The following is a 57,671-nucleotide window of genomic DNA, read 5'->3' on the forward strand; positions in this document are numbered from 1 at the left end:
CTCAAACGCCGGCGCGGGCCTCCGCCCGCTCGGCCTTGCGAACGCCTCGGCGTTCGGGTGCACAAAATCATAATCCAGTTTGCTTCCCTTCGCCTGCCTTTTGCCGGCCTGGTGACTTTTGCAAAGTGATCAGACCCGATCCCATCCCGAACTCGGCCGTCAAACGCTTTCGCGCCAATGGTACTTTGTCTCAAGACACGGGAGAGTAGGTCGTTGCCAGGCCTGCAAAAGGCACGCGTAAGGTTCCCTTTCCACACATCACATCCAATGCGGTGCAATCTAAATTCCTTGCCCGCATCACTCCATGCCGCGGGGTGGAGCAGCCCGGTAGCTCGTCAGGCTCATAACCTGAAGGTCACAGGTTCAAATCCTGTCCCCGCAACCAAATCCGATCACGTCAAGCCCGCCCGTAAAACCGGACGGGCTTTTGTCGTTTCCGTTGAATTGAAAATAGCTTAGAGATATTCTAAGATAGACACTTTCATCTTGTCATCGAAAGTATCTTTCGGCTGGGCCTTTATTCCTTGGCAATAGAGAGGGTTCCGTTAGCGCCCCGGGCAAGTATGTCAATTGCTCAGGGTATTCTCTGGACGGGGTAGAAGTCCGAAAGAACAAATTTATTCTATCTTATGGATATGATTTATATTCGAATGAGTTAAAGGGATTCTGCTATATTCCTGTGGTGATGAACTTGGATTCCAGGAGGGAATCAGGTTCCAAAAACTAGATAATAGAATCCGTTTCAGTCAGGACCATCGCATGGCGACGTTTTCTGCCAACGATATCGAACAGCTTTGCAACAGTCGAGGTTTGCGCCTGACACGTCCGCGGCGTGTGATCATGCAGGTACTGGCAGAATCGGTGGATCATCCGGACGTCGTTGAATTGCATCGACGCGTTGCTCTCGTGGATCCCGGCATCGCCATCGCCACGGTCTATCGAACCGTCAATCTCCTGGAAGATAAAGGTATTCTCGACCGACATGTGTTCGCCGATGGCCGTGCGCGCTATGAGCCAGCGGACCAAATGCATCACGATCATCTGATCGATATCGAGACTGGAAAGGTGACGGAATTCCATTCCGATGAGATTGAACAATTGCAGCAGGCGATTGCCGATGCACACGGTTATGAGATCGTGAGTCATCGCCTGGAGATTTACGTCCGTCCCAAGAATACCGACGGCAAAAACCCTAAATCCAAGCGCGTTTCCTGATATGGGCTTGCCCTGATCGAAGGATATCGGCGGTATGCGGGATGGAGATGGCGATATCCGCCACCATTAGCGCCGGACGATCACTGACGCGATCCTCCAATATAGGGCGGCGGTGCCTTTCGGCTTCTCCTTTGTTTTCCGGTTGCTACCCATTGAAGCGGCTCATGGGGGGCGAGTCTGTGCGAACGCCTAAGCGATCCTGCTACACGCCGGTAAGTTCTACCCGAGATGTCGGAAGGAAACCTTCAGGCCGGCTGAGGCGAAGAAGTGGCTCAACGGGAAGAAAGACGTTCGTATGAGGAACGCGATGGAGCCGGGAAACTGACCACGCAAGAGGTCCGAAAGATTTTTATCAATTTAAACCGAGAGAAATGCCGGTTTCCGAAGGTGTCCATTTCAGAGAGGGGATGAGCGGCGCAACTGGACGACGGTGATTATGCTCATGATCGAGCATGACGCGTGAATCCTCATTCACATGATGAGTATTCCATCCGACTCATTTTGTTTGCTGATTTCCACGCGCGTGCCGTCATGCACGCGGAGACCTTTAATGTGGTGTTTCTATATCTGCACACTTTCCACAACCTTCGCGTGAAGGGGCCTTTCGGTGAGACCGGCAAACGGAAGAGGTTTCGTACGGGAAAGGCAAACGGCTCGAATCCTTGTCGAAGCATCAAGGAAGAACGGCACCGGAGCGGGTGGATTTGCCCGTTCAGGAGAAAGCGGGTTCCTGCTTCTTAAGGGTGGCGGCGGATGTCGTTTCCGTGAGTGCATCGTCGCAGCGCGAGGCGTCCCGCTCAAGCCGGATGACGACTTCGACGGCGCTGATTTTGTAGCCGGGGGGCGGTTCGGGAAGCGCCTTGAAGGCAATATCTTCCGCCGGAATGTCAATGACACGATTGTCGTCGCCAATGTAGAAATGATGATGGTCAGCCTCGTTCGTGTCGAAGAAGCTGCGGGCGCCATCGAGGTTGACGCAGCGTAGAAGGCCTGCGGCGACGAATTGATTGAGCGTATTGTACACCGTGGCCAGAGAATGCGGCACGCCAGCGGCAAGTGCCTCATTGTGCAATTCATCGGCGGTGACATGGCGGTGACCGCCGGTGAGGAGTAATTTGCCGAGCTCGATGCGCTGGCGTGTTGGACGGAGGCCAGACTTTTTGAGCATGCGGCAAATCTGGTCGCGCAAGGCGTCGTCATGGTGCGTTTCGGAGCAGAGCCTCTGCCGCGTGCTGTCGGGAATGAAAAGCATGGGGGCTTCCGTAAAGAGAATGAGAGGGATGGGCTGGTACGAGACCTGCTATTTGCAATTAAAACGCTCTTGCAAGTGTAAGAGTGCGAAACACTGCGCTGCTTGTCAATAGATATTGCGACTTAATTGCATTTTGTTCCGTTGGATCTGCTGATCTTGTGCTGCGAAGAGGCAACTATTGCCGCTAGCAAAGGTCGCGCTTCAGGAAACGGGATCGGTCTCGTCCGGTTTGATCAATCGAGCGGGAGCCGGGGTTTGGCTACGGAAGGGATTGATCTTTGTGGCGCTGATGCTACCGTGATTCTATAGCTGGGCGGGAATTTCATCGTGCCGGATTCTTGTGAAAACCACGCCGCCAACGAGCCGGACTTTGTCAGAAGCTTTCTCAATCTCTGGGTTGTGCTGTTTCTGATCTGGCTCTGCATCGCATCCTCGCTCGCCGCCGATACTGTCGTCGTTGGCGCAATCGCCTGCCTCGTCATGGCTTACCTATTCGCAGGACGTGGCGGACTTTGGGGGCGCATCCCTTGGTCCTCGCGGCGCCTCGGTCATTTTCTTGCTTATTCCGGTGTTTTTCTCGTCGAAATGGTGCGGGCCAATCTCGCCATGCTGCGCATTGTCTATGCGCCGCAGATTGCGATCAGGCCGGGCATCGTCCGCATCGAAACCCGGCTCCAGTCGCCGCTGGGGCGTCTGGCGCTTGGCAATTCCATCGCGCTCACACCCGGTTCGCTGGTCCTCGACATCGAGGGAAACGCGCTGTTCCTTCACTGGCTCGACGTCAAGACCGAGGATCCCGATGCGGCGGCGAAGATGCTCGCGGGGCCCTTCGAACGCCATCTGGAGGTGGTCTTTGGCTGATGTCATCATGCGGGTCGCCGCAGTACTGATTTTTTCGGGGCTGTTTGCGGGCCTCATCCGGCTCGTTCTCGGCAGGACACTCATCGACCGGATCGCCGCCATCGACATGCTGACCGTCATGTCGATTTCGCTCATCACTCTTTATGCCCATTTATCCGGCCGCTTCACTTATCTCGATGTCGCGCTCGTCTATGGGGTGCTCAGTTTTCTCGGTGTGCTGGCGACCGCCCGCTATTTCGAAAACGGCCTGTAGATCGGATTCCGTTCTATGCTCGATCTTCTCATCCTTTTGATCTGTACCGGCATTCTGGCGAGTGGCGTGCTTGCTGTCTGCCTGAAGGATCTCATGGCGGCGATGATCAGCGCGGGCCTGACAAGCCTGTTCGCGGCTGTTTCCTATGTCTTGCTCGCCGCGCCCGATGTGGCCATGGCGGAGGCGGCCATCGGCTCCGGGCTTGCCACTTTCATTTTCTTATATGCCATACGCCGGACCAGTGGCGGAGTCTCGACAATGGAGACGGGTGAGGAATGACGGATATAATCGGCAGTCTTTTGGTGCTTGCCGGCGCAATTTTCCTGTTTTCGGCAGGGCTCGGACTTATCCGTATGCCGGATGCCTATACACGTATTCAGGCCGGCACCAAGGCATCGACTCTCGGCAATCTTCTGGTGCTCGCTGGCCTCGCCGTCTACCATCCCGGCTGGACGTTCAAGCTCCTGCTCATCGGCTATTTCGTGCTGCTCAGCAATCCGATTTCCTCGCATGCCTTGTCGCGCGCCGCGCATGCCCTGCGCACGCCTTTTGTCACCTCCACGACGGTGGATGCGCTGGCCGAGGAAGAGGAAAAACACGGCAAGCGGATCCCGTCATGATCCGGCGAGGATTCATCATATTGGCGCTGGTCCTTTTCGGGCTGGTGTTTGCGCGGTTGATCGGTGCCTATCAGGAACAATCGGTACTGCGCCCGCTCGCTGAACATTACGTGACGCAGGGACCGAGAGAACTCGGTGCGGCCAATGTGATTACCGGTATTCTGATCACCTATCGCGGCTTTGATACATTGGGCGAGGTCGCGGTTCTGTTCATGGTGGCTGCGGGCCTTGGCCTTCTGCTGCGGCGCGACGGCGATGGACCGTCCGTGTCGGCGAATACGCCGCTGCGGCCGGCGAGCGAATTGGTCGTGACCGGGACGGAAGTTCTTCTGCCGTTGATCTTCGTCTTCGGGGCCTATGTCATCATGCACGGGCATCTTTCCGCGGGAGGTGGTTTTCAGGGCGGCGCCATAGTCGCATCGGCCGTGCTGTTGCTTCTCGTGACGCAGCCCCTGACGCGTTTGCGCCTCGATCTTCTCAGCATCACTGAATCTTTTGCCGGTGTCCTTTTCGTATGCATCGGCCTTCTCGGCCTCATCCTTGCGGGCGGCTTTCTCGACAGCCGCTTCCTGCCGCAAGGCCAGCTGGGCGCTTTCTTCAGCGCTGGCGCCATACCAATCATTTCGATTCTGCTCGGCATCAAGGTTGGCGCCGAGCTCAGCGTCATTATCGATCGCTTCCGCCGCTGAAACCTTCGCCGCTTCCTAAAAATATGCGGTCCCGGGCAATGGGAGAGAGTTCCATGGGTTTTCCGCCGGTGTCCCATCTCGTTCTCGCGACGGGATGCTCCCTTGTCCTGATCGGCTTCTATGGCATGCTGACGCATCGCAACATTTTGCGCATCATCATCGGCTTCTCGCTGATTGATACTGGCATTCACATGATTCTGGTGGCGACCGGCTATATCACCGGCGGCACCGCGCCGATCATCGATGAGGCCCTCAGCCTCGATGCGGCGGCCACGCGCTCGGTGGATCCGATCCCCTCGGCCCTCGTCGTGACGGCCATCGTCATCGGTCTCTCGGTGACGGCGATCATGCTGGCCTATGCCATTCGCCTTTATGAGACGAAACAAACCCTGTCGCTGGATGCGTTTACGGAATCAAAATGGTAGCGAGCCTTCTCCATCCGCTGACGATCTTCATCCTGGGTCTTGGCGGCGGTTTCGTGCTTCCGCTGGTCTACCGGCTCGGCAAGACATGGCTGAAGGCGACATTTTTCCTTGCGCTTTCCGGCATGGCCCTCGTCTCCGCCCTGGGGTTGGTGCGGCTCCTGCTTGGGGGCGATGCGATCGACATTCTGACCGCGGGCAGTTTGCCGCCGGTCTCGATCAGCCTGCGTTTCGGGCTGTGGGAAGGGTTTTTCACGGCAAGCGTCAATTGCGTCGCTTTGCTGGGAGCCTTGCGGCTGTGGCCAAGGCTCTCTGGCCGCTATGCAGCCATGCTGCTTTATCTGATTTTCGTCATGGGCATCAACGGGATGGTCATGACGCGGGATTTGTTCAATCTCTTCGTTTTTCTGGAAATCGTTTCGATTGGCACTTACGGGCTGCTCAGTCTTGAAGAAACGCCTGCCGCTCTTGCCGCCGCCTTCAAATATATCATGGCGACGGTGCTCGCCTCGACCTTCTTCCTGCTTGCGACCGGGCTTCTCTATTATGCCACCGGCACCTTGAACATTGATGGTCTCCTCGCGCAGCGGGAAGCGATCGGCGGGCCGATCGGAGCCATGGCTCTTCTGTTGCTGCTCGGCGCGCTTCTCGTCGAATTGAAGCCCTTCCCGGCCAATGGCTGGGGGCTTGATGTCTATGAGACGGCGACGGATGGCGTCGCGGCTTTGGTATCGGTCGGCGTTTCCGCCGGCGTCTTCTTCGCGCTTTTCAAGCTGGAGCCCCTGTTCGCCGGGCAGAGAAATCTCATCGCCTGGTCTTGCGGGCTCACTTTCGTCGCCGCAAATCTTATCGGCTTGCGCCAGAGGCTTGTACAGCGTCTGCTCGGCTATTCCTCGATCGGCCAGATGGCACTCATGGTTCTGGCGCTCGTCCTGCTGCGTCGGCAAGAGGCAGATGGTGTGGAGAGCGGCGGGGCTGATGTTGCGTTTGCACTCGTCATCGGTGGGCTGTTTCTCAACCATCTTCTCGCCAAGGCCGGCCTGTTCTGGCTCGCGGGCGCTATCGGCGCCCGGGAATGGACCTCCTGGCCGAGCCTTGCCGGACGGCCCTTGCTGCTTCTGGCTTTCGCCATCCTGCTCGTCGCCATTGCCGGCCTGCCACCCTTTCCGGGTTTCTGGGGCAAGTGGGAGCTTGTGAACGCGCTTGCGGGCAGCGGCGATTATGGATGGATCGTACTCATCCTGTTCGGATCCTTGTGTGAGGCCGTCTATCTGTTCCGCTGGTTTGGCGCCTGTCTTCAGGCGCCGCGCCCCGCGGCGGTTCCGGCCTTTTTCTCCGGCGAACTGCCGGTCCTCGTCGCTGCGCTGCTTCTGGTCATTGCAGGTCTTGCTGCGGCCGGGCTCGCTGGCATCAGCTCATTCTGGCTGTTTCTGCCGCTTGCCGCCGGTGCGGCGCTTGCCGTGATCGACCCCATCTTGCCGGGCCAGGTCAAATGCGCGCTGATGCTCGCTCTTGTCCTGGCCGGGGGGCTCTTTCTGTCGCAGGGGCTCGATGGCATGCGGGGACTCTTCGCCGCGCTGCTTCTCTCCGGCGGTCTCGTTATCGCCTCGGCCGGATTCTACCGCACCGATGCGCGGCCCTTTCATCACGCTTTGCTAGCAGTTTTGCTTTTGGCGCTGCCGGCTTTGCTGCGGGCGGAGACCGGTCTCGACTTTTTCGTAACCTTCGAGATCATCACACTCGCCTCCTATTTTCTGATTGCCCGCAGCCCTGCGGCGGCCCCGCACCTTTTGCCTTTTCTCCTGTTTTCGCTGGCCGCTGCCTTCTTTCTGCTGACCGGTTTTGCGGCGCATCGCGCCGCGAGTGGCACTGATGCGCTAACTGCGCTCGGCAGCGCCGGAGCTGACGGCGCCCTGACTTTCGTGCTGCTGGCTTCCGGATTTCTGATCAAGGCGGGCGCGCTCGGTGTTCATGTCTGGCTGCCCGGCGCCTATGCGGAGGCGGAAGATGATGTCTCGGCGCTCCTCTCGGCGGTCATCAGCAAGGTGCCGATCATCGGCCTGCTGACCGGCGCCTATCTCGCGATCCGTTCGCAAAATGCCTTCGGGCTCGCCCATGGCATGGGCTGGATAGGCCTCCTCACGGTGATCGGCGGTGCCGCCATGGCTTTGCGTGAGGATGACGTCAAACGCATGCTCGCCTATTCGAGCATGAGTCAGCTCGGCTATATCGTCATCGCCATCGCCCTGATGAGCCATATTGGCTGGGTCACGGCCCTCTATCTCGTGGCCAATCACCTGATGGTCAAAGGCATTCTGTTCCTTGCCGTGGCTGGTGTGACGCTCCGGGCCGGATCGCGGCAATTCGCCGATCTCGGTGGGCTGATGCGCTCCATGCCCTTCACCTTCGTCGCGGTTTTGATCGCCGTCATCGCCATGTCCGGCCTACCGCCTCTCATGGGATTCGGCGGGAAATGGTTGCTCGTCCAGGGCATGGCGGACCAGGAGTGGTATGCGCTGGCGGTCTTGAGTCTCGTCGCGACCGGCCTTGGTTTCCTCTATATGATCCGTCTGGTCCATGGCCTGTTTCTGAAACCGCAGCCGCCAAACCGCGCCGAATTGTCCTCCGCTGGCTCCTTGCGGGAGGCTCCAATCGCTCTGCTCCTGCCGCAATATGCGCTCGCCGCCGCGATCCTGCTGCTGTCTTTCTATCCGAGCCTGGTGATGGAGCCGATAGCGGCGGCGATCGATCCGGCCTTTTCCGCAGGCCTCGTCTGGCGCGGCATGAGCTTGCAGGAAATCTACGGCTATTGGAATCCGCGGCCCTTGATGATTGTGATCGTCGCGGCCGTCATGAGCGCGATCGCCTTGCTGGCGATGCTCTATTGGTTCCGGCGCAAGGATGCACGCTTCCTGCGGAGCACGGGCGGGAAGGAGAGCGATGCGCTTTCGCGTTTCTTTGCCTTTTACGAGCCGATGCTCGGAGTTCTGGTGCGCCCGATGGCGAGCCGTTTCTGGAACAATGTGGCGCGGGGTGTGGAGGCGCTCGGTTGTCTCCGTCGAGTCTATGACGGAGACGGACAGACCTATGCTCTATATGTCCTTTATTATTTTCTCGCTCTTTATTTTCTGGGGAGTGCCATACCGATCTAATTCCAAGTCTCATTAAGCATGAGTCATCGCAACTTGGAATAAGGCAGGCGAAGACAACAACCAGACCAGATGGGCAATCGCAAAGAGCACGGCGTCTGAGTGGACAGCCGGAGGATCATCTCCATCAAAGTTTGAAAAGGATCGGCAGGGAAGCGTCCTTGGGCAGATCCGCGTAAATGCCGAAAGGCCTGTCCGCTCCTCCGTTGCTTTCCGCTGTTGCCTCGGCACGGCAAAAGAAAAGGGCCTGACGGATTATGAAACCGTCAGGCCCTTTGCACAGAATGATTGGGGAAACAATCAGAAGAAGAAGGTCGTACCGAGGACGAAAGCATCGCTGGTGTTGCTGCCGCCGAGCGCGTTGCGCGAGATCGTGTGGATGAATTCACCCTGGATATTGACCCAGTCGGTCAGCTTGTAGCGACCGAAGCCGATCCAGGACGAGTTCGAATGCACGAGCGTACCGGCGCCATAGCCTGGCTGGTAATCGATCCAGTTGGCGTCGAGATAGCTCGCGCCATAGCTGCCGCCGACAGTAAACCGGCCGTCGAATGTATAGGCGGCCTGGGCATAGAAACCGGAGGAAATTCTTTTGTTGCCGTCCATGCTGACGCCGTCGAAATAAAGCGCCGTCGTGCCGAGGCCCGATCCATAATAGCCATAGCCGAGGATGCTAAGCGCGCCGATGTCGAATTTCATACCGCCGTCGACCGCATTCGACCGGACATTGGTTCCGGCGGCCATATAAATCGCATCGCCCGTTTCCACCCGGTGCTGTTGCGTCAGGCCATCGAGCCAGGCCGTCAGCTTGAAGTCCGGGGTCAGCTGACCGACATATTTGATGCGACCCTGGAAGCCCGGCTGATCATGCGCCGTCATGGTTCCGGAGAGGCCGGTATTGTTGAATTGCTGGTAGGGCGAGAAAGCACCGATCGAGAAGGTGAAGCCGTTGATCTCCGGCGAAATATAGGTGATCTGCGGAATCCAGTCGGCATAAACGTAACCGACGCCGATACGGCCAAGGGTCGTATTGTGCGGCGAGGCGGTTGCCAAAAGCGAACCCGAGCCGAGCAGGGTTTGGTCGAACAGAATGGCGTCGGCGCCGAACAGGCCGAGGTCGCGGCCGATCTTCACCGTACCGAAATCAGGTGTTCCGATCGTGCCGAAAACCTGACGCAAATCGATGCCGGGCGTACCAAGACCGGCGGCGGTGCCGCCATTATTGGCGTTGAGAAGCCCAACATTGGCATTGGAGCCGCTGGTATAAAGACCCAAGGTGAAACCGAGATCCATGCCCATCTGGTTGGTCGCGAGACTTACGACCAGGGCGCTCGGCAAAAGGCCGGCCTGAATGGAACTTGCGTTGTTGACGTGGCTGCCGGATGCGGCGCCGGCCAAGCCGCCGGCAATGACGGCATCGCCGCGTGTCTTGAACCCGTTGGTGGCGAAGAAGCTCAAATCACCCGAAAGTTTGACATCGACCTGGCCGATACGAACGCCGATACCCTTGTCGAGCCGGGTGACATAGCGATCGTCGGGGACCACGACGACGCCTTCCTTGGTGACAATCTTGCGTCCAGGGACGACGTATTTCTCTTCCCTTTTTTGGACTTCCGCCGCGTGCCGCGCCTTCAGCTTGTGAAATTCACCCTTCGTCAGGATGCCTTTCGAGCGCAATTGATCGAGCAGTTCATCGGTCACATCCGCGAACGCGGGAGCGGTGCCCGACAGGATGGTCGCGACCAATGCGCCGAGGACGGCGGAACTTTTGCGTCGACGATGCGGTGAAGCAGAAACACGAAACATTTGTTAGACCCCTCCCAGACCCGATTGGACCAAGGCCGGGAGTGTCACCGCCGGGCACATCTGGCGCCAATCGAGTTTATCGCCAGTATAGTCGGAAAGTTCTCATGTCTTGTCGAGGCATAAGAGGAAACTCATTTTAGAAATGATCAATACGTGGTAAAATTAACACATCCCTTACCCAATATTGTTGGAACTATTGATTTTTGGTAATAGCTAACGTGTCAGTATCATTTCCCATGCCAATTCTGGCTTCCCAACGCAACGAGCCGGAGCGTGATTTCACGCTCCGGCTCGCCGGCGACTGCATGTTTCGATGAATGGATTGTGACGGATCGATCGCAAACGCTCAGAATTTCAGAACACCAGAGCCGCGCCCATTGATGGCAAGGATTCTCCCTGTGTTCACGGCCCGTTGACCTTCGTTCTGGTCGGCGCGTGGCGAGGTTATGGGTCTTCTGCCGAATGGCAGGGGGTCGAGGACGCCAACGCCGGCGCGAGGCCAGGCTGCCTGCTCTGTCCGCTCGCGCAGCGTCTCGGCACCGATGAGCCCGAAGAAGCGAGCGATATGCGATGTGGAGGAAATGCCGGCATCGAGAAGGAACGACCCGCTGACTTCGCGATTGTTTTCTCCACGGACATCGAGTGGCACGCCATGCGCCATGCCCGCGAGTTCGTAATCTTCCACCATCACCGCGCCGGATGGCGAATGCCAGCCCCGATAGGCGTAGCCGTCGATATGGCCATGCCGCGGCATCTCATCGTCGAGACCGTGAAGATTCTGCCATTGCTTCAGCGTTTCCGCCGCATTGGAGAATTTGACCGTTCGGTCCGACGTGCCGTGCCATATTGAAATCCTGGGCCACGGTCCATCATGGCTGGATGCGTTCCGGACGAGATCGCCCCAGCTTTGAGCCTCGCGCGAACTGCCTTCGAACATGGCGCGCAGAGCCTCATGCATATTGGTCGCCGCGCCATAGGGAAGGCCGGCAATGACGGCTCCGGCGGAAAAGACCTCAGGATAGGCGGCCAGCATGACATTGGTCATGGCGCCGCCCGCCGATAGCCCGTTGATGAAAATACGGGAACGGTCGATGTCATGCGCAAGCACGAGCCATTCGATCATCTGGCGGATCGACAGCGGTTCGCCCATGTTGCGCTGCATGTCCCCGGGATTGAACCAGCTGAAACAGCCTTTGGAATTATTCGCGCGCCGTTGCTCCGGGTAGAGAACGATGAAGCCCTGTTCATCGGCGAGACGCGACCAGCCGGTGCCGTGATCATAATCTGCGGCGGTTTGCGAACAGCCGTGCAGGACGACGACCAAGGCCGGTGCGCGAGGCAGGTCTTCGGGCACATGAACGAACATGCGCAGATTGCCGGGGTTGCTGCCGAAATCCTCGATTTCACGCAGTGGTCCGTAAGGCGAGCTTTCAAGCTCGCGATGCGCGTCGAGGCTCCAGAGGTTTTCCCACTGGCGATGAAAATGTGACAAATCGAAAATGGTTTTTCCTAAGCCAACCATTCGTCTGTCTCCTTAACTGGGGCGACACGGCGGGAGCCATGAGCCGAAACCTTCCAAACTGGAACAAGCGCGACATGCGCGGACCGCGAGGCCCCCGCTCGTCACAAGTTGAAAATCCTCCCGATTGGATGCGCGCAGCGGCGCGGTCCATGATCCAGCAAACCTTGAAGTCCCCGGTTACAGGATGGGGACGAGCCTCAAGCCGATCGATTCGAATTTCCGCAACATTCGCGCGGGCTGGATGGACGCTAGATGAACCCTCTGAAGGGGCCAATGTCTCTCGCGCGGTCAGTGTACGCCTTTCCGCGAGGAGGGACGGCAGATCGGAGGGTGTTTATAGCGCAAATCTCTGTCACGCTACATTCATATTTTTCGCAATGCGGTAACAAAATAGAGATCGGCACATTTGCATTCCTGCCCTTGGAAAGCAAACAAACAGGTTCCTTCTCATACAAGGTGTAACATTGTTTCTGGTTTTTTGGCAATATTCGTTCCGTTAGCCCTTAAGACAGGGCTGTTTTATTCATCTCTTATTCATTCAATAAATTGATCTTAACTAAGAATTAAAGCTTTTACTGTATCATCAATCTTCGAAATTATTTTCGGAATAGCTGCTGGAAGATCTGATGGTATCGCGTTGACCGCCCTCGTCAAGCCGTGGGAATTGGTCATCATCCTCAATCTCCCGGGCTTTTTGTGCAATGCACAGACATTGCCACAGCGCGGTCGTTCCTGCGGTCTAACGTTCCTGCGGTCCAAGTGGCGCGTGGCCGTCAGGATCGGTCCGCGGCGCTTCCTTCCACACTCTCTCTTGACGTGCTCCGGCAAGCTCCGGCAAATCCCTGTGTCCGTGGGTGCTGATCCGAACAGACCGGCAGCATCGGCGCTCTATCGGTTCTCAATTGCAGGAACTCCCATGGCCGCCGCCATTTCGCCGTTTGCTCCGAAGTCCTATCCCGACCTTCCACCCGTCGAGGGGGTGCGTTTCGCGACCGGGGCCGCCGGCATCCGTTACAAGGAGCGCACCGATGTCCTGCTTGCCCTGTTCGACAAGGGGACGCAGGTGGCCGGGGTGTTCACGCGTTCCAAATGTCCTTCCGCACCTGTCGATTGGTGCAAGGCGCGGCTGAAATCGGGTAAGGCGCGGGCCTTGGTGGTCAATTCCGGCAATGCCAATGCCTTTACCGGCAAGCTTGGTGTCCAGGCCGTCAAACTGACCGCCGCGCTCGCGGCCGAGGCGGCAGGCGCACCGCAATCGGAAATCTTCCTCGCCTCGACAGGGGTGATCGGCGAGCCGCTCGACGCCACGAAATTCGAGGGCATTCTCGGAAGGTTGAGGGACGAGGCCACGCCGGATGGCGCCTTTGCCGCGGCGCAGGCGATCATGACAACCGACACTTACCCGAAAGTCGCCACGGCCGAGACGGAGATCGGCGGCGTGCCGGTGACGATCACCGGGATCGCGAAAGGCGCCGGCATGATTGCGCCGGATATGGCGACGATGCTTTCCTTCGTCTTCACGGATGCGCCAATAGATGCGCCGGTTCTGCAATCCCTGTTATCGCGCGGCGTGCAGGCTTCCTTCAATGCCATCACCGTCGACAGCGACACCTCGACATCGGACACATTGCTCCTGTTCGCCACCGGCGCTGCGGAAAAGCGCGGCGCGCCGCGCATCAAGGCCGCCGGTGATCGCAAGCTGGCGGCGTTCCGGACCGCGCTTGACGCGCTGCTGCTCGACCTCGCGCATCAGGTGGTGAAGGATGGTGAAGGGGCGCGCAAATTCGTCGAGATTCGGGTCGAGGGTGCGCAGAACAAGCGGGCTGCCGAAAGAATTGCCCGCTCGATCGCGGATTCGCCGCTGGTCAAGACGGCGATTGCCGGCGAGGACGCCAATTGGGGGCGGATCGTCATGGCAGTCGGAAAGGCGGGCGAAAAGGCAGATCGTGACAAACTCGCGATCTGGTTCGGCGATATTCGGGTTGCCCACAAGGGGATGCGGGATCCGTCCTATGACGAGGCGGCGGTCTCGCGCCTGATGCAGGAGAAGGAAATCCTCGTCAAGGTGGATATCGGGCTCGGCAAAGGCAGCGCGCGCCTTTGGACTTGCGACCTCACCAAGGCCTATGTTGAAATCAATGGCGATTACCGCTCATGAGTGCACGTCTCCTCCTCGTCGTGGCGGTCGCGCTCGTCGATCCGGATATGCGGGTGCTGATTGCGCAAAGGCCTGCGGGAAAAGCCCTGGCCGGATTGTGGGAATTTCCCGGCGGCAAGGTCGAGCCGGGGGAAAGGCCCGAGGCGGCGCTGATCCGTGAATTGCGGGAGGAATTGGGAATCGAGGTGGCCGAGCCCTGTCTCGCCCCTCTTTCCTTTGCAAGTCATGCTTACGAAGATTTTCACCTTTTGATGCCGCTTTACATTTGCCGGCGCTGGCAGGGTTTCGTCAGTTCCAGGGAAGGGCAGGCCCTGAAATGGGTCGCGCCGGCAGCATTGCGCGACTATCCCATGCCGCCGGCCGACAAGCCTTTGATCAGCGCCTTGCTCGATCTCCTGGCGGAGTAAGGTGTATTGTCGCCCAAAGGAGGGCGCCGAGCGACCCCGCTCCCGCGGCGACGACAATCCGCGAAACGCCAGACAACGAACTTCATTGAACACCACAGGCATTGATCCTCGACGTCTTATAGGAGAATCGCGGCTTGGATCCTTTTCCGCCGTTTCGTGAGCTTCTCCAAAAAGGTCTGGCTCCTTGAAAACGTGCGGATTTTCCAAGCTCCTGCGGGGTCTCTCGTCATTATCGAGCCGTGGGAAAGCCGGGCCTCCACTGTGTCTTGAGGGCGAGAAGACGGCGCAAAATATTCCTGTATTTCCGCCGATGCGGAAGCGGCAAGCCTGCCGCAGATGGCCGATAATCCAAAATACGTCTCAGGATCGTCGCGAAGCACAAGAACTCAGTCATGCGACCGCGTTTGATATAGGCGCAAATCGCCCGGTCCGCTTCCTGGCTGAGGATGCTGTCGAATACGGAAGACGCGAGAAAGGCGAAAGTCAAAAGCGTGCCATCGTCAATCCTCAAGCCCTTACATCCAGAGCCGCAATAAACGAGTGCTTCCATAAGCGTCTCTGTTTACCTGCGGAAAGAGGCATCGGATGTCGTATAAAGGTTCGTTTGCGCTCTGGTGAAACTCCTTCATTGATTTGACGGAAGCACTGATCCGTACCGGGCTCCAAATTTGCTGTATGTCTCCTTCTATGCACCTGCGTCGGGTTGCCACGAAATCAGACTGGTTTCCCCTCGACCTGAAATGATCAGCCCGGGACAAGTTTGGCTCTGTAGAACCACTTCTCGAATTGTTCGAGGAGAGAGATCTGATGAGCGCCGTGACTGTACTCGATCTGATTTCACAACAGGCCCGCTGGTTGACGCTACGGCAGGCGACGGTTGCTCAGAATATCGCGCAAGCGAATACACCCGGCTTCAAATCCATTGATCTTCTGCCGTTCGAGCAAGTCTACAACGAGGCGGGTCTCAGGATGACGGCCACGTCGCCGAAACATCTGGAAGCGGATCGTAATGAAGCAGATTTGAATACCGCCCATTCGGAGTCTGGCTGGGAGACGACTTACTCCGGCAATTCCGTCAGCCTTGAACAGGAGATGATGAAGGCGGGTGAGATACATCGTGCTTATGCTTTGAATACAAATATAGCACGTGCCTTTCAACAGATGCTTCTGGCCAGCGTAAAGGGATAAAAATGATTGATCCTCTTGATGCATCCATGAAGATTGCTGGCTCGGGCCTTGAGTCACAATCGACCCGTTTGCGTATCATATCGGAAAATATGGCCAATGCGGAATCAACCGGTACCAAGGCCGGCGCCGATCCCTATCAGCGTAAGACGGTGACATTCGCGAGTGAGATGGATCGTGCATCAGGTCTCAATCTCGTGCAGGTCAAAAGCGTCGGCCGTGATCGTGCGCCCTTTGTGCGCGAGCATGATCCCGGCAATATCGCGGCCGACGAGAACGGTTTCGTTAAACGACCCAATGTGAATGTTCTCATTGAAATGGCGGATATGCGCGAAGCAAACCGCACTTATGAGGCTAATTTGCAGGTCTTGAAACAAGCACGCGATCTTTCAACCATGACCATTGATCTTTTGAGGAGCTGATCATGTTGCCCGCTCTTTCCCTTGTTGGCCCTATTCTTGACGGTATTTCGTCTTTTGCTGCTTCATCGCCGTCAGGGACTGAAGCAATCACCAAGACCGCCCGAATTACGAACGGCGGCACGCTGACCAAGAGCATAACGGAGCCAGAGACTGATTTCGGAGCGGTTCTGTCGCAAATCGCCAATCAGACTGTCGATTCCCTCAAGACGGCAGAAGCCGCATCAATCTCTGGAATCCAGGGGAAGGCCTCGGTGCAGCAGGTCGTTGAAAGCGTAATGGATGCACAGCAATCATTGCAAACCGCCATGGCGGTCCGAGACAAGATTGTCTCGGCTTACCAAAGCATCAGTCAGATGGCCATTTAGAACAGAATGGTCCAGTGTCATCCTAGTTGGTCGCACCACTGAAGTAAATCATTGGTTGTGATGGTCGCATAATAGTCTTCCATCACAGGTTTCTTTGTCCGGTAGGCGTGCTTGCTCTGTATGCTTAGTTCTGGACCAAGATGATAAGTCTCGAAAGCAATTTGCCGATAACGATCTCGGTTTCATAAGTGACCTCGTTCGGGACATACCGGATCTGAGCAGGTTACGTTTCAGGACGGATTCCATGAAAGCCTTATCGATCGCTGCCACAGGTATGGCGGCTCAGGATTTGAATGTCCAGGTTATTGCCAATAATATTGCCAATATGAATACGACCGCGTTCAAACGTGCACGTGCCGAATTTACCGATCTCCTTTATCAGGCGGAACGTCTTCAGGGTGTGGCCAATCGTGGACAGACGAATATGATTCCGGAAGGCGTACAATTGGGCTTAGGCGTCCGTACGGCGGCCATCCGAAATCTCCATGTGCAAGGCACACTCAGTAATACAGGCAATAAACTTGATCTGGCGCTGAATGGACGTGGCTGGTTTCAGGTTACGAGTCCGGAAGGGGAGACGCTCTACACGCGCGCGGGCGCCTTCAGTACCAATTCGACGGGACAATTGGTTACGACCGATGGTTATCTCATCAATCCGAACCTGACCATTCCCACGGATGCCACCGATATTTCCATCAATCAATCCGGTGTCGTTTCGGTAACCCGAAGCGGACAGACAACGGCTCAGCAGATCGGTCAGATGACATTGACGACCTTCGCGAATGAGGCCGGATTGACGCCGCTTGGCAGCAATCTCTACCGTCAGACGGAGGCCTCTGGAACCCCCGTTACCGGCACGCCCGGGGATCCGGGTTTTGCTACGATCAATCAGGGATATCTTGAGACGTCGAATGTCGATCCGGTCAAGGAAATAACGGATCTGATCTCAGCGCAGCGCGCTTATGAAATGAACTCGAAAGTCATCCAGGCAGCGGATGAAATGGCGACGACCATCTCGAAGAACATGGGGTAGGCATATGCTGCATAGACGAGGTGTTTCGCCGCTGACACTCATTTCCTCCGCGTGGTTTGTGTTAGGTGGTGCGATATTATCCTCCTCCATCGGGGTGGCTGAAGGTCTCGTTCTTCCAGTTCCGACGGTAACAATTTATCCGGGCGATAAAATATTGGATAATTGGATCGGCGAGCGTGAATTTCCCGTTCACTCGACCTATGTGCGAGGGGATGTCGTTACCGATCGGGCGGTTCTAGTCGGTAAGACGTCTCGCCGTACGCTCCTTCCCGGGAAACCGATTCCTCCCGAAGTCCTCAGCCAACCGAAAGTCGTTGTGCACGGCGCAAAGGTTCGTATCATCTTCGCCGAAAACGGCTTGATGATCACAGCCTTCGGTTCGGCCCTTCAGTCGGGAAGTATCGGCGACAGTGTATCTGTCCGGAATCTGGACAGCGGCTTGATTGTTTCAGGTATCATACAAACTGACGGCACGATCCGGGTGAGCGGCAGCTAATGACCAAAATCCTTGTCTTCGTTCTCCTGTTTCTTTCGATCGTAAATATGCCGATATCCGACGTGCTGGCGAGTGTCAGAATCAAGGATATCGCCTCCTTGCAAGGCGTCCGGGATAATCAGATCATGGGTTATGGCCTTGTCGTCGGATTGCAGGGGACCGGCGATACGATGCGGAATTCGGTCTTCACCGAGCAATCGGTTCAGTCGATGTTGGATCGATTAGGGGTTAATGTGCGTGGTATCAATTTACGGACGCGTAACGTTGCGGCCGTATTGGTCACAGCAGATCTGCCTCCTTTCGTTCAGCCGGGTTCTCGTATCGACGTCACTGTCTCTTCGCTTGGTGATGCCTCTTCGCTTCTTGGAGGAACTTTGATCCTGACATCTCTGGTCGGAGTCGATGGACAAACCTATGCCATAGCTCAGGGGCAGGTCGCGGTAACGGGGTTTTCGGAGGCAGGGCCAGCGGCAAGTGTCGTCCAAAATGTGCCGACCGCCGGGCGTATCGCCAATGGTGCGCTGATAGAACGTGAAGTTCCAGGGCAGTTGCGTTCAATCGGGCCTCTGGTTCTGCAGTTACGTAACCCGGACTTCGGGACAGCGGTCCGTATAACGGATGCCATCAATGCTTTTGGCAGGCATCAATATGGACGTGAACTGGCGCATGAAATCGATCAAAGATCGGTTGGTCTGAACAAGCCGGGAAATATCAGTGTAGCGCGGTTTATAGCACAAATCGGCGATCTTTCGATAGAGCCGGATACGCCAGCGCGTGTCGTGATCGACTCCCGAAGTGGAACAGTCGTCATCGGACAGGACGTGCAGATATCCACCGTAGCTGTGACCCAAGGGAATCTAACGGTTAGAATTTCGAATACACCAATCATCTCCCAACCGGCACCATTTTCGCGCGGACAAACGGTTGTTGCTCCGGTAACAGAAATCGAAGCCAATCAGGGGGGAGGACCGATATCAATCGTTCGCGGATCCAATCTTCGTAGCCTTGTGGCAGGGCTCAACCAGATCGGTGTCAAACCGGATGGAATTATCTCTATTCTACAAGCGATCAAATCAGCTGGCGCTTTACAGGCAGACCTCATCGTCCAATAAACAAGAAATCCTCTTTACATCCATCGAAATGGATCATTCTGTCCTCCATATTGACGTGGCCTGAGGCGCTGCACCATTTTGGTGAATGTCTGTCGATCCATTTGAATTAGTCGACTCGCAAGCTGCATTAATAAAACGGCATTTTTCTATGAAAAATGTAAATATGCGAGTGTTGAGGTGGATCTTCCCATGTTTAGGGCATCGGAGATGGAGTCGTTTAGAGCGTTTTGGATATATCCAGAAACGCTCCACTCAGAAAATTCGGGGCATTTTCAGGCAAATGAAATCGTGGAGCGATCCAATATAAAGACAAAATGCTCTAATGGTCTTCATCGTTGTCTGAAAGCGCTGCGAGGAACATCGAACGATGAATTATCTCTTAAAACATTGAGAATCGGCTTGGATTGTCGTTGTTCTTCGAGCGGCGATCTTTCCAGAATACAAATCAAAAGAAAAGCGGTAATAATTGCGCGCCTTATCGTGCAGAAATCGGTGTGATCAAAGAATTTCCAAGTCGAAAGCAGTCATCCTGTGGTTGTAGGCGTCTGGCTTCTATGAATTATGCTTATCAGAACTTGGCAAAATTCGCTTCGGTATGAAATCGCCTCAGAACGTGGGACGAGATTTTCTGCTCGTTTATTCATTCTCTCCATGACGCAAGGCAGGCGCAAGCTTTCGCTGGCATTATCGATGTCGAAGCTGGGATGGACAGAACAATGAACGCGTCTGATTTTCGCATATGCCTGTTTGTTACTCTGATTGCAGGGATAGGGGTCAATGGGACCATCAGCGGCGCTAATGGTCAGGAGGATCACAAACCCGCTCCCAAGCCAAAGCAGGAAGATAATCAAACGGTTTCGGGAAAGACGCAGAAAGTACCAATCTCCGATATACAGAAATTTTGTTTGAATAATATCGGTATTTTGAAAGACGCTCGGTTGCGCTGGCAGACAGCAAAATTGAGTGAACTCGAGAAGCGTTTGCGAAAGCAGATTGAGGAATTGGACGCGAAACGCGTGGAATATAGTCAGTGGCTAGCTCGACGTGACGAGGTGATGAAAGCCATTCAGGAAAACGTCGTGGCAATTTATGCGCAAATGCGTCCAGAGACCGCAGCGCAGCAATTGGCGGCAATGGAAGACAATATGGCCGCGATAATTCTCGGGAAATTGACGTCGCGTAAAGCTAGCGCCATTCTGAATGAGATGGAAGCCGGACGCGCCGCGAAATTAACAAATACGATTGTTGGTCCGCTTCCTGCTACAATTGGAGGGAAATCATAAAATGCCTCCAAATAATGACAAAGCTTGGCGGATTGTACCTTGTGGCCAGGCGCTTGATGTTGACGAAAGTCCCTCCAATAAAGCTAGGTGTCTTTGGCCGGGAATATTTCCTCATATGATCCGGACGGATAACGAAGAGACTGTCCGTGCGGTAAAGACGGGAGATAAGCGATCCTCTTGTTTATATTTAACAAGGACACGTCATCTGTCATCTCTTCCGGCCTTGGTGGTGGCCAGCTTGTTGGTAACGGGATGCGCGGGAGATATTCGAGAGTTGGGCCGCGAACCCGCGATGAGTGACCTTGGGACAGGTCTCGCCGCTCGAGTACAGCCTTCAGCTACTGCTGTCTTTCAGAATGCGAGTATGACGCGGCCTCAATCGATTTGGAATGGCAGTCGATCGGATATTTTCAGCGATCCTCGCGCAAACAGAATTGGTGATGTCGTGACTGTTACGATCTTCATCAATGATCGTGCGACATTCGGGAATAATACCGACCGGTCGCTTGAAGCGAAGATTGATACGGGCTTTAATTACAAGCTTGGTCTCAGCAACAAAACTGTTCAGTTCAAGCCGACGATAACGGCCGACATTCTGTCGTCGACGCAAGGGCAGGGTGCTATCGACCGCTCGGAAAAGGTCCGGCTTTCCGTCGCGGCTGTCGTCACGGATGTGATGCCAAACGGCAATCTTATTATTTCCGGTTCTCAAGAAGTGCGAGTCAATTTCGAAATGAGACTTTTGAATGTCGCGGGGATCGTGAGGCCGCAGGATATCGCCAAAGATAATACAGTATCTTATGACAAAATCGCCGAAGCGCGTATTTCTTATGGTGGTCGTGGACGCATAATGGAAGTCCAACAACCCGCGATTGGTCAGCAGATTTATGACCGATTTAAACCGATTTGATGATGTTCCGCGATTCTAGGACGCAATGTGTCTCCATCGAATATCTTTGGATGATGCGTGTCCCGGCGGATTGAATGAGACGACGGACAGATCGGGGCTGTTCAGATGCTATGTTGCGTCTGACCTTTCGGGGTGTGCTGTAGGTATGAGGCCGTCTTATCATAGTTAGCGTCTGATAAATGCCTGTCTACTTTCGATTCGTCCGTGGTCATAGTGGATTGATTTTAGACATTTTTGTCTAAGGAGGGATCTCATTTGAGTGAGAAGTATTTTGGAACAGGGCGATACATAGGATTTATACCTTGTGTCAGTGGCCACATTCAATATTGGCACGATGGACAAGAAGATGGTCTCACGTAATCTTGCGGTATCGCCTTCTGGTGCATCTGCTCAAGAGTCGAAATTCGGTCGGCTTGGGATGTTGCTGGGCTTGACGCTTCTTGCGGCGGTCGTGGGAGGAGCGGTTGGCTTCCATCTCGTCCTGTCCGTGAAAGCGAAACTGATGACGGTTCTGGCCGCCGAGCAGGATGCGGAGAAGCAAAAAATAAATAGTACATTGACAAGCTATAGGTTGGCGCCGCTCGTCGCCAATCTGGCTGAGCCTCCATCCACCTGGATCCGCCTCGAGGTCGCGATGTTGTATGACGGCAAGGCGGTCCAGAACCCTGAGATATTGGCCACACAGATTTCGGCGGATCTTCTTGGATATTTGAAAACGTTGGCGATGGCGCAGCTTGTTGGTGCGAGCGGCTTTCAAAATCTTCGCGATGATCTGAACGAACGTGCGAATATTCGTTCCAATGGTGCTGTGCAGTCCATTGTTATCCAATCGTTGGTGCTTCAGTGAAACGTATCGTATTCCTTAGTTTGTTTCTTGTTGTCATGAATGCTGAAGCTTTCGCTCAGGTGCCTGACCTGGCGTCTCTGGTGCCGCCAGGCGATGGCACGGTATCGGGCCGCATCATTCAGCTCGTCGCCCTTTTGACAGTCTTGTCGGTGGCGCCCGGTTTGCTGATCATGGTGACCAGTTTTACGCGATTTGCGATTGCTTTATCGTTTTTACGATCGGGTTTGGGACTTCAAAGCACGCCGGCTAATCTGGTGCTTATCAGCCTGTCTCTTTTCATGACCTTCTATGTCATGTCCCCGGTGTTCGAGAAGGCGTGGGATGGTGGTGTCAAGCCGATGATGGAAAATCAGCTTTCTGAACGCGAGGCCTTTCCGAAGATCATTCAGCCGTTCCGGGAATTTATGAATTCGCAGGTCCGGGGCAAGGATTTGCAGCTTTTCGCTGATCTTGCAAAAGAAAGCTTTCCCTCGACGCAACCGGCGGGAACGGAGGTCGAGATGCGTGTGCTCATCCCAGCCTTCATGATTTCGGAATTGCGGCGTGGATTCGAAATGGGCTTTCTCATTGTCTTGCCCTTTCTCGTCATTGATATGATTACATCCGCAATAACGATGTCGATGGGGATGATGATGTTGCCGCCGACGGTTATTGCACTGCCGGTGAAGGTTTTGTTCTTCATTCTGATCGACGGTTGGAACATGTTGATCGGCAGTCTGGTCCGCTCATACATGTGATTCGGTGTCGCCAGATGACTGGTTCCCGCAATCGTGAGGCTTTGGTCATAGCGTCAGAGGTCGCTGATGTGTCCTAGGGAATGAGAGGAGGGACATAGGGAAGAGTGTAGCTCAAAAGCCAAAGAAGAACGATAATAACCGGCAGGTGGACCACAAGTTGGAGAAATGTAAACCCGACAATGTCGCGCGCTTGGAGGCCAAGGACACCGAGAAGCGGTAACATCCAGAATGGATTGATCAGATTGGGGAGTGCTTCCCCTGCATTATAGGCTTGCACGGCCCAACCGAGGTGAGCCTTGAGATCGACGGCGGCATGCATGACATAGGGTGCTTCAACGAGCCATTTGCCTCCACCCGATGGCATGAAGAAGCCGAGGATCGCGGAATAAATTCCGACCAGTGGCGCGAAGGTTTCCTTTGTCGCCACGCTGACGAAGAGGCCGGTCAGATGATCGGTTAGGGTCAGATCGCCGGCCCCCTTGGCGCGAGAGATGAGAAAAGCAATCGCGCTGTAGATTGGAAATTGGATCAATACACCGGCGGTCGCGGGTACGGCTTTACCGACGACGATCAGAAAACGCTTGGGTTGCCAGTTCAAAACCATGCCGAACAGCAGAAACATCAGATTATAGGAATTGAGATCGGAAATTCCGCGCAATGCACCTTTCGTGGCGAATTCGTTGATGACCCAGATCATGCCGATGATGAAGACGAAGAGAGTGAGGAGCGGACTATATTCGAGCCATTCTCCCGGGCGTTTGCGTGCGGGCACGATGATCGGATCGGAATGGGGATCTATGCCGAGATCAATGGCGGTTCTTGCGTTTTCACCGACAGGGGCTGAGAAATAACAGATCGCAATGGACGAGGCAGCGATCGCGGCCAGCATGAGAAGGGATTGCCAGAGGAAGATCGTCTGGCTGAAGGGAAGCACACCGCTGATCTTGAGCAATGCTTCGGGCATGCTTGCGGGATTGGCTTGCAATTGTGCTGCGGAGGAGCTGATGCCCAGGGCCCACACTGCACCGAGACCGAGATAGGCCGCGGCACTTGCCGCGCGATAGTCGAAACGCAAATCACGACGTTGGGCCAAGGTGCGCACGAGCAAAGCGCAAAAGACGGTGCTGAAGGCCCAATTCACTAAAGCAGTCGCGATTGCGATGACGGCAACGAAGACGATGGTCCCGCGTGGTCTCTTCGGGACCATGGCCAGAGTTTCGATCAGCCGGCTCGCCACTGGTGAACGGGCGACGCAATAGCCACCGATGACCAGCATGGTCATTTGCATGGTAAAGGGAATCAATCCCCAAAACCCATCTCCGAAGGATTTTGCGACGGTTTGCAGAGGTGTTCCGTTGACCAGAGCGCAAATGGTGACGATGATCAGGGCCAGAAGCGCAAAGACATAGGCGTCAGGAAACCATCGTTCCGTCCAGGCTGTAACCCGGATCGCCAGCCTTTCGAGCAGGCCGCCCGTCATCGCTGTGTCGGATTTGGCATGCTGCTCCATCGCTCCCCCCTCTGGATCCTATGGTTCGAGCCATATTGATCCTCATCCCATTCACGCAGGTCGCAATGGGTGACCTCTTTTGTCCGCCGCGCATTTTCGCGATTGTCGAGCGATCGCGAAAATGCGCGGCGGTTCAACAATTATTTTGACGTCTGAAAGGACACCATAAAGCATGCTGTAGCGGTTTGCATCTGGCGGGTGGAGAGAGGGCTCTCGATCGTCATTTCGCTTTTTCCATATGGGTCACAACGAAATGACCATTCTCTTTTTCCGCGTCGAACAAGACCCGCTCTCCGACCGAGCGATGTTTGAGAAGAAGCGGATCCGCGACGCGATAGACCATGGTCATGCCGTCATCCATGCCGAGCTTGGGGAGCGGCTCATGTTTGAGGGTTACCTTTCCCTGATTGGGGTCAAGAGCACGTATTTCTCCATGATAGAGCTGAGCGGCGTGGCTGCCGACGGGGAAAATCGTCATCAATCCAATGACAAGGAGGGTGATGAAGGAAGGGCGATATGACATTTTAGCTCCCTGAATGTTCCGATAAGCGGACATGAAAAGTTTCAATCTCTGTTTGGATGATTGTGGCGATGCAGCGGTGCTGGCTCATCGCCCTTCCATTCGTAGGCGACTGTGCCCCGTGGGTGCTGATACCAGCCGGGATCGCGATAATCGCCCGGCGCGAGAGCCGGCCTGATCTTGATGACCGTGAACATCCCTCCCATGGCGATGGAACCGAAGGGGCCGTCGCCCGCCATCATGGGCAGGGTGTTCCTCGGCAGCGGCATGTCCATTTCGGCCATGGCACCGCCGCCGTTGGACCCCATCATCATTGCATCAGCCGAGATTCTTCGGATCGCGTCATTTGTCTGTTTCAGGTCTACACCAATATAGGTTCGCACCTGATGGCCCATTTGATTCATCGTATGGTGCGACTTGTGACAATGCATCGGCCAGTCGCCGGGATTGTCGGCCGAAAATTCGATGGCACGCATCTGACCGACCGCCATGTCCACAGTTGCTTCCGGCCATGAGGCGTTGGGATCGACCCAGCCGCCATCGGTGCTAGTAACGCGGAAATTCGTCCCATGAATGTGGATCGGGTGATTGGTCATCGACAGATTGCCGATACGAATCCGTAGCTTCTCGCCTTGTCTGGCGACCAGTGGATCAATGCCGGGAAATACCCGGCTGTTGAATGTCCAGAGACTGAAGTCAGTCATTTCATTGACGCGTGGCGTATAGGCACCGGGGTCGATCGCATAGGTGGAGAGGAGCAGGATGTAATCGCGATCAACGCGACGAAAATCCGGATCACGGGGATGGACCACGAAGGATCCCATCATTCCCATCGCCATCTGAATCATTTCATCCGCATGGGGATGATACATGAATGTGCCGGAACGCGGCAGAGCGAATTCGTAGACGAAGGTTTTGCCAGGCGGGATCCCCGGCTGGGTGAGGCCGGCGACGCCATCCATTCCGTTCGGAACATCAATGCCATGCCAATGAATGCTGGTGGCTTCCGGAAGATGGTTGGTGACGAATATGCGTACCTTCTCACCCTCGACGGCTTCTATCGTCGGTCCGGGGCTCTGGCCATTGTATCCCCAAAGGTGAGCCTGCATGCCTGGCGCCATTTCCCGGACGACGGGTTCGGCGACGAGATGGAACTCCTTCCATTCACCATTCATACGAAAGGGCAGGCTCCAGCCGTTGAGTGTGACGACGGGATGATAATCAGGTCCGCTATCCGGATGCCGAGGCGGCTGGGTCGCCGTCTCGCGCATGATCGGCGCTTCCGGCAGGCGGGCTGCCTCGGCGCGGCTGTTGATCGACCCGGCCGACGTCAGCATGAGGCCAGCGCCGAGAAGCTGGCGGCGGGAGAAGGAGAGCCCAGGATTCGTGTTGCTTTTCATGGAAGCTCCTATCAGTTTGCCGGGGCGTTACCTGTTACGGCCCCGGCGGCGACAAGACGGGGAGAGCTAGCGTCATACGTATTGCCGCCATAGATGGCCGTCGTGAGCTCAACCTCTGCGAGGAAGAAGTCGCGCCGCGTGTTGATTGCGGAAACATGATTGGCATTACGCATCTGGCCATCCACAATGAGTTGTGTGGCATCGGAAAGCATACCATTGAGCTGCAGCGTGGTTTCATCGAGAATGATTTTGCGCAGCGGCAGGACGTTGTTTGCATAATAGCGGGCAAGGTCGAATTTGCCGCGATAGCGCAGATAGGCTTCGCGCACTTGCGACCGTACATCGATTGCGCGTTGGGCGAGACGATGCGCTGCCGCCATATAGGCCTCACGCGCTCTACGGACATCGGTCTCTCCGAAATCATAGATGGGAATCGTGAAGCTCACGTCGAAACCATGGCGGATCAGCTTGTTGTTATATTCGGTGCCGAGGACCGCGCCGCCGACATTGCCTGCCCATTCGTTGTCGTCCTGGTAGGCGAGTGTGATATCGCTGACGAAGCGGGTTGCATTGGTGAGCCCATAATTGGCGGCAAGAGCTGTAAGATCATACTTGCCGGCCTTGAGGTCCACGCGCTCGGTCAGAGCCTTGGCCTCGATGGCCTTCGGGCTGACGATCGATTTCGGCAAAGGCGGCAAGTCGTCTGGCAATTTAAAGGCGATCTCCTTGCCCCAAAGACCCATCAGCCGGGTCAACCGCTCACGTTCGGCCTGAGCCTGTAGCCGCGCATCGGCGAGTTGTGCCGACATTTCGGTAAAAAAGGCGCCGCTGCGCGCTTGTTCCAGCCTGTTCAGGCTACCGGCCTCGCCGAGTTTGCGGGCGAGATCGGCCGAGAGACCGGCAGAGGCAACGGAACGCTGTAAATAGGCCGCCTGGGCATTGGCCGCGACGGCCACATAATATTGACGCCGGACATCGGCCGCGAGCGCCAGCACTTGTTCCGCAGCGCGCCATTGCGCGGCGGAATAGCTTTCTCGGGCGATCGCTGTGCGTGCCGGCAACGTCGCCAGGGCGAACAGGCTCACTGCTATCTGGCGGACGACTTCGACATCCCCCTCGCCGGCAAGGCGAGAGATGGAGAATTGCGGGGATGGTGGCAGGCTCTCATGGACGAATTGCGCTTCCGATACGCCGAGATCGTTGAATGCGGCCTGTAGCCCCTTGTTGCGCAGAAGCGCTATTTCCAGTGAAGTTTCGGCCTTAAGAGGCTGGCGCAAGAGCGTCGCGACTCTCGCTCGCGCGCGTTCTTCCTCCTCATCCCCAGTGATTTTCGTCACCTGTTGATGAATCGCTGCATTCGCTGTCGCTGAAGCCGGAGAAAGGCCGGCATCAGCGGAAAAACTGGCGCATCCGCCAAGCACCAGAGCGGTGCCGATACAGGCCAAGAACGGTAAGGATCGTGTTTTCACGGGCTGTCTTCCCCGCTAGTCATCGATGGCGCTGTGTTTTTATTGGCACCGTGATGGTGGGAACCGGGCGTGACTTTCTGGTTCAAACTGCGCCAGTCCTGGGGCTCACCCGGTTTGAAACCGCTCAAGCCGGCTGTTGGCGAAGCGGGGGGCGACCAGTCCGATGCGCGTTGCGGGGAGAGCGGGGCCAGGAGATCGGAAGGGCCGAGCGTCAGTGAGCCGCCGAGAGCGGGAAGAATGGATAGTAAGCCCGTGAGGGAAAAAGCCAAGAATGAACGCATGGAAGGCCGTGAGGCAGGGCAAAACGCGGAGCAGCGGCCATGGAAGGCCGTGCGGCTCGGCACGTGCTGCGAAATGACGGGAAGACGCGGTGAAATCAGAAACCCTGGAAAAGGATGCCGAAGCGGCATGCAGGGTTCCGGTCGTAGGTCAGGCCTTGCGTGGCGGTCGGCGCATGGGCGCTGGCATTAGCCCGGGCGTCCAGGCGTCGGAGCGTGCGTCATGGATGAAAAGGGTCGCCGGTGGCTGGGCGAAACCTATTGCATGGCTGGTGATGAGTCCCAGCAGAACCGGCGCGCAGCAGGAAACCGGATTATCGCCAGATCCATGGTCGCAAGGCAGCGGTCGCGAATCGTCCCGATGGCCGATGGATGTCCTGTCCGCTTCCTGCTTCAACCCATGATGCACAGAATGGCCTGAGTATAGCGAGGCCATCTGACCATTATGGGCTTGTGTGAGGATCGGCCTGTGCCCCAGGTTGTCGCCATGCGCCAGCACGCGTCCGCTGGCCAGCATGGCCAGGATCGAGACGGCAAGTGCCACAAGCATGAGGCGATAGACGAGCAAGCCAGCGGTCCTCGAAAGCTTGGTGGAGATTCTCTGCGTGCACAATGACCCGCATGGTCAGATCCATGACCTGTCCATGGTGGCCCGCCCGACGATTGAAGGAGGCAGGTGGATAGTTAAAAAATCGCATGTTCCTGAAAATCCGACAAGTCGAATTTTGCCTGTCACGGCCCGGCCGGAGGGGCGGGCGATCAACCGAAGGCGTCACGCTCTGTTGAATGAGGTTTTGGCCTCCCCGGTCCATCGGCATATTTTCCAGAAGGGATGTGCCATGCTAGGAAATGTGCATGCCCTTTGACGAGGCGGGCGCAATGCCCAAGCCTCGTTTTCTGGAGCTTCCTCTCCCTTTTCTTTCAAAGGAGGGGAACAGCTCCAACTCGGCCGTCATGTGCGGCCATATAGCCGCGACGTTCCGTTTGTGTGCCTCACTTCCGCAGGTGGTCGATTCATACGGTTCATTCCGTATCGTTGGCGAAGGTCATGCCTTTACGCATCTGCCTGGTTCGATGCCCCCGAAGACTCGCGTTCAGGATACTCGCATCACAAATGTCAAAATCCTGTGCCAGTTAACGGCCCAGATGCTCACGGTGTCGTTGGTATGCTTCCCTGGAAGGTCGTTCCTGTTTCCGTTCCGGATGTTTGATATGAATGGATTTGAAATAGCGCGCGACAAGATTTTCGCCGCCAATAAAATGGCCCATCACGCCACCAGACAGGCCAGTGCTTTTCTCAGTTACAAATATCGGAAGCTGGAAGAGCAGACGCATAATAATGTTGTCGTTACCGGCCTTGTGGACCATTTCTGGAGCGACCTCTATCACCACGCATTGACGATTTCCTGGCGCGCCTTTTTCTGTTGGTCCATTCTTTTCTTCATCGGCATCAATCTTGGCTTCAGTATGCTTTATGCGCTGGTGCCGGGGGAGATTGCCAATTTGCGCCCGGGCCATTGGCAGGATTTTTTCTTCTTCAGCATTCAGACTTTCTCGACTGTCGGCTATGGCGGAATGACGCCGACCGGGACTTTCGCCAATGCCATGGTCTCGGTGGAAGTGTTCATTGCCATCATGATCAATGCACTTGGTACGGGCCTCGTCTTTGCCCGCTTTTCGCGGCCGACCGCCCGTGTCCTTTTCAGCAACAAAGCCGTGGTCAGCACAGTCGATGATACTCGTATGTTGAGCATTCGTATCGCCAATTGCCGGCGCAGCATCATTCTCTCGATGGATATGGAAATGGCCTTGTCGCGGCTTGTGCAGGGGGAGGGCGGTCGTTACTTTCGCCGCTTCGATCCGCTGCCTTTGATCCAGGCTCACAGCCCGCTTTTACGCTTCACCACCATGGCGACACATGTCATTGATGAACGCAGTCCACTCAAAGGTCTTAAACTGGATGAGCTGCGCAAGGAAGAGGCGGAAATCATCATTACCATTACCGGTATTGATGAGGTGACGTCGCAAAGTATTTTTGCACGGACGGCCTATACGTTCGATAACATCCTCCATGACCACCATTTCGTCGATATAATCGGGATCGCTCAAGATGGCAGGATCAGCGTGGATTTCTCGCGATTCCATCATACGGAAGAGCACATGCCAGCCACCCATTGACGGAAAGTGGTATAGACCGTTGAGGCCGAATGGATTTCAGGTGAGTTTGTGTTTGGTCGTTGTTTCGATCGCGCGCACTTGTTGAAGATTAACCAAAGGCCTGCCCGATGAACGGGCTCGTGAGCCACGCCCACCATTGATGGAAACGCATCAAACCGGGGAAAGCAGTTTCCTTTCTTCGGTTTAATACCGGCGCTCGGCGATAGGCTTTGACGATTCCGACCGGAATCTGTCGCTGCGGCGGCTTCCTGTCGGCTCTCATTGATCCCAGAAATTGGGATCAATGAGCCTGACATGAGTCTTTCAGTGGCCTTTCGAAACGCCCCACTCAAATACAGAGCATTTTTTGAAGCGCTTCAATTTGGGCGCCAAAGCCCTCTATTGAAATGGCGGCTTGGGAAGTTCCAGTGCATGAACGCCAAGCGCGGCAGCGTCATAACGTTCCGAGCCGCCGCTCGGATTGTTGACGATATAGGGTTGTCCGAGCGTATCCGCGCGCACCATTTCCGTGGAGCCACCACCATCAAGATTCAATGCGCTGTCGCAGCCGAGCGCGAGCATCAGAGCGGCGGATTGCGCATTTGTCGTGCCCCTCGAATAGCCGGATACGCGACCGTCGATGACGACGAGGTAAAGGTATCTGTTATGGTCCGACAAGCCGACGACAGTGCGAGGATTGGGGTTCAGGGGGTCGCCCTCGTTCGGGCTGCTGGCGCTGGTATCCTTGCCATCCTGCACGAGGATCGCCGATCCGGCCACGGCGGTGACTACCTGCGAGGCATCGACCGCGGAGCCGTGGGCGATGACGGCATTATTGCCGCGGGTGATCGCCAGCACCGCCTCGCTCTGGACGGGATCCGTCGTCGCCGGTGATACGACCTTGCCGTTCGAAACGAGCAGGCCGATCACGTCCTTCGGTTCGGGATAGGCATTGCAGCAGGGAGAAAAGAAATTTGCATTGATCGCGACGCGCACGCGGTTGTCGATCGCAAATTGGGAGGTTGTCTCCGAAACCGTCTCCAGCGATCCGCTATGCGCCGTTGTCACGAAGGCGATGCCGGGTGCTTTCAGGTCGATACGCATGATATAGGCATGGCTGATTGTCGCCGGGCCACCTGTCGTCGTTGGATTTGACGGGATCGTCGCTGTTTCCTGATCGACACCGAGATAGAGCGGTGAAAACCCGCTTTGTTTAATCGTGGATGTCGAATCATCTGCCTGGGCTTGCAGGGCAAGGCCCAGAAACATGATTGCTGAAATGATCGCTTTATATCTTCGCATTGTTGGTCTCCTGCCTGTATCCACGGTCAATGAGTCGGGCGGCAGCGAGGGTTGCAATAATTGGTAAAACCGCGAAGACGATTTTATGAAGAATTTTGAATGCGTTGATTTGTCTTGGAACGATTGCGTTCAGATGGGGTCGGTGTTTTCAGTGCAATGGCTACGAAATCGGCTTGCCCGTTCGAGATCAGTCGGGCGCCTTTTCAAAGAAATAGGCCATTGGATGGATTTGGATGTTCAATGGTCTAATACCAAGGCTCGATGAGTATGACTTATTGAGACTTGTCTCCGCGACTGCGGGACGGCAGCTTTCCGCTGAACCTCACTGATCCCAACAGACCGAGGTCAGTGAGATTGGGTATAATGCAAGGCATGATCAATTGACTGCATGAGCCAAGATCACTGCTTTATAAAAGCATCAAATGTGTTCGGAGCGCGTGCCCGTTTGGGCTGATGCTGACGTTGTGATCATAAGGGATCCAGGCCGGACTTCTGTCGGGTGATGAGGCGTTTTGAGGTCGGGAAAATTTGACGGTGTGGTTACGCTGTGTTGCCCAATGCCAAAAGGTGATGAGCATGACTCATCACCTTTTGGCCCCTGCGACCGCAGGGTGGCGGCGGTCAGTCGAACACCACGGATCATGACATGTCATGATCCCAGCTTTTTGGTGTTACGGGTAAGCAAGGGTGCAAGGCCGCGAATCCTTCAGAAGTCTATTCCGTATCCTCTGGCTGCCGCCGTCCGAAATCGGGTGCGGCGGTTTCCTGACCCTGTTCGATGATGGTTCGGCGGATGGCGCGGGTTCGGGTAAACAGGTTGAACAGGCCCTCACCATCGTCATGCCGGATCATGCGTTGAAGCGCGATGAGATCTTCCGTGAAGCGGCCGAGCATTTCGATCACTGCTGGTTTGTTATTGAGAAAAATGTCGCGCCACATCGTCGGATCGGAAGATGCGATGCGGGTGAAATCGCGAAATCCGCCAGCCGAGAATTTTATGACTTCCGATTGTGTGACGGTTTCGAGATCCGCTGCCGTGCCGACGATATTATAGGCGATGAGATGCGGCACATGGCTGGTAATCGCCAGTACCAGGTCGTGATGCGTCGCCTTCATCATCTCGACATTGGCGCCGGCGGCAGTCCAGAAGGCGGTGATCCGTGCCAATGCCTGCGCATCAATCTCGGGTGTCGGTGTGAGAATGCACCAGCGGTTGAGAAACAGCGTCGCAAATCCCGCGGCGGGCCCTGAATATTCGGTGCCCGCGACGGGGTGAGCCGGCACGAAATGCACATTCTCCGGCAGGCGCGAGGCTACCGACTGGATGACGGCGGCTTTGACCGAACCGACGTCGGAGACGATTGTGCCCGGGGCGAGATGAGGAGCGATCGTCTTGGCAATCGCTCCCATAGCGCCGACGGGAGCGCAGAGGAGCACGAGATCGGCATTCTGAACCGCTTTTTCCGCACTGGGCGCGACGACATCGGCGAGGCCTAGGCGCTCGACCTGGGCGCGGACGTCCGGATCGCTGTCATAGGCGACGATGCGGGTCGCAAGGCCCTTCCGTTGTGTGACGCGCGCCAGCGAAGATCCGATCAGCCCGATGCCGATCAATGTAACTTGCTCGAAGAGGGGCGTCTCGAGCCTCGGCCCCAATCCATCAGTCACGCGGATTGGCTCCCTTGTTCGCGAATTCTCTGAGGCTGTCGATGACGAGCTGATTGGCTTCGTCGAGCCCAATGCTCAGACGCAGGCAATGTGGCAGGCCATAGGACGCGACCGAGCGCAGAATAAGTCCGCGTCCTGTCAGGAAGGCGTCGGCCTCCTGGGCCGTAGCGGCGTCCAGGAAATGCACCAGAAGAAAATTTGCGACGCTTGGCGTGACGGTGAACCCGATTTGGGTGAGCGCTTCGGTAAGCTTGCCGAGCCAGGCCTCGTTATGGGCGATCGCCCGGTCGACATGGGTTTGGTCTTTGATGGCGGCAATTCCGGCCGCAATCGCCGGTCCGCTGGTGTTGAACGGGCCACGTACGCGATTCAGCGCATCCGCGACGGCGGCAGGCGCATAGCACCAGCCAAGCCGCAGCGCGGCCAGACCGTAGATTTTGGAGAAGGTCCGGGTCATGATGACATTCTCGTGCGTCGCGGCGAGTTCGAGACCGGCCGAATAATCATTGCGGGTCACATATTCCCCATAGGCAGCATCGAGCACCAGCAGGACATGGGAGGGCAGGCTGGTTGCGAGCCTTTTGACCTCGGAGAAGGGCAAATAGGTGCCGGTAGGATTGTTCGGATTGGCAATGAACACGATTTTCGTCCGCAGCGTGACGGCCGCAAGGATCGCATCAATATCGGTGGTGAGGTTCTTCTCGGGGACGACGACGGGTGTGCCGCCGGCGGCGAGAATTGCGATCTTGTAGACGAGAAAGCCATGCTCGGTGAAAATACCTTCATCGCCGGGCGCGAGATAGATCGTGGCAAGCAGGGACAGCAGTTCATCCGAACCCGCGCCGCACACGATGCGTGCCGGATCAAGTCCATGGTGGGCGGCGATAGCGCTCCGCAAGGCCGTCGCCGTGCCGTCTGGATAGAGTGAAAGCTTTTTTGCGCTGTCGATGAAAGCCTGTTGCGCTGCGGGCGATGGGCCAAACGGCGTCTCATTCGAGGAAAGTTTGTGTATTTTCGCCGCCCCAGGCGCCGAGCTCTTCCCAGGCACATAGGGGTCAATGGCGAGGACACCCGCATGCGGCATCGGCTGTGAGAGCGGAAGCGGCGTGATATCGGGAGCGGGAGATGCTGAAAACGATTGGGTCATCGAAAGAGTCCAGAAAATGAGCCAGAAAGTTAGTCCCCTACCTGCTCGCAGCGGTGGGGCTGGCTTTGAGATCGAAACGGGCTGCATGACTGCCGATTTCGGCAAGACGCGCCTCTCCTGCGCCTGCTTCACGAAGGGCGTGGCGCAAATTTTCGGGCGTGACATCGCCGGGAACGGCGACCATCAGCGATAAGCCGTACCCGTCAGCGGCATTACCGAGGATAGAGCCACCAATTGAGGCCATGCTTTCCGGTAGCCATCCTTGCCATCGCTCGATGCCGATGGAATAGAGCAAAGTCTCGCGGGAAGCGGCATCGCTGAGGGGGCGCGCGATGACGAAGAGCGGCATGCCAGCGGGGTGATCAGGGCGCTCGACGAATGGCAGGCGGGCGATGATTTTCGGCGCCTGCGGATCGCAGAGTGCACGCCACCATGCACCGGCTGCAGCACTCGCCTCGACTTTGACAAGTCCAAGATCTCCTTTGGCTTGCGCCACGGCTTCGATCACGCCGCCTGTTCCCTGATGAACGATATAGGGGACGGTGAAGCCGAAATGAAAACGGCAGCAATCGCGCATGGCCGCATCGCCGCCGCTGATGTCGGCGTGGACGGAATAGGGTGACTGGACATAGGTGAAGGTCGAAATAATTATGCGCCAGATGCTCTCGACCGTGTCCACGGGCAACAGCCCTTCATGGCGGCTGACGATTTTGCGCATCATATCGGCTTCCCGGCCGGGCCGGAAGGCCGAGCCTCCACCTTGACGCGCCTTGACGGCGATCAGCCGGTCGATGATCTCGCCGCGTGCGATCAGCAAAGCATGCAGATCGGCGTCGATGCGATCGATCTCGATCCGTAGATCGGCCAGGGTTTCCTGAGCCAATGAGGAGAGGGCTTGTGAAGGCTTTGCGTGCATGGGCTTGGCAATAGGATCTTGAACGGAAATGTGCGTCGATTTCGATGTCGTGGGTTCCACTCGGTCATGCCCGGTGCGGTTCCGCTGCCACTTTCTGCGGTGCGATTCGCTCCCTTTTCAGCGGAACGGAAATCGAAATTTCGAATCGCGAAGCGCGCTACACTAAATTCATTCCGTGGCATCGTGAAGCGAAACCGTTCATTCTTGCCCCCTTTGATGCCAATTAAGCGAAAATCGCGATAGTTGGGCGGAATTGAGGATTTCTGACGGAAAGGGCTCCGAAATAGCAAAATGGCCATCGACGTCCGTTTGCGTCAGCAGGCAAGTTCTCCCAGCTCCAGGACCCTGAATGTCTCCGTGCTCGCGAAATCTTATATAAGATATCTATATAAGATGGCTGTGGCCTTTTATGTCTCCCCAGTCTTTAAGGCATTGTCCGATAAGGTTGAATCGCCTTGCGGTTCCATGGCCCAGATAATGCTCTTGTTTTTGAGAGAAGCGTTTCCGGATATATCCGAAACGCCTTAAAATAGACCATCCTTCGCGAAACCTGCCGCGTCCATGGCATGGAAAACCTTGTTTTGAAAGCTTTCATCCTCACCCTTGACAAGGAGTGGCGCATTGATGGCGATCGAAAGGCAGAGCGTTTCGACCCAGGCCGATTCGCTTTTGGCGAAGTCGCCCAGGACATAATTGCGGACCATATCCTTGACGCCCGGGTGGCCGATTCCTAGGCGTACTCGCCGATAATCATTGGTGATATGTTGGGTGATGGATTTCAATCCATTATGCCCGGCGTTACCGCCACCCTTCTTGACTCGGACCTTGCCAGGGGCGAGATCGAGCTCATCGTGAAAGACGACGACCCGGCTCGCATTGATCTTATAGAAATGGACGGCGTCGCTGACGGAACGTCCGGATTCATTCATATAAGTTTCTGGCTTGAGGAGAATGACTTTCTCCCCACCGAGCGTTATTTCGCTCGTCAATCCTTGAAATCGCGCGCGGAACGCGGATGCGTGAAATTCTCGCGCTAGGGCGTCGATAGCCATGAAACCGATATTATGTCGATTGTTGCTATAGGCCTTGCCGGGGTTGCCGAGACCGACGAAGAGAAACATGGCGGCCTACGCGTTTGAAGCATGCCGCGGAGCCTTGCCGGGCGATGCAGGCTGAGAATGGACCGCGCGAGAATCGCGCGAGCGCGTGGAAAGCAAAAGACAAGCCAGAGAATGTGCCCAAACGAAGAACGGAAATGATGACATTTCCGACGAGCTTACCCTATCGAGTGTGGGATAGGATCGGATTGTACCGCTTCACAGCCGTACTTTAGCGATTCCCGCTCATTTCTTCTATCTGAGGCAGATGCTAACGATTGCCTCTGCCCTTGGCATATTTGCTATCACCCTCCAGATCAATCCAAGACAAATGGTCTCGTTCTTCCTGGCCCTTCGGGAGTATCAGTTGAGGCTTTCGCAGGCCGCTTCATCGTCTCAAGTGTTTACACCGCCTAAAGCGCATCGCTCCTGGGGCGGGAAGATATGAAATACGTGATATTGCCAATCGACGAGGGCAGATATGCGTCTCTATTGAAATGGAATGGTGACGGGAATGGTTATGGTTTCCGTCGTTCTAAAGCGGGCGCCATCCATTGGAACGAATGCAAAAATTGCATTCGTTCCAAGATCTTTGTTGTGAAGGCTCCGGCAGCTGAAATTCTGCCGAGACCGACTATTTCTTCTTGGCGGCGGCAGCCGCCTTGCCTTTGCCTTTGCCTTTGGCGTCTGCGGCAGGGGCTTCCTCGGCAATCACTACAGGCGGAACGATTGTGACAATCGTGAAATCCTTGCCGGTTTCGATAAGGGAGCAGCCTTCCGGCAAGGGAATTGCCGAAACATGAAGGGATTCTGCGATTTCCAGGCTTTTTAGGTCAGCGGTGAGTGCTTCTGGGATCGCATCTGCCGGAACTTTCATCTCGATGGCATGACGGACGATATTCAAAGTACCGCCCTTTTTGACGCCAGGGCAGATATCACCATTAAGAAAGTGAACGGGTACCTGGACCTTCAAGGTGGCACCGGGCTTCAGACGCAGAAAATCGACGTGGAGTGGCTGACCCATAACCGGATCAAGCTGATAATCGCGCGGAACGACGCGCTGCTTCGTGCCATCGATCTCGATATCGAATAGCGTCGTCAGGAAATGTCCCGCATAAATCAGCTTGTTCAATTCACGGAAATCGAGGGTGATCGGCTCGGCGGCATCACCGCCACCGTAGATGACACCTGGAATGCGACCTTCACGGCGCATGCTACGAGCGGCCCCCTTGCCTGTCCCCGCGCGAACCGTGGCCGCGAGTGTTTTGCGCTCGGCCATAGTATTAATCCTTATTAGAGATCTGAAGAAACTTCCGATCGACACGACGATAACTGTCGCCGATTTGTGCAGAAGTTGGAAAGCACGCCACGCCTCCAGGGGTGTCGGATCGGCATGCTAAGAGTCTTATAAGCTACCTATCCACCTCTGCGCAAGAGATGAGATTGCGAGAGGAAAGGGCGAAAAGACAGGTGAGATTTATGCTTCCCGAAAATGATGCGGCTATCGCCTATGATTATTCCCCCGGCCAGGATGCTGGCTCGAGGCAAGACGTTTCGGGTTGCTTCAAAATTTGGGGCTCCGTCACGCTCTGCCACGATCCTGCGCGATCGTCGGCGGATCCTCGCCGAGATGTGCTGCAAGCAGGTTAGCGATTTCCGTCAGTACGTGGGCTTCAGTTCGTGCCGCGATTGTAATCGCTTGAGGCTGGAGCGGCTCCACCCTATCCGAGTTATGGATTTGCAATTTATGCGAAACTCAACGTCATCTTATTATGAAAGATTACAATGATGTTTTCCAGAAAATGACTATCCATATTTTGTTGTTGATGTCCATTAGCGATCATGCTGTGGAGGTCGCGCCGTTGAGACGACTTTCTGGTGACAGCAGGTTTCCTATGTTGCAGGTGATCCTCATCGCTGAAATTTGGAACGTCTTCTTCAACGTCTATGTATGCGGAGCGGCTTCAAGTAGAACGCCTTTCGTCGTCACGACAATCCAGCGACCCGCACGCTTCTCTGCAAGCAAAACCCGTCCTTGCCCGGGAACATCCATGCCCGCCTTTACAAAAATCTTATTGCCGCCATTGGTCACAAAGGGCTGTCCGTTATTGGTTACTTGGACCTCATAGGGACGCTCAGGCGTATCGATCAAGGTAATATCGCCGTTAAGGCTTATCGGGCTGCCGTGGTTACTTTGTTTGGACGTGCCAATAATCCCGGTTGTCTGGAAATCGATGGCTGACTGGTCCTTTAGGGATAATGGTTCGTTGACACCAAAATGGAAATAATGTGTGAATATCGAGGGGTGCTCAACGTCTCCGTTGATAGCTTGTTCGTTATCTTTGATTATCATAGTAGCGGCGAAAAGTAGCGAAAATGTTGCCGAAAATATACCCGCCGTCGCCAAGCCGAAATCGGAAAAAGAAAGAACGGAAGTTTTTTTCATCATCTTGAACCATTTCATTTATAATTGAAAATGAAAGAAATAGGAGTCGGGCATCTATTCCAAATGAATCTATTCGAGATAAGAACGATGATTCCTTATCGAAATGGATGAACTCTGTGAATAATCCCTTTAACGATTTGTCTAGAAAGACTGGGGCAGACGCCTACGCTATAGTCCATTGCTTCCGAGATCCGTGGTTAACAAAGCGACTATTATGGATGCTCCTTCCACCGAGATTGTCACAAGGTATGAAATAGGAGGGTTTTGATCTGTTCGTCCAGTTTGAAGCGATCACTAATTTTAACAGATCGAATTTTTTATGCTCTTGGTTCAATGATGCTTTGAATCAGTGCGTATAATTATCGGTACCTATTTGTCGTTTTATGATATCTCCCTTGTGAGTCGATGGGCTAATTTATTATTGTGGCACTTCCCTTTTTGGAATGTAGTTAAAATCTTTAATCAGAATGTCCTTGATATAGGGACCGCCCAGTCTCTGATTAACGCGTTCTTTGATTTTGTCTTTCAGTCCTGCGATTTGATATTTCTCAAGATGATTGGGTTCGATCTTTTGTGAAAACAGGGCGTGGAAGGCTTCATCCAGGATAAATATGTCCGGGGGCAGGCTCAGTTTCGTCGAATCGGAAACGTCAATATTGTAGATAAAATTCGTCACGAGATATCCCGCAACGTCACCATTTTGAAACAACGGAACATTGATGCTGTCGGTCGTCTTAGATTCGATATGTATCTCCTCCTGGCTCGAACTAGGATGCACGACTCGATCGAGACTCAATGCGCTACCGATATAAAACGAAATTGATGTGACAATGCAGATCCAAGTGCAATAGAAAAAAATGTTTAGCATTTGACTTGCCTGTCGATAATGCTGATAGCCGAATATGTGCCATCCGATTCCGATTGTTGGACAGTTTCGATAATTGTCTCTGTGACCGCTTCTATTGCCTTGAGGTGATGTTGCAAGGCAATCAGGTTTCCATCAAGAAGCTCAGAAAGATGTGCGAAGCGTAGCTGTATTTCTTTCGTGGTCGTTAATTGCTGAAAGCCAGATATTGCCCGCCGCAGCTCAAGGAGACCCTGTGTCTTTCTTTGATTGAAATCCTGTAAATTGATCGCGCGATTTTCGCGAAGCAGCGTCGTTTCCTGCGTAACGACAGCCTCAAGTCTTGCAAGCGCGGTGAGAAGGGCATCGGACAATCGATTCCTGACTTCTTCGTCCAATTCCGGCGCTGTAAATTGGCAAATGCTGGTTCCATTCTCAACCATATTGGATTGACATATCCTTCCCGGCTCAGTGATGGGATCATCGCGAACCTGTATTGAATGTGTTTATGTCCGCTATTAGCCAGATGATCTCAATCGATGGGTTCTTCGGTAAGACCAGGATCCATCTATCTAGGCTTACGCTTTCCGAAGATACGGATGAATGAGTTTTGAGGCACTCGAAGCTCAGCTGGAAGAAAAGATTCTTGCGTAATTTAGTCGTGTTGCGGCAGTTCTGCTCAAGCCTAGGTCAATGCGTTTGGAAAGTTCTTTTGAAAGCTGGTCTGCAAGCATAGACTTCCACATATCACCGGCGCTTCCGTGTCCATAGATGTCGCTCATATCTTTCGGTAGCATAGATTCTATGAAATTACGCAGGAGTACCGCCTCAAGATCTTTAAAGACTTTTGTTTTTGTATCCCCCGTGTGGGCTTCAAATTTTGGTTGAGGTGAGAATAGCGGCAAAATCGAAGACGACCTTTTATCTCCGGCCGCGACATCTTCCATAAGAGTACTAAAGCTCGCCTTTTCGGTCGAGGGTATGGCGGAGGCGGATCTTAGCCTGTCGAAAAGAGGAGATGAGGAGGGTGCCCCCGCTGCATTGGCAACATCAAGGACGATGTCTGATGGCGGTTGAATCGACAAGGTAACCTCATTTGTAAAAGACAGGATCGTCCGCAGTCGAGGAAACACCCTCTCTCGAGAAAATGTTTCTGTCATAGACTGAGCTTCTTTGTCGGAAGATAAATGACGAGGCTTGTCCGCGGCTTACGCTTTGTGTCGTTAAGTGTTCGAAACTGGTCATCTTCGCGCAAGCCAAGCCTAATACGAATGAGCCTATGTTTGCGATTGAATGGTCGCGGTTGGGAAATCATTATGGTCGATATAGCATTAAACACTTCGGCGGAGACGAATAACAAAAGTATCCGTGATATCGGATTTGCCGCCGGCATCATTGCTATTCTTTCGATTTTCTTCTTGCCGATCCCGCCGGTTATCATCGACCTCGGCCTTGCATTTTCAATTGCTCTTTCTGTCCTCATTCTTATGGTTGCACTATGGATCCAGAGACCGTTGGACTTTTCCGCATTTCCAACAGTGCTCCTCGTTGCTACGCTGCTCCGCCTCGCGCTCAATATTGCGACGACCAGGTTGATATTGTCTCATGGCTCGGAGGGAACGACTGCGGCCGGATATATAATTGGCGGGTTTTCAAAACTTGTCATGAGCGGTGATTTCGTCATCGGTCTCATTGTCTTTGCGATTCTCATGACGGTCAATTTCGTCGTGATTACGAAGGGTGCTACGCGTATCGCAGAGGTTGGAGCGCGTTTCACGCTCGATGCAATTCCAGGCAAACAGATGGCCATTGATGCCGATCTTTCGGCCGGCCTGATCGATGAGAAGCAGGCTCAGCTCAGACGGCGGGAATTGGAGGAGGAGAGCTCTTTTTTCGGCTCTATGGATGGTGCTTCGAAATTCGTCCGAGGCGACGCCATAGCAGGGCTTGTTATTCTGGCTGTGAATATTTTCGGTGGGATCGTGATTGGCGTCACCCGCCACGATATGCCGTTAAGTCAGGCGGCAGACGTCTTTACCAAGCTTTCGGTAGGTGACGGTCTCGTCTCACAAATTCCGTCACTGATCGTTTCTCTTGCTGCGGCCTTGCTTGTTTCAAAAGGTGGAACCAGAGGCACGGCAGAGCAGACGGTTCTTGATCAGCTTGTCAAATATCCGCGCGCACTTTACGTCGCCGCTCTCTTGATGTTCCTGCTTGCGATCGTACCTGGTTTGCCAATGATGCCTTTTCTGCTCTTGGCGACGGTTTTTGTCATGACTGGCAATGTGATACCGAAGCGTATTGCGGAAGCGGAACAAAGAGAAAAGGCAAGGAAAGCGATTGCGGAATCCCAGGCTCTGGCCGAAGCGAAGAATTCGGTGAAGGATTCTTTACGCGCGCCCGAAATCGAACTCTGTCTCGGCAAGCAATTGGCGACGAAATTATTGGAATCTCAGGACGAGCTTTCTCATCGTGTCACGAAAATGCGGCGCAAATTCGTCAAGCAATATGGTTTTATCATTCCGGAAATCAAATTGACGGATAGTTTGTCGATACCGGTGAAATCCTATCAGATCAAAATTCATGGAACGGTCGTAGCGACTTACGAGATGCGGCTAGGTGACGTTCTCGTCGTGACGGGTGAAGGCCGGCGTCCCGATCTTCCCTTTGACGAAACTCGGGAACCCGCCTTTGGTATGAAGGCGTTATGGATATCTCAGACCTTTGTTAACGAATTGAAGAATGACAATTTCGTTCCGGTTGATATTTTGTCGATCCTATTGACGCATCTGAGTGAAGTCATTCGCAGCAATCTTGCGCAGCTCTTATCCTATAAGGATATGCGTCTCCTTCTCGAACAACTCGGGCCTGATTATAAGCGTTTGATCGACGATATATGTCCAGCGCAGATCTCCTATTCGGGTCTGCAGGCAGTATTGAAGTTGTTACTTATGGAGCGGGTATCAATTCGTAACCTTGCCCTCATTTTGGAGGCTGTCGCAGAAATAGCACCTCATGTGCGGCGTTCCGAACAGATCGTTGAACATGTTCGCATGCGGATCGCGCAGCAGATTTGCGGCGATTTATCTGATAATGGCGCTCTCAAAATCGTGCGCCTTGGACAACGTTGGGACCTTGCTTTCCATCAGAGTCTCAAGCGGGATGCTAAAGGGGACATTGTAGAGTTCGACCTTGATCCGGCAATGGTGGAGCAATTCGGGAAAGAGGCAACGCAGGCAATACGGAGATATCTCGACAAGGGAGAGCAATTCGTTCTCGTTGCCGCGCCGGAATCCCGGCCTTATGTGCATCTCGTTACGGAGCGATTATTTGCTAATCTACCGGTCCTGTCGCATCTCGAATTGACCCGAGGTGTGGATATCAAAGTTCTAGGATCGATTTCATGATCTGGACGCCATCGCAGTCGGTGATGGCTGTGGCCATTCTATTTTGCCGTATAGGTTTTGCGGTCATGCTGATGCCGGGTTTTTCAAGCCCCCGAGTGCCTGTCAAAATTCGCCTCGCATTAGCCGTCGCGTTAACATTGATATTGTTTCCTTTTCTTTCTGAGTTGGTGCAACCTGCCCTTGGCGACGCAAAACCCTTATCATTTGTCTACATAATGACTTCGGAATGTTTAACGGGCTTTTTTATTGGCTTTTCCATGCGCATTTTTTTTTTCGCGCTGGAAACTGCCGGCAACGCCCTAGCGATGACGATCGGCCTGACAAGCATTCTAACTGCGGGCATCAATGAAGCGGAACCGTTGCCCGCTCTCAATACACTTGTCACGTTGTTGGCGACGACCTTGTTGTTTATTACGAATCTTCATCTTGAGATTATTCAGGGGTTGATTGCCTCCTATAAAATGTTGCCCATTATGGACATATTCAATAGTCAATTTAATCTTGTTTACGTCGGTGACAATTTGTCCAGAGCGTTTCTACTTTGCTTGCGACTTGCGGGGCCTTTCCTCGTTTTTTCAGTTATCGTCAATTTCACGATTGGTCTGATCAATAAGATGGTCCCCCAAATCCCGATCTATTTTGTAGCCATGCCTTTCGTCTTGATGGGGGGGCTTTTTCTATTCTTTTCCACTGCGCCACAACTTCTTGAAGTCTTCATCACAGGTTTCAGGACTTGGTTGATCAAAGGGTGAATGATGAGTGAGGGCTTGAAGAAGGCGCGGCGTATCGTTCGGGTTAGAAAAAACTTTGTCCGTTTGGCGGAATGGCGCAAAACCGAAATTGATCGGGCCTTGCAGGAAGTCACGAAACGGGATCGTGAAATGTTGCAATTAACGGAGGAGGGGGGGCGATGCTCGCCAGCTTTCGCTCAGATGCTACTAAAAAGCGCACGGCATATTTCTGAACGAAAGGGCATTCTGGAACGTCTAGAAAAAGAGGAGGCAGCAAAGCTCCTCCTTGAGCGAGGTCGCTTACGGTCCAGTATAGAAAATTGTGAGGATGCCGAAAATCAGGAAGCTCGTCGTCTTGAACGAGCGCTTTTGGAGGAAGTGATTGAAGTCGCACAATCATGTCGCTTGGACTGAGCATCAGACGCCCAAAACTGGCAAGTATGGCCTTGCGTGATTTGCTCTCTTTAATGGTGCCGAGGGTGACATCGACAGGATCTCCTCGATAACAATGGTATTACCAACGAGATTTTGTATGAATTATTTGGGGTGGCTATTCATGAGGCTACAAAATGCGGCCGCTGACTTATAGAATGATAATGGCTTTTAACATTTGCGAGTGTGCTAGACTCGTTCGGTCTATGGCTGCAGGCAATAGGAGGTTGGTGCGTTGATGCGCCTGATAAATACTTCACCTAGAGATAAGTCCTGTTTCTCGGGAAGCATTGGTCATCAATGTGGTAGGTATCTTCAATCCTAATGCCGGTCGGTCTGCGAAAGGAAGATTGTTGAGACGGGTCCTGATACCGTTCCAGTCTGGGGCCGAGATCAGGTTTGCTCGTGTATAGAGAATTTTCTTGATGCCAGGTAGGCACTGTAACGGCTGAGGGGAAACCAAATAAAGGATGGAGACCGTGCTTGCCATGTAATCGTGCTGGCAAGGTGTCGGTAATACTGTGTTCTGTTGATCCCAACTTGTCGGGATCAACGGGAATCGGTGGGGATCCACAACCCGACAGCCGGGGCAATCTCAATGAGTCGTTCTCATTGAGATTAGTATAAGGGGACGTGTTACTCCGTCCATTTTTCATATTTGTCTTATTGCGCTGTATCGGTACCCGTGTGTGTCTGTGGCGCAAAGGTCCAGCCTTTACCGTAGGGCTGCGGCATTATGAGACCCCAGCTTGCCGTGTCATGCGTGCCGGCCCCCCAACTCGTCGAGACCAAGGGAGTGCCGTCTCTACGCAGAGCTTCCACCTCTTTTGAGGAGACATTGGCTGGAGCCTTGTTCCCCCAGGAAGACCGAATGAAATTCACGACATCAGCCGTGTCCTGATCGTTCAAGTGGCCTTTATAACCGGGCATGGCTACGGCGGAGGGAGCCCAGTTGGTCGGCGGCAGCACCCCGCCATTGACAACGAGATTGACGAGGGAGGTTGGGTTTTCTGTCACGACGACGGGATTGCCAGCAAGTGGGGGGAACATACGGTTGACACCGCCACCATCATTGCCATGACAGATGGCGCATTGTTCCACATAGGCTTTGGCCCCTGTGAAGCCGTCATACTGATGAGCCTCGAGAGCTTTGGTGACCGTGTCGTTATAGGCATAAGTCGCTTTCGCTTCCACGGGGGGCAATGCCTTCAGATATTTCGCGACCGCCCGGAGATCTTCCATCGTGAGATATTGCGTGCTCCAGGAAACCACATCTGCCATGCCGCCGAAAACCGCGGAATGATCGATGCGCCCTGACTTGAGGAAGGTTGCAACATCCTCCTCCGACCAGCGGCCGAGACCGACGATCGGATCGTTGCGCAAGCTTGGTGCGACCCAATTATCGATCGGTGCCCCTCCGGAAAGAAAGGCTGGCCCGCCTGATGCGTCCAGCGCCTGCTCCTGCAAGGCGAAGCCGCGGGGTGTATGGCAGGCGCCGCAATGGCCTGGGCCGGTGACGATATATTCACCGCGGGCGATTTCGGGATCGGTTCCCGGCGCCGCTTTGAAAGGCGAGGCCGCCGGTGCGAAAAAGCTCTGCCAAAGCGATAAAGGCCAACGCATCGACAATGGCCAGGGGATTTCGGCTGGTTTGTTAGCGACGGGAAGCGGCTTTACACCTTTCATGAAATAGGCGTAAAGCGCCTTGATGTCGTCATCGCTCATGCGCGAGAAAGCCGGATAGGGCATGGCCGGATAGAGCGTCGTTCCATCCTTGCGTATACCCTCCCGTACCGCGCGAGCAAAGTCTTCCAACGTATAGGTCCCGATGCCATGGTCTTTGTCGGGGGTGATATTCGTCGAGAAGATCGAGCCGATCGGTGTCTTTATGTGTAGGCCTCCGGCGTAGGCCGGTCCGCCGATTGCCGTATGACATGCGACGCAATCTCCGAGTCGTGCGACATAGGCCCCCTGTTCGACAAGCGCATCATCGTTTTCGGTGGCCCTTGAGGGCATCGCGCCCATGAACAGAGACATCCCGAGAGCAAAGCTACAGGCCGTCATAGCCGCGAAAGATTGTCTCATGTTCATCACAGCACCACTCTCATACCTACAGGCATTGTTTGAAACATTGGATGGGCAAGACTTCGAATTTCGGTTCCAAAGCCAGGATTCCGGACATTCGACCGCCGGTATTCCTACAGGAAAACCGGTGTATGCAAGACGAAGTCATTTTTCCGGGGACATGCCGACGACCGGAGTGACCGGCACGCCATCCGCGTTTTTGCGAGCATCCATTTCCACCTGATAGGTCGCGTTAGCGCGCTCGATGAGGAAATGGCGGATCGTATCGATTTCTTCCGGCGTCATCGACGTATCGAACTTATCCATTCCAAAGGCTGTCAGCGCTCCTCGGCCGACGACATTGTAGAATGCTTCCTTTGCGTGGAGGGCTCCCGACCAGCGAAGATCGGGCAACACACCACCGCTCTCGCCATTGTCGCCATGGCATCCGGCACAATAGGTCTGATAGTGAAAATAGCCGTCCTTGATTTGCGCTTTATCGAATTCCGCAGGCGGTTTGACAGGCAAGAAGCCCTTGTTATTGGCAGGGGGCAATGTGGCATTGCCATCCAGAGCAAAGGCAATGATGCGTGAATGGTTGACCGTCCAGCCGGACGTGCGTGCGACGCCGCCGAGGAAGAAGGGATAGATGCCACCCCAGCCGACTTCCACGGCGACATATTGCTTCCCATTGACACTATAGGTCACGGGAGGCGCTATGATGCCGCTTTGGGCTTGAAAATGGTAGAGATCCTGACCTGTCTTCGCGTCATAGGCGTGGAATTCACCATTGGCGAGCCCCTGGAAGATAAGTCCGCCGCCTGTCGCCAGAAGACCGCCGTTCCAGGGCCCCTTGTGATCGACCCGGAATACTTCCTTCTGCTCGACGGGATCCCAGGCAAGCAGCCAGCCTTTGAGGTCATCGATGAAACGTTTCGCGGCTTCGTCATTGTAGGAAGTGAGCCCGATCTTGGTCATATCGAGGCCGAGGTTCCAGCTGTCTGGATTCGGTTTGAAGCCGCCTTTCTGGGGCGAGTAGACGAAGGGAACCTGTTGCGCGGGGATGTAGACGAGTTTCGTCTGCGGGCTATAGGCCATGGCCATGAAATTGTGGCCGCCTAGATCACCGGGGAGGCCGTACCAGTCCTTGCCGGTGAGCGTATAAAATGCATCGGGATTGAAGATCGGCCGTCCGGTTTTCGGGTCGAGCCCGGAGGCCCAATTGACATAAGTGTAATTCTTGCCGGAGAGAAATTCGCCGCTCTTCGCGTCAAGGACGTAAAAGAAGCCATTCTTCGGTGCATGGACGATCACATGGCGCATCTCACCATTGATTGGCAGATCGACCGTCATAATGTGCTGGACCGAGGTGTAATCCCATTGGTCCATCGGCGTTTCCTGGAAATGCCAGACATATTCGCCGGTCTCGGGCCGCACCGCGACGATGCTGCCGAGAAAGAGATTGTCGCCCTTGCCCTCCGAACGATATTTCCAGTTCCAGGGAGAGCCGTTGCCGACACCAATGTAGATGAGATCGGTGACGGGATCATAAACGAGTGAATCCCAGACGGTTCCACCGCCACCCTGCCGTGTCCAGGCACCCGTCGGACTCCAGGTCGGATAGGCGACTTCCCGGAGCACCTTGTCTGAAGGGGCGTGATCCGGCTCGTTTTTCGGATTGGGTACGGTGAAGAAACGCCAGTCGAGCTTGCCGGTTTCCGCGTCGAAGGCCGAAATGAAGCCGCGTGCTCCGAATTCCGCGCCGCCATTGCCGATCAGCACCCGTCCCTTGGCGATGCGCGGAGCGATGTCCACTGTGTAGGAGCGCTGAACACCGAGTTCGGCATCCTCCGGAATTGTATTGACCGTCCAAACTTCCTTGCCGGTCTTCGCATCCAGAGCGATGAGCCGTCCATCGAATGTTCCGAAATAGACCTTACCATTCCAATAGGCTGCGCCGCGGTTGACCGTATCGCAACATCCCTTGTCGGCGATATTGCCCGGCACACGCGGATCATATTCCCATAGCAGCTTGCCGGTCGCAGCATCGAGTGCTTTCATTTTTGACCAGTTGGTTGTCGCATACATGACACCATCGACGATCAGGGGCGTGCCTTCCTGCCCGCGATTTGTGTCGAGGTCGAAATACCAGGCGAGTTTGAGTCCGCCAACATTGCCAGCATTGATCTGATCGAGCGGACTGAAACGCTGTTCCGAATATGTTCGTCCATAAGTCAGCCAATTCTCGGGATGATCATCGGCGTGAATGATCGCCTCACCGGTTGTCCCATGCTTGTCCTCCTGCGCATGAAGCGATGATCCGGTGAAAGGTATCGCTGCGATACCAAGACCGAAAAAAGTACAGAGGGAATGTCTGGACCAGCCGTGAAACAAGGAATTCATGAACAGCAGCCTCGCTGGATGAGCATTTGCGCGTGCCATATCGGAATTTTGGTACTTCGTAAATTCTGATGCGGCTGTTGCTTATGGTGTTGAGGTAAAAATTGGAAGATGAGTGAGTAAAAATAAATTTATTTCGGGAAGTTTTCCATGAATATGCAGGTCTTTTTCAGCACTGATGTCGTATAGTAAATTTATTTACACAGATTTGCTAATAAACAAGCGGTGTCCGGCTCTGGCTCCCATCGGTCCGAACCTAGCCTGTCGCACGCCGAAATCACATCGGGCTGTTGACCGATTCGGAAGGAGGCTACACGATGTCGTGACGTTGTTGCGTGCCGATCCCGTTTGTGTTGGTCATCACTGTTTGCGAGACTGCTGCATGCTTGAAGTGCATGGGAGCTGAGGCCGGTGGGAGCGGTTTGCCGCTGCTATCAGGTGACGATGGCGTCAGCGTTTATGACACTTGTCATGTTCATAAGCGTGTCTCGACCCATATCCAACGCATTGTAACGTGGCCTCGCCCATCCACGATCTTCCTGCCAGCGTACCAGCACCAGTGCCCTCTGGGATTGAGAGGCTCTCACGTCCAACGCAGGAGCTGTAGCAAGCATAAGGCCATTCAGGCTGATCGTGCCATCTGTGTCAGGACCATCGTCGTGCATCCTGTTGAGGCTATCTCGCCCGCACCCTGCGGAAGCACCGCGATTGCGCTTTCGTGCTTTCGCGGCGGAAAAACTGCACTGGCCTTCCTTCCGCAATTTTCGGCACTTTCCCACAATCTCCAACATACACCTGCGGCGATCCTCTTTGCCCCTTTCTTGCTTGCCCTTTATCGCTGGCGTTCCTTGCCCCAGGCTGACGCCATCATCCTCATCGTCACGTCATAGGCTTGTGGCCGCTGCGCCTTTGCTTCATAAAGAGAGCGGAGGAAGGTAAGAGATGTCCAATCTGCCCGAAATCACCATTTATACGACCCAAACTTGCCCCTATTGCCGGCGGGCCAAGGAATTGCTCACGAAGAAAAATCTCCCCTTTACCGAAATCTCGGTCGATGGCGATTTCGAAGCGCGTGAAAAAATGACCCAGCGGGCGAATGGCAGGTCCACGGTTCCGCAGATTTTCTTTGGTGACAAGCATATCGGCGGCTGCGACGACCTCTACGAATTGCATTACGATGGCAAGCTCGATCTTCTCCTGGCCGATCTTGCTCGCACGCCAACAGATTGAGTTTCTGTGAAAGCCGATGATCAAATTCGCCTTAATCTGCGCCGATGGTCACCGTTTCGAGAGCTGGTTTCAAAACGGAGACGCCTTTGAGAGGCAGGCCGCCGCGGAATTGATTAGCTGTCCGTATTGCGGCGGCGTCAGGGTTTCGAAAGCGATCATGGCGCCAGCGATCGCGCGGCGGTGCACACCGCCGTCGATGCTTCTGCTTCCGCTTGCTGAGCAGCAGAGCAATACCGAGATGGACACGGTGCGGGGCGCGCCGGAGCCCTCAGAGGTGGGTGGAGTTGTCGCTCGTGTTGCAGATGTGAGGGAGCTTCGGGAATCACTCGCGGAGCAAAAGGAATTGCGCGCCTTCATCACGCGTCTCCATCAGGAAATTGTCGATAAGGCCGAGAATGTCGGGGCGCGTTTCGTCGAAGAGGTTCACAAGATTCGTGATGGGATTATCGAGCCGCGTCCGATCTATGGCGAAGCGACGGTTGCCGAGGCGCGTGACTTGATCGAGGAGGGGGTGGATATTTTACCTCTGCCACCTTTGCCGGAGACGTGGAATTAGGCGCGGGGCGGCGAGGTCCAAGATGAAGCATTGAAACTCCAGCATAGAAATCCGGAGCCGAGGGTGGAGGGCCCGCATGGAAGTGCCCCTGCTTGATCGGGCTCGCGGAGACATTCGTCTCCGATATGAAAACTATGGCGGTGTGACGCGGCCGCTGCATCTGTTCGAAACGGGTGGGCTCAGGATGCGGCATCCACGGGCCCAGCAGGGATGCGTCGGCGTGATGGTGAATAGTGCTGGCTGCATTCTTGGCGGCGATCACCTGAGCTTGGCAATTGAGGCAGGCGAAAAGGCCGAAGTGGCGGTGACGACGCTCGCGGCCGAAAAGATCCATCGGACGCTGGAGGCGCCAGCTTTATTGGATTTATCCTTCACGCTCGCCGAGCGATCCACTTTATCCTTTCTGCCGCAGGAAACCATTTTCTTCGACGCTTCTGGGCTGACGCGCCGTCTCAATGTCGCGATGGCCGAGGATGCCGCTTTGCTTCTCGTTGATATGATCGTATTGGGGCGTCTTGCCAGCGGCGAGGACGCCATTACCTGCAGATGGTCCGATTCCTGGCGTGTCCATCGGGGCGGACGACTGATATTCGCTGAGGAAAGCCGTATGAATGGCGCCGTGCGTGGTTATTTCGACCAGCCGAGCCTTGGCGGAGGAAGCCGGGCGATTGCCCTGCTGTTGGCCGTTGCCCCGGATGCGGAAGGCAGGCTCGACGCTTTGCGTGATCGTCTCGAGCCCTTCAAAAGCGTCTGTGCTTATGGCGTCTCAGCGTGGAACGGCATGCTGGTCGCCCGATTCCTTGCGACCTCGCCGGATATCCTGCGCAAGGTGCTTACCGTCGGCATTGGTCTTTGGCGCGAGGATGCGGCGCGGCTGTGGCAGTAGGGCAGGCGCATTCTCATTCGTTTTCTTTGACATTCTTTATAATCGGTCTCTTTCGAGACCCTTGTTTGCGGCTCCGGCCGCGATGGTTCGCGCCATCATACGTGCCGCCATCTGTTATGGATCGTCGCGTGTTGTTGAGGGCAGGGTGTCATTGAGGATAAGAGACCTCTGGAGCCCCATTCATGTGAGCTCGTATAAGTAGTCTCAGCGAGTGATTACAGCTGTAAATCGTATTGGTATCATTGGTGCCTTGACCTTTTCTTTCTTCTTTTTCTGGTCAAACGTGCAACCCTTTTAACTTTTTTGATTTGAACCATATGAAAAATAGATGGTTTCTCGGAACATCCGTTGCGCGAGTGGACATACGTCAAGAAGTGTCATCAACAAGTCGCACGTAATGAGTAAAAAAAATTTTAGCGTGATCTTGCGGGGGCAGGGTTGTGTGCGGGCCGCATCCATACCGGATTTCTCATGGACACCTCCGGGTGCAATGGAATTGAGGCCTGCTTCTCGAGAGCATTTTTCGATGACGTTGAATCGCTTCGCGATTCTTTTTCTTTAAAAATGCTCTGTTCTTTGAGTGGTGCGTTTCGGTGTCTGTCCGATACGTGCTTGACGGGGGATGAAGATGACATTCGCAATGCGCGGACAGTGTCTGGCGTTGGCTGTATTGGCCGTTTTTTCATGGCCGTTAACGAAGGCTCATGCCTATGATGGGAATGCCGAAGCAAACAATGGCGGCAACCATCCTACTCTCAATGTGCAGGTTGGGCCACGTCCTTATTATCTTGCGGACCAATTGAGTGATGGTCCGTTGAAATCCCGATTGAAGGCCTGTACTGAACGCCCTTTGTGGAAAACCAGATTTTCGATCAGCCATCGTGGTGCGCCGCTCCAATTCCCGGAACATACGAAGGAAGGCTATGAAGCCGCCGCGCGCATGGGTGCCGGCATTATTGAATGCGACGTGACCTTCACGAAAGATCGCGAACTCGTCTGCCGTCATGATCAATGCGACCTTCATACTTCGACGAATATCCTGACAATTCCCAATCTTGCGGCCAAATGTTCGGAGCCTTTTTCTCCGGCGGATCCGGCCACTGGAAAATCCGCGTCCGCAAGATGCTGCACGAGCGACATTACTCTCGCTGAGTTCAAGCAGCTCAAGGGCAAGATGGATGGCTATAATCCGAAGGCAACAACAGCCGAAGAATATCAGAAGGGTACGCCCGATTGGCGGACCGAGGCCTATGATGCCACGGGTACGGTGATGACGCTCAAGGAGCACATTGCCCTCATGAAAAAACTCGATGTGGACATGACGCCTGAGCTGAAGGCGGCGCAGGTGGCGATGCCCTTCCAGGGTGATTTTACCCAGGAAAAATACGCCCAGAAGATGATCGACGAATATAAGCACGCCGGTGTCTTGCCAAATCGCGTGTGGGCGCAGTCCTTCAATATCAATGACATTTATTATTGGCTACGGAACGAACCGGCATTTGGTCAGCAGGCGGTCTTCCTGGTTCCGGTCGACGTTCCAGGCGATGTTCCGGCCGCAATCGCTGCCCTGCCACATATGCGTGCAAATGGTGTACGGATCGTCGCGCCGCCGATCTGGGCTCTGATTGCGCTCGATTCCCGAGGCAATATCGTACCATCCGATTATGCGCTGGCGGCCAGGCGCCTGGGTTTCGATATCATTTCCTGGTCGCTGGAACGGTCTGGTCCCTTGACCGATGGGGGTGGCTATTATTTTCAAAGTGTCACCCCGGCAATCAAGGGACCGGCTGATTATTACAGGGTCCTCGATGTCTTGACGTCGCAGGTCGGAATCATCGGTATGTTTTCGGATTGGCCGGCGACCACGACCTATTTCGCCAATTGCATGGGAAAATTCTGAACGGCACCTCTCTGAACGACATCTCCCGGAGCATCGGCGTTCAGTCAGCGGAAACTGGATCAGCGGGGCGCGGCGAAAGCCGGTGCTCCGCTTTCTTTATGAGAGCGCAGAGATGCCTGACGTTGGTTGTCGGCTCTCGGATGGGTCGGCTTTCGGCCCCGGTGCCTCCGCCGCGCGGTCTGTTCAAACGGCATTCGCTTGACTATCATGCCATTTGGGATGTGGCGGAGACGAAAACGTGAATCTGACTCCTCGCGAAAAAGACAAGCTGTTGATCGCAATGGCGGCCATGGTGGCGCGGCGGCGGCTGGAGCGTGGCGTCAAATTGAATTATCCGGAAGCCATCGCTCTGATTACGGATTTCGTCGTGGAAGGGGCACGTGATGGCCGCAGCGTCGCCGAGCTGATGGAGACCGGGGCGCATGTCCTGACCGCCACGCAGGTGATGGATGGCATTGCCGAAATGATCCATGACGTGCAGGTGGAAGCGACTTTCCCTGACGGGACGAAACTCGTCACGGTCCATCATCCCATTCGCGACGGAGCCAGTGCGCTGGTGCCGGGCGAGATCGTGACGGCGCCTGGAGAGATCGTCATGAATGCGGGGGCGGAGAGCGTGACGGTCACGGTCGCCAATACGGGTGATCGACCGATCCAGGTTGGATCCCATTATCATTTCTATGAAGTCAATCCGGCACTCGCCTTCGATCGTGAAATAGCGCGCGGCATGCGGCTCGACATCGTCGCTGGCACGGCGGTGCGTTTCGAGCCCGGCCAGACGCGTTCGGTACAGCTCATTCCCCTGGGTGGCGCGCGTGAAGTCTATGGTTTCCGTCAGGAAATCATGGGGAAATTATAGCGATGCCTGGTAAGAGGCTTTCATGCAGGCGGTTCCTCTGCGCGAGCCAGTGTCGCTTGCGCTTCATTTAAGAATGTTATAACGTAACATTAATGGCGTGAGCCGCTCTTCCCTATTGTGAAGTGCATCCTCCTCGACCCAAACACGAATGTGATGGGCCGGCCGATGGCGTGCGCGGTTTCCGGAGTGACCGAAGTGACCTCGGAGGTCAAAAAGCATGTTGTCGTCACCTTCATGGTGGTGGGTCTCGAAACCCTGGCTCTGACCATCTCGTCGTTTTCTGCTTCTGCCGAAGAATCCTTGCCGCCGATCGACGTCGTGGCCCAAAAGACGATGCCCTCGCCTTCGGACGTCCTGATCGAAGCGACGGAAAGATTTGATCGTGCGCGGGCGGATCTCTCGCCGCGCAGCGGTGCCAATGCCTATGATCTTAGCCACCAGGCTATCGAGAGATTGCCTCAGGGCGACAATGCGCCGTTTGACAGGATCGTTCTGCAAATGCCGGGCGTCACGCAGGATTCGATGTCGGGTGGTGGTTTTCATGTCCGTAACGAGCACGCCAATGTGCAATATCGCATCAACGGCATTTTGCTGCCGGATGGCGTTTCCGGTTTCGGCCAGATCCTCGATCCCGCCTTCATCGGCAATCTGGCTTTGATTGATGGTGTTCTGCCGTCGCGCTACGGCCTGCATACGGCGGGCATTCTCGATATAACGACCCGTTCCGGATTGTTCGACAATGGCGGCGATGTCAGTCTCTATGGCGGCAGTTATGACTCGATCATGCCGAGGCTCAGCTATGGCGGGACGAGCGGCAAGACGCAATATTTCGCCGTCGGCCGGTTTCTCTCTACCAGTCGCGGTATGGATAGCCTCACCATCGGTCATGAAGCGTTTCACAACGAGAGTCAGCAGGGGCGTTTCTTCGGCTACGCCTCGAGCATGATCGATGATGCGACCCGTGTGAGCGTTATCACCGGCCTGTCGATCAACCGCTATCAGATACCTAACAATCCCGGCCAGACGCCGCAATATACGGCCTTCGGCATCAGCGATTTCAATTCGCTTAATTTGAATGAAAATCAGGTTGAGCGCAATTTCTACAATGTCCTTTCCTGGCAGCGTAGCGTGGGGGATATCAATGCCGAACTCGCTTTCTTCTCGCGCTACAGCAATATCCATTATAGTCCCGATCAGATCGGCGATCTTCTGTTCAACGGTGTTGCGTCGAATGTCTTTCGCGACAGTCTGATGAATGGCGTCCAGGGAGATGCTGCCTGGCATGCTGGTCCACATACATTCCGTTTCGGTTTTCAGATCAGCGGCGAATATACGCGTTCGATCAATTCCAATCTGCTCCTGCCCGTCGATGCGGATGGAAATGCAATCGATGCACCTTTTACGGTGGGGGAGGCTGTACAGAAAACCGGTTTCCTCGGATCCGGCTATGTCGAGGATGAGTGGCGTCTTTCCGATCAGCTTACGCTCAACGCAGGCCTGCGGTTCGATCAGATGAACCAATATGTCTCGGCCAATCAGCTCAGCCCGCGCATCAGTCTCGTCTATAAGCCATGGGCGGGCAGCATGTTTCATATAGGCTATGCGCGTTATTTCACGCCGCCATCACAAAGCCTGTCGGCACCGGTCAATACGGCTGCCTATGCCAATACCACTGCCGCGCCGGAAATCGATACGCAAAGCCCGGTGCGGCCGGAACGGTCGCATTATTTCGATGCCGGATTCACACAGCAATTGACACCAGAGCTTTCGACCGGAGTCGATGTCTATTATAAGAATGCCCGCAATCTGCTTGATGACGGCCAGTTCGGTCAGGCCTATGTCATGGATACATTCAATTACGCGCGCGCCTATAATACGGGTGTCGAGTTCAAGGCGAATTATCAGACCGAGAATTTGCGCGCCTATGCCAATTTCGCCTGGGCGCGGCAGAGGGCGACGCAGATCATTTCCAATCAATATCTGTTCGACGCGGATGAACTCGCCTACATCAACTCCCACTATGTCTATACCGATCATGCACAGAAAATAACCGCTTCGGCCGGTGCTTCCTATCTCTTCGAGGGCACGCTCTTCAGTCTGGATCTGATTTACGGGTCAGGCCTGCGGTCGGGCTTCGCCAATACCGATAGCCTGTCGCCTTATGCGCAGGTCAATCTCGGCGTCTCGCACGAGTTCAATCTCGCGGAGAATGGACAAGCGAGGCAGCCTTTGACGGTGCGTTTCGATATCATCAATCTGTTTGATCACGGCTATGTTCTGCGCGATGGTTCCGGCATCGGCGTCTTCGCCCCGCAATATGGACAAAGGCGGAGTTTCTATGCGGGGCTCTCCTATAAGTTCTGATCATCCCGCGGGAAATTCGGCCGCATTGGCTTGGTTGGGGACATCGGGAGCGCGGGACTGCTGCAGGGCGGCTCGGCGTTCTTCGATTCCCGCCCTCGCGTGGAACATGGCGATGGCGTAAGTGTTGATGTCGTCTGAATCGATTGCTCCTTGCGCGCGCGCCTCGATAATGAACAGCACGATCGAATCGAGTTCGGCCTCGAGCTTTTCGAGACCCGCCTCGTCAGCCTGGCGGACGCTTTTCAGAAAAGCCGTCAATCGGCTTCCCACCAGATCTTCCGTGGTCTGTTTCTTCCCGAATTGGCTGAAGAGCCAGGTGGCGGCGGAGCCGAGAACACCCAAAAGGGCGGAGCCAATCCAGAACAGGCTCTCGAATCGGTCAAAAAATGTCGGCGCATCGCCGTCGAAATAGGACTTCGCTCCGGGATGGACGGCAAAGCGCCGGTCATCCGTATCCGGCGCCTCAATGCCGGTGACGCTTGGTTCGCTCGTTACCAGGCGTGCCTTGGCCTCGAAAAGCTTGTTCGCCAGTTCACTGGCCAAATAAGAAGGCATGCGGCTCTTCGCCATGAGCCGCAAGGTGACCGCGAGTGTCGTCGTATCCTCTTCCGGCTGTGCCTTGGCGCCGCCGAACGAGCCGGCATCGATATCGGCTTTTTCAAGAGCTCCGAAATGTTTCGTCACCGCTTCGGCGTCATCGACGCCAAGGACGACGGGTGTGCCTTTGGAGGCCTTGACGGCTGCGGCGAAAGCCTCGCTCGAGGCACCGGCACCCGGAACGCCGACGATATAGATGGCGGCGATCTTTTTCTGCCCGAGCGCCACGCCGGCTTCTGCTGGCGTATAGCGGATACGGGTGACGGATATCGGAGGAATATTATTATAGGTAAGGATTTTATCGAGCAGGGCGTCATCCTGCGGTGGCCCCGGTAGGATCCCTATCGTCTTGTTGCGGAGATCGCTGAAGCCTTCGATCGGTGAATGTGGCGCGACAATCAGAAACACACGCAGCGTGCGTAAAATGGCGATGGTTTGCGCATCATTCGGTAAGCCTGCATCGGTCCGTAAAATGGCAAGATTCACATCGCCGTCCAGCAGGGCTTTGGCCGCCGCCTCGTAACTCGGCACAGCCACGCGATTGAGCGTGACCCAATGGGAGGTCTGGCGGACTTCCCGGCCGACCGCCTGCAGCATGCGGCTGGTTGTATCGCTCAGGGGCGGGACCGCGATGGAAATGGGAAAAGTCAGCGAGCGGATGATGACGACGCCGCCAGCGGCTAGTCCGCCGACAAGGAGAAAGATGATGACCCTCTTCATACCGAGATGCGGCATTGCTCTTCCTCC

The 57,671-nt window shown here is 54.9% G+C and carries 52 protein-coding genes, 1 tRNA gene and 1 rRNA gene; 32 read left to right on the top strand and 22 right to left on the bottom strand.

Translation table 11 applies throughout. The features are described from left to right. Positions 1–107 precede the first annotated feature (107 nt). The 3 genes from rrf (at position 108) to DL88_RS06790 (ending at position 1,215) form a co-directional block, all read left to right on the top strand. A 5S ribosomal RNA gene (rrf, locus tag DL88_RS06780) occupies positions 108–222 on the top strand. A gap of 86 nt (positions 223–308) precedes the next feature. Then, positions 309–385, top strand: a tRNA-Met gene (locus DL88_RS06785). Positions 386–759: 374 nt separating this feature from the next. Beyond that, positions 760–1,215, top strand: a complete 456-nt coding sequence (locus DL88_RS06790; protein ID WP_034993882.1) for a Fur family transcriptional regulator — start codon at positions 760–762, stop codon at positions 1,213–1,215. A gap of 712 nt (positions 1,216–1,927) precedes the next feature. On the opposite strand, the gene irrA is transcribed toward DL88_RS06790, so the two are convergent. Then, positions 1,928–2,467 (bottom strand): iron response transcriptional regulator IrrA, encoded by a 540-nt coding sequence (gene irrA, locus DL88_RS06795; protein WP_370736387.1) that lies wholly within the window; start codon positions 2,465–2,467, stop codon positions 1,928–1,930. Positions 2,468–2,794: 327 nt separating this feature from the next. Here irrA and DL88_RS06800 point away from each other — a divergent pair, with 327 nt between their 5' ends. The 7 genes from DL88_RS06800 to DL88_RS06830 are packed head-to-tail and all read left to right on the top strand — an operon-like array spanning position 2,795 to position 8,464. Beyond that, on the top strand, positions 2,795–3,328 hold the full coding sequence (locus DL88_RS06800) for a Na+/H+ antiporter subunit E (RefSeq protein ID WP_084705024.1): 534 nt from the start codon (positions 2,795–2,797) through the stop codon (positions 3,326–3,328). Next, complete coding sequence (locus tag DL88_RS06805; protein ID WP_034993884.1) at positions 3,321–3,581, top strand: MrpF/PhaF family protein; 261 nt, start codon at positions 3,321–3,323, stop codon at positions 3,579–3,581. The genes DL88_RS06800 and DL88_RS06805 overlap by 8 nt, the downstream gene beginning before the upstream one ends. A gap of 15 nt (positions 3,582–3,596) precedes the next feature. Further along, on the top strand, positions 3,597–3,860 hold the full coding sequence (locus DL88_RS06810) for a Na(+)/H(+) antiporter subunit B (RefSeq protein ID WP_034993902.1): 264 nt from the start codon (positions 3,597–3,599) through the stop codon (positions 3,858–3,860). Beyond that, complete coding sequence (mnhG, locus tag DL88_RS06815) at positions 3,857–4,201, top strand: monovalent cation/H(+) antiporter subunit G (RefSeq protein ID WP_034993905.1); 345 nt, start codon at positions 3,857–3,859, stop codon at positions 4,199–4,201. The genes DL88_RS06810 and mnhG overlap by 4 nt, the downstream gene beginning before the upstream one ends. Before the next feature lie 20 nt (positions 4,202–4,221). Continuing rightward, positions 4,222–4,890, top strand: a complete 669-nt coding sequence (gene mbhE, locus DL88_RS06820; RefSeq protein ID WP_245270670.1) for a hydrogen gas-evolving membrane-bound hydrogenase subunit E — start codon at positions 4,222–4,224, stop codon at positions 4,888–4,890. 53 nt (positions 4,891–4,943) lie between these two features. Then, complete coding sequence (locus DL88_RS06825) at positions 4,944–5,315, top strand: sodium:proton antiporter (protein WP_034993912.1); 372 nt, start codon at positions 4,944–4,946, stop codon at positions 5,313–5,315. Beyond that, on the top strand, positions 5,309–8,464 hold the full coding sequence (locus DL88_RS06830; protein WP_034993915.1) for a complex I subunit 5 family protein: 3,156 nt from the start codon (positions 5,309–5,311) through the stop codon (positions 8,462–8,464). Before DL88_RS06825 ends, DL88_RS06830 begins: the two co-directional genes overlap by 7 nt. Positions 8,465–8,761: 297 nt before the next feature. On the opposite strand, the gene DL88_RS06835 is transcribed toward DL88_RS06830, so the two are convergent. Both DL88_RS06835 and DL88_RS06840 read right to left on the bottom strand, forming a co-directional pair. Further along, positions 8,762–10,267, bottom strand: a complete 1,506-nt coding sequence (locus tag DL88_RS06835; RefSeq protein WP_051955686.1) for a porin family protein — start codon at positions 10,265–10,267, stop codon at positions 8,762–8,764. Positions 10,268–10,613: 346 nt separating this feature from the next. Beyond that, complete coding sequence (locus DL88_RS06840) at positions 10,614–11,789, bottom strand: extracellular catalytic domain type 1 short-chain-length polyhydroxyalkanoate depolymerase (RefSeq protein ID WP_034993918.1); 1,176 nt, start codon at positions 11,787–11,789, stop codon at positions 10,614–10,616. Between the two features lie 916 nt (positions 11,790–12,705). Here DL88_RS06840 and argJ point away from each other — a divergent pair. The 12 genes from argJ to fliP all read left to right on the top strand — a co-directional run bounded on the left by argJ (position 12,706) and on the right by fliP (position 22,744). Then, complete coding sequence (gene argJ, locus DL88_RS06845; RefSeq protein WP_034993921.1) at positions 12,706–13,947, top strand: bifunctional glutamate N-acetyltransferase/amino-acid acetyltransferase ArgJ; 1,242 nt, start codon at positions 12,706–12,708, stop codon at positions 13,945–13,947. After that, positions 13,944–14,354: a (deoxy)nucleoside triphosphate pyrophosphohydrolase gene (locus tag DL88_RS06850; protein WP_034993924.1), complete on the top strand. Its 411-nt coding sequence runs from the start codon at positions 13,944–13,946 to the stop codon at positions 14,352–14,354. Before argJ ends, DL88_RS06850 begins: the two co-directional genes overlap by 4 nt. Positions 14,355–15,161: 807 nt before the next feature. Further along, positions 15,162–15,542 carry a flagellar basal body rod protein FlgB gene (flgB, locus tag DL88_RS06860; RefSeq protein ID WP_034993929.1) on the top strand — a complete coding sequence of 127 codons (381 nt, stop codon included), beginning with the start codon at positions 15,162–15,164 and terminating at the stop codon, positions 15,540–15,542. A gap of 5 nt (positions 15,543–15,547) precedes the next feature. Then, positions 15,548–15,961, top strand: a complete 414-nt coding sequence (gene flgC / locus DL88_RS06865) for a flagellar basal body rod protein FlgC (protein ID WP_034994227.1) — start codon at positions 15,548–15,550, stop codon at positions 15,959–15,961. 2 nt (positions 15,962–15,963) lie between these two features. Continuing rightward, on the top strand, positions 15,964–16,326 hold the full coding sequence (gene fliE / locus DL88_RS06870; protein WP_034993931.1) for a flagellar hook-basal body complex protein FliE: 363 nt from the start codon (positions 15,964–15,966) through the stop codon (positions 16,324–16,326). A 244-nt stretch (positions 16,327–16,570) separates the two neighbouring features. After that, positions 16,571–17,359, top strand: a complete 789-nt coding sequence (gene flgG / locus DL88_RS06875; protein ID WP_034993934.1) for a flagellar basal-body rod protein FlgG — start codon at positions 16,571–16,573, stop codon at positions 17,357–17,359. Between the two features lie 4 nt (positions 17,360–17,363). Beyond that, on the top strand, positions 17,364–17,855 hold the full coding sequence (flgA, locus tag DL88_RS06880; RefSeq protein ID WP_034993936.1) for a flagellar basal body P-ring formation chaperone FlgA: 492 nt from the start codon (positions 17,364–17,366) through the stop codon (positions 17,853–17,855). Next, positions 17,855–18,967, top strand: a complete 1,113-nt coding sequence (gene flgI / locus DL88_RS06885; RefSeq protein ID WP_034993938.1) for a flagellar basal body P-ring protein FlgI — start codon at positions 17,855–17,857, stop codon at positions 18,965–18,967. The genes flgA and flgI overlap by 1 nt, the downstream gene beginning before the upstream one ends. A 716-nt stretch (positions 18,968–19,683) precedes the next feature. Then, positions 19,684–20,250, top strand: coding sequence for a MotE family protein (locus tag DL88_RS06890; protein ID WP_051955716.1), 567 nt, complete (start codon positions 19,684–19,686; stop codon positions 20,248–20,250). A 1-nt stretch (position 20,251) separates the two neighbouring features. After that, positions 20,252–21,160, top strand: a complete 909-nt coding sequence (gene flgH / locus DL88_RS06895) for a flagellar basal body L-ring protein FlgH (RefSeq protein WP_305953009.1) — start codon at positions 20,252–20,254, stop codon at positions 21,158–21,160. 304 nt (positions 21,161–21,464) lie between these two features. After that, a complete protein-coding gene (locus tag DL88_RS06900) occupies positions 21,465–22,007 on the top strand; it encodes a flagellar basal body-associated FliL family protein (protein ID WP_156970974.1) in 543 nt (180 codons plus the stop codon). Positions 22,008–22,042: 35 nt separating this feature from the next. Beyond that, positions 22,043–22,744 (top strand): flagellar type III secretion system pore protein FliP, encoded by a 702-nt coding sequence (gene fliP, locus DL88_RS06905; RefSeq protein ID WP_084705027.1) that lies wholly within the window; start codon positions 22,043–22,045, stop codon positions 22,742–22,744. 73 nt (positions 22,745–22,817) lie between these two features. On the opposite strand, the gene DL88_RS06910 is transcribed toward fliP, so the two are convergent. The 6 genes from DL88_RS06910 to DL88_RS06935 all read right to left on the bottom strand — a co-directional run bounded on the left by DL88_RS06910 (position 22,818) and on the right by DL88_RS06935 (position 28,489). Further along, positions 22,818–24,254, bottom strand: coding sequence for a short-chain fatty acid transporter (locus DL88_RS06910; protein WP_034993944.1), 1,437 nt, complete (start codon positions 24,252–24,254; stop codon positions 22,818–22,820). A gap of 220 nt (positions 24,255–24,474) precedes the next feature. Next, positions 24,475–24,777, bottom strand: coding sequence for a copper-binding protein (locus tag DL88_RS06915; protein WP_034994239.1), 303 nt, complete (start codon positions 24,775–24,777; stop codon positions 24,475–24,477). Positions 24,778–24,818: 41 nt separating this feature from the next. After that, positions 24,819–26,174 carry a multicopper oxidase family protein gene (locus DL88_RS06920; protein WP_051955688.1) on the bottom strand — a complete coding sequence of 452 codons (1,356 nt, stop codon included), beginning with the start codon at positions 26,172–26,174 and terminating at the stop codon, positions 24,819–24,821. A gap of 11 nt (positions 26,175–26,185) precedes the next feature. Next, positions 26,186–27,643: a TolC family protein gene (locus DL88_RS06925; protein WP_051955689.1), complete on the bottom strand. Its 1,458-nt coding sequence runs from the start codon at positions 27,641–27,643 to the stop codon at positions 26,186–26,188. Continuing rightward, positions 27,640–27,912 carry a hypothetical protein gene (locus DL88_RS06930; protein ID WP_156970975.1) on the bottom strand — a complete coding sequence of 91 codons (273 nt, stop codon included), beginning with the start codon at positions 27,910–27,912 and terminating at the stop codon, positions 27,640–27,642. The genes DL88_RS06925 and DL88_RS06930 overlap by 4 nt, the downstream gene beginning before the upstream one ends. A 160-nt stretch (positions 27,913–28,072) precedes the next feature. Further along, on the bottom strand, positions 28,073–28,489 hold the full coding sequence (locus DL88_RS06935) for a hypothetical protein (protein ID WP_034993948.1): 417 nt from the start codon (positions 28,487–28,489) through the stop codon (positions 28,073–28,075). A gap of 644 nt (positions 28,490–29,133) precedes the next feature. On the opposite strand from DL88_RS06935, the gene DL88_RS06940 reads away from it, so the two are divergent. Continuing rightward, on the top strand, positions 29,134–30,099 hold the full coding sequence (locus DL88_RS06940) for an ion channel (protein ID WP_034994248.1): 966 nt from the start codon (positions 29,134–29,136) through the stop codon (positions 30,097–30,099). A gap of 378 nt (positions 30,100–30,477) precedes the next feature. Here DL88_RS06940 and DL88_RS06945 read toward each other — a convergent pair whose 3' ends face one another. The 10 genes from DL88_RS06945 to DL88_RS19815 form a co-directional block, all read right to left on the bottom strand. Further along, on the bottom strand, positions 30,478–31,380 hold the full coding sequence (locus DL88_RS06945; RefSeq protein ID WP_034993951.1) for a phosphodiester glycosidase family protein: 903 nt from the start codon (positions 31,378–31,380) through the stop codon (positions 30,478–30,480). A 714-nt stretch (positions 31,381–32,094) separates the two neighbouring features. Continuing rightward, positions 32,095–33,048: a prephenate/arogenate dehydrogenase family protein gene (locus tag DL88_RS06950; protein WP_034993954.1), complete on the bottom strand. Its 954-nt coding sequence runs from the start codon at positions 33,046–33,048 to the stop codon at positions 32,095–32,097. After that, positions 33,041–34,195 (bottom strand): histidinol-phosphate transaminase, encoded by a 1,155-nt coding sequence (gene hisC, locus DL88_RS06955; protein ID WP_051955690.1) that lies wholly within the window; start codon positions 34,193–34,195, stop codon positions 33,041–33,043. Before hisC ends, DL88_RS06950 begins: the two co-directional genes overlap by 8 nt. A gap of 37 nt (positions 34,196–34,232) precedes the next feature. After that, positions 34,233–35,111 (bottom strand): chorismate mutase, encoded by an 879-nt coding sequence (locus tag DL88_RS06960; protein ID WP_051955691.1) that lies wholly within the window; start codon positions 35,109–35,111, stop codon positions 34,233–34,235. Between the two features lie 524 nt (positions 35,112–35,635). Further along, a complete protein-coding gene (pth, locus tag DL88_RS06975) occupies positions 35,636–36,232 on the bottom strand; it encodes an aminoacyl-tRNA hydrolase (RefSeq protein ID WP_034993967.1) in 597 nt (198 codons plus the stop codon). Between the two features lie 610 nt (positions 36,233–36,842). Continuing rightward, positions 36,843–37,487 (bottom strand): 50S ribosomal protein L25/general stress protein Ctc, encoded by a 645-nt coding sequence (locus tag DL88_RS06980; RefSeq protein ID WP_034993970.1) that lies wholly within the window; start codon positions 37,485–37,487, stop codon positions 36,843–36,845. Positions 37,488–38,153: 666 nt separating this feature from the next. Continuing rightward, a complete protein-coding gene (locus DL88_RS06985) occupies positions 38,154–38,657 on the bottom strand; it encodes a hypothetical protein (protein ID WP_034993973.1) in 504 nt (167 codons plus the stop codon). 415 nt (positions 38,658–39,072) lie between these two features. Then, on the bottom strand, positions 39,073–39,432 hold the full coding sequence (locus tag DL88_RS06990) for a hypothetical protein (RefSeq protein ID WP_156970976.1): 360 nt from the start codon (positions 39,430–39,432) through the stop codon (positions 39,073–39,075). An 83-nt stretch (positions 39,433–39,515) separates the two neighbouring features. Beyond that, positions 39,516–39,941, bottom strand: coding sequence for a hypothetical protein (locus tag DL88_RS06995; RefSeq protein WP_051955692.1), 426 nt, complete (start codon positions 39,939–39,941; stop codon positions 39,516–39,518). Between the two features lie 183 nt (positions 39,942–40,124). After that, positions 40,125–40,658, bottom strand: coding sequence for a rod-binding protein (locus DL88_RS19815; RefSeq protein ID WP_084705028.1), 534 nt, complete (start codon positions 40,656–40,658; stop codon positions 40,125–40,127). A 156-nt stretch (positions 40,659–40,814) separates the two neighbouring features. Here DL88_RS19815 and flhA point away from each other — a divergent pair, with 156 nt between their 5' ends. From flhA to DL88_RS07015, 3 genes are read left to right on the top strand one after another with little or no spacing between them, the layout of a single operon-like run. Next, the gene (gene flhA, locus DL88_RS07005) at positions 40,815–42,905 is read left to right on the top strand and encodes a flagellar biosynthesis protein FlhA (RefSeq protein ID WP_034993979.1); all 2,091 of its coding nucleotides are present in this window, start codon (positions 40,815–40,817) and stop codon (positions 42,903–42,905) included. Then, positions 42,902–43,657 carry a flagellar biosynthetic protein FliR gene (locus DL88_RS07010; protein ID WP_034993982.1) on the top strand — a complete coding sequence of 252 codons (756 nt, stop codon included), beginning with the start codon at positions 42,902–42,904 and terminating at the stop codon, positions 43,655–43,657. The genes flhA and DL88_RS07010 overlap by 4 nt, the downstream gene beginning before the upstream one ends. Then, positions 43,658–44,050, top strand: coding sequence for a hypothetical protein (locus DL88_RS07015; protein ID WP_034993985.1), 393 nt, complete (start codon positions 43,658–43,660; stop codon positions 44,048–44,050). 681 nt (positions 44,051–44,731) lie between these two features. On the opposite strand, the gene DL88_RS07020 is transcribed toward DL88_RS07015, so the two are convergent. Both DL88_RS07020 and DL88_RS07025 read right to left on the bottom strand, forming a co-directional pair. Next, positions 44,732–46,093: a c-type cytochrome gene (locus DL88_RS07020; protein WP_210165282.1), complete on the bottom strand. Its 1,362-nt coding sequence runs from the start codon at positions 46,091–46,093 to the stop codon at positions 44,732–44,734. A 204-nt stretch (positions 46,094–46,297) separates the two neighbouring features. Then, entirely contained in the window at positions 46,298–48,535 is a 2,238-nt protein-coding gene (locus tag DL88_RS07025) for a PQQ-dependent dehydrogenase, methanol/ethanol family (RefSeq protein ID WP_084705045.1), read from the bottom strand. 939 nt (positions 48,536–49,474) lie between these two features. On the opposite strand from DL88_RS07025, the gene grxC reads away from it, so the two are divergent. From grxC to DL88_RS07065, 6 genes are all read left to right on the top strand, one after another. Beyond that, entirely contained in the window at positions 49,475–49,762 is a 288-nt protein-coding gene (gene grxC / locus DL88_RS07040; RefSeq protein WP_034993994.1) for a glutaredoxin 3, read from the top strand. Positions 49,763–49,778: 16 nt separating this feature from the next. After that, entirely contained in the window at positions 49,779–50,318 is a 540-nt protein-coding gene (locus DL88_RS07045; protein ID WP_034993996.1) for a DUF1178 family protein, read from the top strand. Positions 50,319–50,394: 76 nt separating this feature from the next. Then, positions 50,395–51,204, top strand: a complete 810-nt coding sequence (locus DL88_RS07050) for an urease accessory protein UreD (protein ID WP_034993999.1) — start codon at positions 50,395–50,397, stop codon at positions 51,202–51,204. Positions 51,205–51,832: 628 nt separating this feature from the next. Then, positions 51,833–53,104, top strand: coding sequence for a glycerophosphodiester phosphodiesterase family protein (locus DL88_RS07055; protein WP_034994260.1), 1,272 nt, complete (start codon positions 51,833–51,835; stop codon positions 53,102–53,104). Positions 53,105–53,342: 238 nt separating this feature from the next. After that, positions 53,343–53,963 (top strand): urease subunit gamma, encoded by a 621-nt coding sequence (locus DL88_RS07060; protein ID WP_051955693.1) that lies wholly within the window; start codon positions 53,343–53,345, stop codon positions 53,961–53,963. A gap of 195 nt (positions 53,964–54,158) precedes the next feature. Next, positions 54,159–56,327, top strand: coding sequence for a TonB-dependent receptor (locus tag DL88_RS07065; RefSeq protein ID WP_245270672.1), 2,169 nt, complete (start codon positions 54,159–54,161; stop codon positions 56,325–56,327). On the opposite strand, the gene DL88_RS07070 is transcribed toward DL88_RS07065, so the two are convergent. Next, entirely contained in the window at positions 56,328–57,659 is a 1,332-nt protein-coding gene (locus DL88_RS07070) for a TAXI family TRAP transporter solute-binding subunit (RefSeq protein WP_034994002.1), read from the bottom strand. Between the last annotated feature and the right edge of the window lie 12 nt (positions 57,660–57,671).

The organism is Beijerinckia mobilis (assembly GCF_000745425.1).
Classification (GTDB): domain Bacteria; phylum Pseudomonadota; class Alphaproteobacteria; order Rhizobiales; family Beijerinckiaceae; genus Beijerinckia; species Beijerinckia mobilis.

What these genes read in the sequence shown, in the direction of transcription:
- DL88_RS06790 (WP_034993882.1), top strand. Translation starts at nt 760, where the DNA reads ATGGCGACGTTTTCTGCCAACGATATCGAACAGCTTTGCAACAGTCGA.
- irrA (WP_370736387.1), bottom strand. Translation starts at nt 2,467, where the DNA reads ATGCTTTTCATTCCCGACAGCACGCGGCAGAGGCTCTGCTCCGAAACG.
- DL88_RS06810 (WP_034993902.1), top strand. Translation starts at nt 3,597, where the DNA reads ATGCTCGATCTTCTCATCCTTTTGATCTGTACCGGCATTCTGGCGAGT.
- mnhG (WP_034993905.1), top strand. Translation starts at nt 3,857, where the DNA reads ATGACGGATATAATCGGCAGTCTTTTGGTGCTTGCCGGCGCAATTTTC.
- DL88_RS06825 (WP_034993912.1), top strand. Translation starts at nt 4,944, where the DNA reads ATGGGTTTTCCGCCGGTGTCCCATCTCGTTCTCGCGACGGGATGCTCC.
- DL88_RS06830 (WP_034993915.1), top strand. Translation starts at nt 5,309, where the DNA reads ATGGTAGCGAGCCTTCTCCATCCGCTGACGATCTTCATCCTGGGTCTT.
- DL88_RS06835 (WP_051955686.1), bottom strand. Translation starts at nt 10,267, where the DNA reads ATGTTTCGTGTTTCTGCTTCACCGCATCGTCGACGCAAAAGTTCCGCC.
- DL88_RS06840 (WP_034993918.1), bottom strand. Translation starts at nt 11,789, where the DNA reads ATGGTTGGCTTAGGAAAAACCATTTTCGATTTGTCACATTTTCATCGC.
- argJ (WP_034993921.1), top strand. Translation starts at nt 12,706, where the DNA reads ATGGCCGCCGCCATTTCGCCGTTTGCTCCGAAGTCCTATCCCGACCTT.
- DL88_RS06850 (WP_034993924.1), top strand. Translation starts at nt 13,944, where the DNA reads ATGAGTGCACGTCTCCTCCTCGTCGTGGCGGTCGCGCTCGTCGATCCG.
- flgB (WP_034993929.1), top strand. Translation starts at nt 15,162, where the DNA reads ATGAGCGCCGTGACTGTACTCGATCTGATTTCACAACAGGCCCGCTGG.
- fliE (WP_034993931.1), top strand. Translation starts at nt 15,964, where the DNA reads ATGTTGCCCGCTCTTTCCCTTGTTGGCCCTATTCTTGACGGTATTTCG.
- flgG (WP_034993934.1), top strand. Translation starts at nt 16,571, where the DNA reads ATGAAAGCCTTATCGATCGCTGCCACAGGTATGGCGGCTCAGGATTTG.
- flgA (WP_034993936.1), top strand. Translation starts at nt 17,364, where the DNA reads ATGCTGCATAGACGAGGTGTTTCGCCGCTGACACTCATTTCCTCCGCG.
- flgI (WP_034993938.1), top strand. Translation starts at nt 17,855, where the DNA reads ATGACCAAAATCCTTGTCTTCGTTCTCCTGTTTCTTTCGATCGTAAAT.
- DL88_RS06890 (WP_051955716.1), top strand. Translation starts at nt 19,684, where the DNA reads ATGAACGCGTCTGATTTTCGCATATGCCTGTTTGTTACTCTGATTGCA.
- flgH (WP_305953009.1), top strand. Translation starts at nt 20,252, where the DNA reads ATGCCTCCAAATAATGACAAAGCTTGGCGGATTGTACCTTGTGGCCAG.
- fliP (WP_084705027.1), top strand. Translation starts at nt 22,043, where the DNA reads ATGAATGCTGAAGCTTTCGCTCAGGTGCCTGACCTGGCGTCTCTGGTG.
- DL88_RS06910 (WP_034993944.1), bottom strand. Translation starts at nt 24,254, where the DNA reads ATGGAGCAGCATGCCAAATCCGACACAGCGATGACGGGCGGCCTGCTC.
- DL88_RS06915 (WP_034994239.1), bottom strand. Translation starts at nt 24,777, where the DNA reads ATGTCATATCGCCCTTCCTTCATCACCCTCCTTGTCATTGGATTGATG.
- DL88_RS06920 (WP_051955688.1), bottom strand. Translation starts at nt 26,174, where the DNA reads ATGAAAAGCAACACGAATCCTGGGCTCTCCTTCTCCCGCCGCCAGCTT.
- DL88_RS06940 (WP_034994248.1), top strand. Translation starts at nt 29,134, where the DNA reads ATGAATGGATTTGAAATAGCGCGCGACAAGATTTTCGCCGCCAATAAA.
- DL88_RS06945 (WP_034993951.1), bottom strand. Translation starts at nt 31,380, where the DNA reads ATGCGAAGATATAAAGCGATCATTTCAGCAATCATGTTTCTGGGCCTT.
- hisC (WP_051955690.1), bottom strand. Translation starts at nt 34,195, where the DNA reads ATGACCCAATCGTTTTCAGCATCTCCCGCTCCCGATATCACGCCGCTT.
- DL88_RS06960 (WP_051955691.1), bottom strand. Translation starts at nt 35,111, where the DNA reads ATGCACGCAAAGCCTTCACAAGCCCTCTCCTCATTGGCTCAGGAAACC.
- pth (WP_034993967.1), bottom strand. Translation starts at nt 36,232, where the DNA reads ATGTTTCTCTTCGTCGGTCTCGGCAACCCCGGCAAGGCCTATAGCAAC.
- DL88_RS06980 (WP_034993970.1), bottom strand. Translation starts at nt 37,487, where the DNA reads ATGGCCGAGCGCAAAACACTCGCGGCCACGGTTCGCGCGGGGACAGGC.
- DL88_RS06985 (WP_034993973.1), bottom strand. Translation starts at nt 38,657, where the DNA reads ATGATGAAAAAAACTTCCGTTCTTTCTTTTTCCGATTTCGGCTTGGCG.
- DL88_RS06995 (WP_051955692.1), bottom strand. Translation starts at nt 39,941, where the DNA reads ATGGTTGAGAATGGAACCAGCATTTGCCAATTTACAGCGCCGGAATTG.
- DL88_RS19815 (WP_084705028.1), bottom strand. Translation starts at nt 40,658, where the DNA reads ATGACAGAAACATTTTCTCGAGAGAGGGTGTTTCCTCGACTGCGGACG.
- flhA (WP_034993979.1), top strand. Translation starts at nt 40,815, where the DNA reads ATGGTCGATATAGCATTAAACACTTCGGCGGAGACGAATAACAAAAGT.
- DL88_RS07010 (WP_034993982.1), top strand. Translation starts at nt 42,902, where the DNA reads ATGATCTGGACGCCATCGCAGTCGGTGATGGCTGTGGCCATTCTATTT.
- DL88_RS07015 (WP_034993985.1), top strand. Translation starts at nt 43,658, where the DNA reads ATGATGAGTGAGGGCTTGAAGAAGGCGCGGCGTATCGTTCGGGTTAGA.
- DL88_RS07020 (WP_210165282.1), bottom strand. Translation starts at nt 46,093, where the DNA reads ATGGGCGCGATGCCCTCAAGGGCCACCGAAAACGATGATGCGCTTGTC.
- DL88_RS07025 (WP_084705045.1), bottom strand. Translation starts at nt 48,535, where the DNA reads ATGAATTCCTTGTTTCACGGCTGGTCCAGACATTCCCTCTGTACTTTT.
- grxC (WP_034993994.1), top strand. Translation starts at nt 49,475, where the DNA reads ATGTCCAATCTGCCCGAAATCACCATTTATACGACCCAAACTTGCCCC.
- DL88_RS07045 (WP_034993996.1), top strand. Translation starts at nt 49,779, where the DNA reads ATGATCAAATTCGCCTTAATCTGCGCCGATGGTCACCGTTTCGAGAGC.
- DL88_RS07050 (WP_034993999.1), top strand. Translation starts at nt 50,395, where the DNA reads ATGGAAGTGCCCCTGCTTGATCGGGCTCGCGGAGACATTCGTCTCCGA.
- DL88_RS07055 (WP_034994260.1), top strand. Translation starts at nt 51,833, where the DNA reads ATGACATTCGCAATGCGCGGACAGTGTCTGGCGTTGGCTGTATTGGCC.
- DL88_RS07070 (WP_034994002.1), bottom strand. Translation starts at nt 57,659, where the DNA reads ATGCCGCATCTCGGTATGAAGAGGGTCATCATCTTTCTCCTTGTCGGC.